The sequence below is a fragment of the Arthrobacter sp. YAF34 genome (assembly GCF_052113245.1).
In the GTDB taxonomy this organism is placed as follows: Bacteria; Actinomycetota; Actinomycetes; order Actinomycetales; family Micrococcaceae; genus Arthrobacter.
On the sequence record NZ_JBFRCV010000001.1, the window covers coordinates 1 to 55673 of the forward strand.

The 55673-nt window shown below is 66.7% G+C and carries 57 protein-coding genes (1 of these 57 running past the window's edge); 32 read left to right on the forward strand and 25 right to left on the reverse strand.

The annotated features are described in order from the left end of the window. A partial coding sequence (locus AB4Y72_RS00005; RefSeq protein WP_441424568.1) for an integrase core domain-containing protein occupies nt 1-139 on the forward strand: 139 nt, incomplete at its 5' end. A gap of 116 nt (nt 140-255) precedes the next feature. Here AB4Y72_RS00005 and AB4Y72_RS00010 read toward each other — a convergent pair. Continuing rightward, nucleotides 256-522 (reverse strand): YciI family protein, encoded by a 267-nt coding sequence (locus tag AB4Y72_RS00010; protein WP_441424127.1) that lies wholly within the window; start codon nt 520-522, stop codon nt 256-258. Nucleotides 523-532: 10 nt separating this feature from the next. Then, nucleotides 533-745, reverse strand: a complete 213-nt coding sequence (locus AB4Y72_RS00015) for a hypothetical protein (protein ID WP_441424128.1) — start codon at nt 743-745, stop codon at nt 533-535. Between AB4Y72_RS00015 and AB4Y72_RS00020 the strand changes: the two genes are divergently transcribed. Together AB4Y72_RS00020 and AB4Y72_RS00025 are read left to right on the forward strand one after the other, a co-directional pair. Continuing rightward, on the forward strand, nt 744-1379 hold the full coding sequence (locus AB4Y72_RS00020; RefSeq protein WP_441424129.1) for a VOC family protein: 636 nt from the start codon (nt 744-746) through the stop codon (nt 1377-1379). The genes AB4Y72_RS00015 and AB4Y72_RS00020 overlap by 2 nt on opposite strands. 201 nt (nt 1380-1580) lie before the next feature. Beyond that, a complete protein-coding gene (locus tag AB4Y72_RS00025) occupies nt 1581-2384 on the forward strand; it encodes a thioesterase family protein (protein ID WP_441424130.1) in 804 nt (267 codons plus the stop codon). Between the two features lie 20 nt (nt 2385-2404). Here the strand turns inward: AB4Y72_RS00025 and AB4Y72_RS00030 are convergent, their stop codons facing one another. Continuing rightward, nucleotides 2405-2788: a DUF2177 family protein gene (locus AB4Y72_RS00030; protein WP_441424131.1), complete on the reverse strand. Its 384-nt coding sequence runs from the start codon at nt 2786-2788 to the stop codon at nt 2405-2407. Between the two features lie 16 nt (nt 2789-2804). Here AB4Y72_RS00030 and AB4Y72_RS00035 point away from each other — a divergent pair, with 16 nt between their 5' ends. After that, a complete protein-coding gene (locus AB4Y72_RS00035) occupies nt 2805-3551 on the forward strand; it encodes a lipoate--protein ligase family protein (RefSeq protein WP_441424132.1) in 747 nt (248 codons plus the stop codon). A gap of 100 nt (nt 3552-3651) precedes the next feature. Continuing rightward, nucleotides 3652-4977, forward strand: a complete 1326-nt coding sequence (locus AB4Y72_RS00040) for a carboxylesterase family protein (protein WP_441424133.1) — start codon at nt 3652-3654, stop codon at nt 4975-4977. Here the strand turns inward: AB4Y72_RS00040 and AB4Y72_RS00045 are convergent. Then, nucleotides 4868-6589: an ABC transporter transmembrane domain-containing protein gene (locus tag AB4Y72_RS00045; protein ID WP_441424134.1), complete on the reverse strand. Its 1722-nt coding sequence runs from the start codon at nt 6587-6589 to the stop codon at nt 4868-4870. The genes AB4Y72_RS00040 and AB4Y72_RS00045 overlap by 110 nt on opposite strands. Nucleotides 6590-6657: 68 nt before the next feature. Next, on the reverse strand, nt 6658-7842 hold the full coding sequence (locus tag AB4Y72_RS00050; protein WP_441424135.1) for a DUF1611 domain-containing protein: 1185 nt from the start codon (nt 7840-7842) through the stop codon (nt 6658-6660). Between the two features lie 115 nt (nt 7843-7957). Here AB4Y72_RS00050 and AB4Y72_RS00055 point away from each other — a divergent pair, with 115 nt between their 5' ends. Further along, nucleotides 7958-9397: a sensor histidine kinase gene (locus tag AB4Y72_RS00055; protein ID WP_441424136.1), complete on the forward strand. Its 1440-nt coding sequence runs from the start codon at nt 7958-7960 to the stop codon at nt 9395-9397. On the opposite strand, the gene AB4Y72_RS00060 is transcribed toward AB4Y72_RS00055, so the two are convergent. The 5 genes from AB4Y72_RS00060 to AB4Y72_RS00080 form a co-directional block, all read right to left on the reverse strand. Further along, complete coding sequence (locus AB4Y72_RS00060; RefSeq protein ID WP_441424137.1) at nt 9394-10065, reverse strand: response regulator transcription factor; 672 nt, start codon at nt 10063-10065, stop codon at nt 9394-9396. The two genes, AB4Y72_RS00055 and AB4Y72_RS00060, sit on opposite strands and share 4 nt — an antisense overlap. Nucleotides 10066-10389: 324 nt before the next feature. Then, a complete protein-coding gene (locus AB4Y72_RS00065) occupies nt 10390-11046 on the reverse strand; it encodes a hypothetical protein (RefSeq protein WP_441424138.1) in 657 nt (218 codons plus the stop codon). 187 nt (nt 11047-11233) lie between these two features. After that, nucleotides 11234-11872 carry a cysteine hydrolase family protein gene (locus AB4Y72_RS00070; protein WP_441424139.1) on the reverse strand — a complete coding sequence of 213 codons (639 nt, stop codon included), beginning with the start codon at nt 11870-11872 and terminating at the stop codon, nt 11234-11236. 119 nt (nt 11873-11991) lie between these two features. Next, on the reverse strand, nt 11992-12519 hold the full coding sequence (locus AB4Y72_RS00075; RefSeq protein WP_441424140.1) for a GNAT family N-acetyltransferase: 528 nt from the start codon (nt 12517-12519) through the stop codon (nt 11992-11994). Nucleotides 12520-12676: 157 nt separating this feature from the next. Beyond that, nucleotides 12677-13591: an alpha/beta fold hydrolase gene (locus AB4Y72_RS00080; RefSeq protein WP_441424141.1), complete on the reverse strand. Its 915-nt coding sequence runs from the start codon at nt 13589-13591 to the stop codon at nt 12677-12679. Between the two features lie 160 nt (nt 13592-13751). Here AB4Y72_RS00080 and AB4Y72_RS00085 point away from each other — a divergent pair, with 160 nt between their 5' ends. After that, nucleotides 13752-14285 (forward strand): GNAT family N-acetyltransferase, encoded by a 534-nt coding sequence (locus tag AB4Y72_RS00085; protein WP_441424142.1) that lies wholly within the window; start codon nt 13752-13754, stop codon nt 14283-14285. Between the two features lie 159 nt (nt 14286-14444). Further along, nucleotides 14445-15599 carry a hypothetical protein gene (locus tag AB4Y72_RS00090; protein ID WP_441424143.1) on the forward strand — a complete coding sequence of 385 codons (1155 nt, stop codon included), beginning with the start codon at nt 14445-14447 and terminating at the stop codon, nt 15597-15599. 32 nt (nt 15600-15631) lie between these two features. Here AB4Y72_RS00090 and AB4Y72_RS00095 read toward each other — a convergent pair whose 3' ends face one another. Together AB4Y72_RS00095 and AB4Y72_RS00100 are read right to left on the reverse strand one after the other, a co-directional pair. Next, nucleotides 15632-16351: an alpha/beta hydrolase gene (locus tag AB4Y72_RS00095; protein ID WP_441424144.1), complete on the reverse strand. Its 720-nt coding sequence runs from the start codon at nt 16349-16351 to the stop codon at nt 15632-15634. Nucleotides 16352-16510: 159 nt separating this feature from the next. Beyond that, the gene (locus AB4Y72_RS00100) at nt 16511-16681 is read right to left on the reverse strand and encodes a hypothetical protein (protein WP_441424145.1); all 171 of its coding nucleotides are present in this window, start codon (nt 16679-16681) and stop codon (nt 16511-16513) included. A gap of 38 nt (nt 16682-16719) precedes the next feature. Here AB4Y72_RS00100 and AB4Y72_RS00105 point away from each other — a divergent pair, with 38 nt between their 5' ends. After that, the gene (locus AB4Y72_RS00105; RefSeq protein WP_441424146.1) at nt 16720-16851 is read left to right on the forward strand and encodes a hypothetical protein; all 132 of its coding nucleotides are present in this window, start codon (nt 16720-16722) and stop codon (nt 16849-16851) included. 84 nt (nt 16852-16935) lie between these two features. Here AB4Y72_RS00105 and AB4Y72_RS00110 read toward each other — a convergent pair whose 3' ends face one another. After that, a complete protein-coding gene (locus AB4Y72_RS00110) occupies nt 16936-18246 on the reverse strand; it encodes an alpha/beta hydrolase (RefSeq protein WP_441424147.1) in 1311 nt (436 codons plus the stop codon). A 279-nt stretch (nt 18247-18525) separates the two neighbouring features. Here AB4Y72_RS00110 and AB4Y72_RS00115 point away from each other — a divergent pair, with 279 nt between their 5' ends. The 11 genes from AB4Y72_RS00115 (at nt 18526) to AB4Y72_RS00165 (ending at nt 29397) form a co-directional block, all read left to right on the forward strand. Next, nucleotides 18526-21153, forward strand: a complete 2628-nt coding sequence (locus AB4Y72_RS00115; protein ID WP_441424148.1) for a bifunctional lysylphosphatidylglycerol flippase/synthetase MprF — start codon at nt 18526-18528, stop codon at nt 21151-21153. A 237-nt stretch (nt 21154-21390) separates the two neighbouring features. Next, nucleotides 21391-21711 carry a hypothetical protein gene (locus tag AB4Y72_RS00120; RefSeq protein WP_441424149.1) on the forward strand — a complete coding sequence of 107 codons (321 nt, stop codon included), beginning with the start codon at nt 21391-21393 and terminating at the stop codon, nt 21709-21711. Next, a complete protein-coding gene (locus tag AB4Y72_RS00125) occupies nt 21708-22634 on the forward strand; it encodes a hypothetical protein (protein ID WP_441424150.1) in 927 nt (308 codons plus the stop codon). The genes AB4Y72_RS00120 and AB4Y72_RS00125 overlap by 4 nt, the downstream gene beginning before the upstream one ends. Beyond that, on the forward strand, nt 22621-23949 hold the full coding sequence (locus AB4Y72_RS00130; RefSeq protein WP_441424151.1) for a V-type ATPase 116kDa subunit family protein: 1329 nt from the start codon (nt 22621-22623) through the stop codon (nt 23947-23949). Before AB4Y72_RS00125 ends, AB4Y72_RS00130 begins: the two co-directional genes overlap by 14 nt. Next, on the forward strand, nt 23946-24386 hold the full coding sequence (locus AB4Y72_RS00135; RefSeq protein ID WP_441424152.1) for an ATP synthase subunit C: 441 nt from the start codon (nt 23946-23948) through the stop codon (nt 24384-24386). Before AB4Y72_RS00130 ends, AB4Y72_RS00135 begins: the two co-directional genes overlap by 4 nt. A 15-nt stretch (nt 24387-24401) precedes the next feature. Next, nucleotides 24402-24629, forward strand: a complete 228-nt coding sequence (locus AB4Y72_RS00140) for a V-type ATP synthase subunit F (RefSeq protein ID WP_441424153.1) — start codon at nt 24402-24404, stop codon at nt 24627-24629. Further along, the gene (locus AB4Y72_RS00145; RefSeq protein ID WP_441424154.1) at nt 24626-25147 is read left to right on the forward strand and encodes a hypothetical protein; all 522 of its coding nucleotides are present in this window, start codon (nt 24626-24628) and stop codon (nt 25145-25147) included. The genes AB4Y72_RS00140 and AB4Y72_RS00145 overlap by 4 nt, the downstream gene beginning before the upstream one ends. Beyond that, on the forward strand, nt 25135-26883 hold the full coding sequence (locus AB4Y72_RS00150; RefSeq protein WP_441424155.1) for a V-type ATP synthase subunit A: 1749 nt from the start codon (nt 25135-25137) through the stop codon (nt 26881-26883). Before AB4Y72_RS00145 ends, AB4Y72_RS00150 begins: the two co-directional genes overlap by 13 nt. Then, nucleotides 26880-28325: a V-type ATP synthase subunit B gene (locus AB4Y72_RS00155; protein WP_441424156.1), complete on the forward strand. Its 1446-nt coding sequence runs from the start codon at nt 26880-26882 to the stop codon at nt 28323-28325. Before AB4Y72_RS00150 ends, AB4Y72_RS00155 begins: the two co-directional genes overlap by 4 nt. Further along, nucleotides 28322-28960, forward strand: a complete 639-nt coding sequence (locus AB4Y72_RS00160) for a V-type ATP synthase subunit D (RefSeq protein WP_441424157.1) — start codon at nt 28322-28324, stop codon at nt 28958-28960. Before AB4Y72_RS00155 ends, AB4Y72_RS00160 begins: the two co-directional genes overlap by 4 nt. Beyond that, nucleotides 28957-29397 (forward strand): universal stress protein, encoded by a 441-nt coding sequence (locus AB4Y72_RS00165; RefSeq protein WP_441424158.1) that lies wholly within the window; start codon nt 28957-28959, stop codon nt 29395-29397. Before AB4Y72_RS00160 ends, AB4Y72_RS00165 begins: the two co-directional genes overlap by 4 nt. Before the next feature lie 53 nt (nt 29398-29450). Here the strand turns inward: AB4Y72_RS00165 and AB4Y72_RS00170 are convergent, their stop codons facing one another. From AB4Y72_RS00170 to AB4Y72_RS00180, 3 genes are read right to left on the reverse strand one after another with little or no spacing between them, the layout of a single operon-like run. Further along, nucleotides 29451-30551, reverse strand: coding sequence for an ABC transporter permease (locus AB4Y72_RS00170; protein ID WP_441424159.1), 1101 nt, complete (start codon nt 30549-30551; stop codon nt 29451-29453). Then, nucleotides 30551-31660 carry an ABC transporter permease gene (locus AB4Y72_RS00175; RefSeq protein ID WP_441424160.1) on the reverse strand — a complete coding sequence of 370 codons (1110 nt, stop codon included), beginning with the start codon at nt 31658-31660 and terminating at the stop codon, nt 30551-30553. Before AB4Y72_RS00175 ends, AB4Y72_RS00170 begins: the two co-directional genes overlap by 1 nt. Continuing rightward, nucleotides 31657-32595, reverse strand: coding sequence for an ATP-binding cassette domain-containing protein (locus tag AB4Y72_RS00180; protein WP_441424161.1), 939 nt, complete (start codon nt 32593-32595; stop codon nt 31657-31659). The genes AB4Y72_RS00175 and AB4Y72_RS00180 overlap by 4 nt, the downstream gene beginning before the upstream one ends. 196 nt (nt 32596-32791) lie before the next feature. Here AB4Y72_RS00180 and AB4Y72_RS00185 point away from each other — a divergent pair, with 196 nt between their 5' ends. Then, nucleotides 32792-33580, forward strand: coding sequence for a GNAT family N-acetyltransferase (locus AB4Y72_RS00185; protein ID WP_441424162.1), 789 nt, complete (start codon nt 32792-32794; stop codon nt 33578-33580). On the opposite strand, the gene AB4Y72_RS00190 is transcribed toward AB4Y72_RS00185, so the two are convergent. Continuing rightward, a complete protein-coding gene (locus tag AB4Y72_RS00190) occupies nt 33548-34891 on the reverse strand; it encodes an MFS transporter (protein ID WP_441424163.1) in 1344 nt (447 codons plus the stop codon). The genes AB4Y72_RS00185 and AB4Y72_RS00190 overlap by 33 nt on opposite strands. Before the next feature lie 78 nt (nt 34892-34969). On the opposite strand from AB4Y72_RS00190, the gene AB4Y72_RS00195 reads away from it, so the two are divergent. The 3 genes from AB4Y72_RS00195 to AB4Y72_RS00205 all read left to right on the forward strand — a co-directional run bounded on the left by AB4Y72_RS00195 (nt 34970) and on the right by AB4Y72_RS00205 (nt 36677). Further along, nucleotides 34970-35335 (forward strand): ClpX C4-type zinc finger protein, encoded by a 366-nt coding sequence (locus AB4Y72_RS00195; protein WP_441424164.1) that lies wholly within the window; start codon nt 34970-34972, stop codon nt 35333-35335. 147 nt (nt 35336-35482) lie between these two features. Then, on the forward strand, nt 35483-36136 hold the full coding sequence (locus tag AB4Y72_RS00200; protein ID WP_441424165.1) for a TMEM175 family protein: 654 nt from the start codon (nt 35483-35485) through the stop codon (nt 36134-36136). A 205-nt stretch (nt 36137-36341) separates the two neighbouring features. Next, a complete protein-coding gene (locus AB4Y72_RS00205; protein ID WP_441424166.1) occupies nt 36342-36677 on the forward strand; it encodes a carboxymuconolactone decarboxylase family protein in 336 nt (111 codons plus the stop codon). Between the two features lie 390 nt (nt 36678-37067). Here the strand turns inward: AB4Y72_RS00205 and AB4Y72_RS00210 are convergent, their stop codons facing one another. After that, the gene (locus AB4Y72_RS00210) at nt 37068-37841 is read right to left on the reverse strand and encodes an ion transporter (RefSeq protein WP_441424167.1); all 774 of its coding nucleotides are present in this window, start codon (nt 37839-37841) and stop codon (nt 37068-37070) included. 73 nt (nt 37842-37914) lie between these two features. Then, nucleotides 37915-39351 carry an AAA family ATPase gene (locus tag AB4Y72_RS00215; RefSeq protein ID WP_441424168.1) on the reverse strand — a complete coding sequence of 479 codons (1437 nt, stop codon included), beginning with the start codon at nt 39349-39351 and terminating at the stop codon, nt 37915-37917. A 167-nt stretch (nt 39352-39518) separates the two neighbouring features. Between AB4Y72_RS00215 and AB4Y72_RS00220 the strand changes: the two genes are divergently transcribed. The 3 genes from AB4Y72_RS00220 to AB4Y72_RS00230 all read left to right on the forward strand — a co-directional run bounded on the left by AB4Y72_RS00220 (nt 39519) and on the right by AB4Y72_RS00230 (nt 44745). Next, nucleotides 39519-42290 (forward strand): MGH1-like glycoside hydrolase domain-containing protein, encoded by a 2772-nt coding sequence (locus AB4Y72_RS00220; protein WP_441424169.1) that lies wholly within the window; start codon nt 39519-39521, stop codon nt 42288-42290. Between the two features lie 49 nt (nt 42291-42339). Continuing rightward, on the forward strand, nt 42340-43887 hold the full coding sequence (locus AB4Y72_RS00225) for an alpha-amylase family glycosyl hydrolase (RefSeq protein WP_441424170.1): 1548 nt from the start codon (nt 42340-42342) through the stop codon (nt 43885-43887). A 102-nt stretch (nt 43888-43989) separates the two neighbouring features. Next, nucleotides 43990-44745, forward strand: a complete 756-nt coding sequence (locus AB4Y72_RS00230) for a GAF and ANTAR domain-containing protein (RefSeq protein WP_441424171.1) — start codon at nt 43990-43992, stop codon at nt 44743-44745. Nucleotides 44746-44770: 25 nt separating this feature from the next. Here AB4Y72_RS00230 and AB4Y72_RS00235 read toward each other — a convergent pair whose 3' ends face one another. From AB4Y72_RS00235 to AB4Y72_RS00250, 4 genes are all read right to left on the reverse strand, one after another. Continuing rightward, complete coding sequence (locus AB4Y72_RS00235; RefSeq protein ID WP_441424172.1) at nt 44771-45271, reverse strand: DinB family protein; 501 nt, start codon at nt 45269-45271, stop codon at nt 44771-44773. 79 nt (nt 45272-45350) lie between these two features. Beyond that, nucleotides 45351-46010 (reverse strand): MBL fold metallo-hydrolase, encoded by a 660-nt coding sequence (locus AB4Y72_RS00240; protein ID WP_441424173.1) that lies wholly within the window; start codon nt 46008-46010, stop codon nt 45351-45353. After that, entirely contained in the window at nt 46007-47092 is a 1086-nt protein-coding gene (locus AB4Y72_RS00245; RefSeq protein WP_441424174.1) for an S-(hydroxymethyl)mycothiol dehydrogenase, read from the reverse strand. Before AB4Y72_RS00245 ends, AB4Y72_RS00240 begins: the two co-directional genes overlap by 4 nt. Nucleotides 47093-47230: 138 nt before the next feature. Continuing rightward, entirely contained in the window at nt 47231-47488 is a 258-nt protein-coding gene (locus AB4Y72_RS00250; RefSeq protein WP_223987332.1) for a mycoredoxin, read from the reverse strand. Between the two features lie 134 nt (nt 47489-47622). Here AB4Y72_RS00250 and AB4Y72_RS00255 point away from each other — a divergent pair, with 134 nt between their 5' ends. Beyond that, entirely contained in the window at nt 47623-48369 is a 747-nt protein-coding gene (locus AB4Y72_RS00255) for an SOS response-associated peptidase (RefSeq protein ID WP_441424175.1), read from the forward strand. 12 nt (nt 48370-48381) lie between these two features. On the opposite strand, the gene AB4Y72_RS00260 is transcribed toward AB4Y72_RS00255, so the two are convergent. After that, entirely contained in the window at nt 48382-48804 is a 423-nt protein-coding gene (locus AB4Y72_RS00260; RefSeq protein WP_441424176.1) for a VOC family protein, read from the reverse strand. A 14-nt stretch (nt 48805-48818) separates the two neighbouring features. Here AB4Y72_RS00260 and AB4Y72_RS00265 point away from each other — a divergent pair, with 14 nt between their 5' ends. Continuing rightward, nucleotides 48819-49145: a chorismate mutase gene (locus AB4Y72_RS00265; protein ID WP_441424569.1), complete on the forward strand. Its 327-nt coding sequence runs from the start codon at nt 48819-48821 to the stop codon at nt 49143-49145. Between the two features lie 7 nt (nt 49146-49152). On the opposite strand, the gene AB4Y72_RS00270 is transcribed toward AB4Y72_RS00265, so the two are convergent. Continuing rightward, on the reverse strand, nt 49153-49539 hold the full coding sequence (locus tag AB4Y72_RS00270; protein ID WP_441424177.1) for a hypothetical protein: 387 nt from the start codon (nt 49537-49539) through the stop codon (nt 49153-49155). A 214-nt stretch (nt 49540-49753) separates the two neighbouring features. Between AB4Y72_RS00270 and AB4Y72_RS00275 the strand changes: the two genes are divergently transcribed. The 3 genes from AB4Y72_RS00275 to thrS all read left to right on the forward strand — a co-directional run. Beyond that, a complete protein-coding gene (locus AB4Y72_RS00275; RefSeq protein WP_441424178.1) occupies nt 49754-50089 on the forward strand; it encodes a DUF6504 family protein in 336 nt (111 codons plus the stop codon). Further along, nucleotides 50086-53610, forward strand: a complete 3525-nt coding sequence (locus tag AB4Y72_RS00280) for a DNA polymerase III subunit alpha (RefSeq protein ID WP_441424179.1) — start codon at nt 50086-50088, stop codon at nt 53608-53610. The genes AB4Y72_RS00275 and AB4Y72_RS00280 overlap by 4 nt, the downstream gene beginning before the upstream one ends. Nucleotides 53611-53769: 159 nt before the next feature. Beyond that, nucleotides 53770-55673, forward strand: the 5' portion of a protein-coding gene (gene thrS / locus AB4Y72_RS00285; protein ID WP_441424180.1) for a threonine--tRNA ligase. It continues 106 nt past the right edge of the window; the window shows 1904 of its 2010 coding nt (coding positions 1-1904); it begins with the start codon at nt 53770-53772; its stop codon lies off the right edge, out of view.

The window sequence follows — 55673 nt, forward strand, 5'->3', positions numbered from 1 at the left end:
CTACAAGAACGCCTACGACTCCAGCGACCACCGCACACAGGCCCTCACCGGCTGGCTAGACTTCTACAACCACCGCCGCAACCACAGCGCACTCGGAGGACGAGCACCCATCAGCAGATGTAACCAACCTGCTGGCTGAGTACAGCTAGTCGCTGACATTCCGTAAGGACGAGTGTGGACCGGAGCCCCACGCGGCTTACAAATGAACTGGCCGGAGCTGTCCGGGGGGCCCGGCCGGTCCCACGCAGGGAACGCTCATCGGAAAGCCTGCACGTTCCATTCCCGGATCTCGCTTGGGTGGACGACGGACTCGGTGACGAAAGGATCGTGCGCCAGGAACTCCTCCGCCCGGTTCCTGCTCTCGAAAACTGCCATGGCGCCGTTGGCCACGGGATCGTCGAAGGTCCCGATGGCCAGCAGGCCGCCGTCCTGGGCGAATTGTTCCACGTAGGCGTGATGGCGCCGGTAGACCTCGCTCAGACGCGAGGGATCTTTGGTTGCGTAGAAGACCACGAATTCCATAGTGCCGACATTAGTTCCTCCACGAGCTCCGCTGGGGGAGAGGCCGTCCATGGAGTCGGCCGGCCAGTGCCAGCCAGGACTCCATGTCGTCGGCGATGACGGTGAGCCATTCCTTCATCGGGTGGCCCTTTCCGGCATCGAAGGGCGTGCCGGCGCCGGACCCAATCAGGGTGGCGACGCGGTGATGCGGCAGTTTCACGACCAGCTTGCCGCCGGAGATCATGGCGAAAATCGAGCCGTTGACCTTCAGCGCGGACGAACCGAACCCGCGCCGGCCGGGTTCGCCCGGGACGGTGACGCCAGGGCTGGCGGCGAATTCCTCAGCGGCTGTTGATGGTGCGGCGATCGCCTGCCCGGGCCCGTCGGCGGATAACGAAATGTCCGGGCGGATGGGTTCGAGGCCGGTCGGTTTCCCGCGTGCCGGGCCGGTGGCATACTGGCACGAATCGTTGAAGGCGACCCAGTGGGAGGACCCGTTGACCGAAATGCCGCAGCTGAACTTGTCCGGAATCGTCCTGGATGCCCCCGATGCGCGGGAGCTCGCGGCCTTCTACCGGCGGCTGCTGGGCTGGGCCGTTGATCAGGACGAGCCGGAGTGGGTGACGCTAGTTTCTCCGAGCGGGGGCGCGGGTCTGTCCTTCCAGAGCAACAGCGCCTACGTTCGTCCGGTCTGGCCCGCACCGCCCGGGGCTCAACAACCGATGATGCATCTGGATATCGCCGTCGAGGACCTGGACGCGGCCACCGCCCACGCTAAGGCGGCTGGCGCCGTGCTGGCCGACTATCAGCCGCAGGACGATGTGCGGGTGCATTTGGACCCGGCCGGACACCCCTTCTGCTTGTACTTGGCCAGCTAACCGGGCCGACGCGCGGGTCCTGAGGCGGGCACATTCCCAGGTGGAGATTGATGTCGTCACTTGGCGTCTGGACGCTCCAGCTCGGCGACGTCAGCGCTCCAACGGCACTGAAACCCGGACCACGAACCGGCAGCGCCGGGCGGCGGCTGTCTGAGGCGATAAGGTGGTGGAATTCTCCGATGGAAGCTGCGAAAGGTCGACGTGACTGCTGAACTACCTGTTCTGGCCGAGGGTGATTTCTACTATGAGGTGCTGGGCGGCGGGCGCTTTCGCTCCACCATCCATGCCCAGGGCGCGTGGAACGAGCACGAGCAGCACATGGCCCCGGCGTCCGGCATCATGGCCGACGCCCTGGCCCGGCACGAGCCGCGCGAGGACATGCGCATGGCCCGGCTCAGCTACGAAATCCTTGGCCTGATCCCGGGCGGGGAATTCGAGGTGGTGACCTCCACGCTGCGCCCCGGCCGGACCATCGAGCTGGTGCAGGCCGAACTCACCGCCGGCGACCGCACGGCGATCCGCGCCACCGCGTGGCGGATGATCACCTCGGACACCTCCGCGATCGCGGCCTTCGAGGATCCGCGGATCCCGGCTCCGGAAGACTGCGAACCCTACGATGCCGCGAGCGTCTGGCCGGGCGGCTACATCGCGTCCCTGCAGATGCGCATTGCCGAGGGCCACCGGGCGGGCTCGGGAACTGTGTGGCTCCACACCGGCTATCCGCTGACCGACCGGGCAGACAGCGGCGACCTCGCCCGGCTGATCGGCCTCGTGGACACGGCCAACGGCATTGCCGCCCGGGTCCCGCCGGGCAAGGGCAGCTACGCCTTCCCCAACCTGGACCTGCAGATCCACATGTACCGGCAGCCGGAGGGGGAGTGGCTGGGGCTGGACAACGAGGTCTCGTTCGGCACGGACGGGATCGGACTTACCTCGACGGTGCTGCATGACCTCACGGGCCCGTTCGGCCGGGCGGAACAGATCCTGACCCTGCGGAAGTCCTAGCCCCGGGCCAGGCCCCAGTGCTAGTGGAAGACGAGCCAGCCGGCCAGCGTGGCCAGGGCCGTCAACGCCGCGCCCCAGAGGATGTCGACAACAATCAGTTGCCACGGCCAGGTCTTGAGCGTGGCCGCGTTGGTGAGGTCGTAGGTGGCGTAGGCAAAGGTGCCCAGGGCGGCACCGTAACCGACGGCGCTGAGCCAGCTGCCGCCGTCGAGCGCCGGCGTCAGCGCGAAGAACACGATCCCGGCAATGTAGATCACGTAGAACACCACCGCGTACCCTAGATTGGGCTTGTCGGCTAGGAGATCACCGATCTGGCGGCGGTAGAACGGGTTCATCGTCTTGAGCCAGATGGCGTCGATGACGGCGAAGGCGGCGGCTACGACGAGGAATTGCAGAATGACCATAAGGGAGCATAACAACATGCCGCAGGCGCCAGCCGGACCCCGGACACTGACGGTGGTGCGGCAGAAGGAATCCCTGGGCGCCGCGGCCGACCTCGACTTCGCGCTCGAACTCCTCCAGAAGGTCAAGACGGGTTCGCTGGGGCCCATGCTCAGGCTCTACCGGCCGGTTCCCACCGTTGCCTTCGGGCAGCGCGACACCCACCTGCCCGGCTTTGAAGCTGCTGCCGCCGCCTGTCGGGAACTGGGCTTCGAGCCACTGGTCCGCAAGGCCGGCGGCCGCGCCGCGGCCTACCACCAGGGAACGCTGGTCATCGATCACCTGGAACCGGACACGGACGCGATCGCCGGGGCCAAGGGACGGTTTTCGCGCTTTGGCGAACTGCTCGCCCGGGCACTGCGCGACGCAGGCGTGGATGCCGGCGTCGGCGAGATCCCGGGGGAATACTGCCCCGGCGAATTCAGCGTCCACGGCAGGGACCCCCGGGTCCCGGAACACCTCGTCAAGCTGGTGGGCACCGCCCAGCGGGTGGTCGCAGGCGGCTGGCTCTTCAGCTCCGTGATCGTGGTGGAGAACTCGGCCCCGATCCGTGCGGTCCTGGAAGCCAGTTACGCCGCGCTCGGCCTCGAATGGGACCCGGCGACGGCGGGCGCCGCCGGCGACCTCGTGCCGGGCCTCGGCGTCGATGCCGTCGAGGCGGCCGTGCTCGCCGCCTACGGCCGCTACGCCTCGGTCAGCGACGCGGAGTTTTCCAGCCTGCGCTAGGCGCGCCCGTCCGGCCGATCACGGCGTTGCGCCGCCCCGGCCAGGCGGCCGCCCGCGCCGCGGGAGCGGCCGGGTCCTGAATATGTGGAAGGCTGGAAGCATGACTGTGAACCTTTCGTTCGAGCCGCCGTGCGGCCCGATCACCGGCTGGCGCGACGGCGCCGTCGTGCGCGCCACCGGCATTCCGTACGCTGCAGCGGACCGGTTTCAACCCCCGGCACCTGTAGCCGCCTGGTCCGAAGTCCTCACGGCAACGTCCCTCTCTCCGGCGTGCCCGCAGGCTCCGGTGCCCTTCCTGGACGACGTGCTGGGCACCCGGTACGGCGAACTTCCCGGCAGCGAGGATTGCCAGCGGCTTTCCATCACCATGCCGGCTGACCTCGACGACGGTGAGCGGCTGCCGGTGATGGTCTGGCTGCACGGCGGGTCCTACACGTCCGGGTCCGGGGATCTGGCCATCTTCGATCCGTCCGTGCTGGTTGCTGAAACCCGCGTGATCGTTGTCTCGGTGACGTACCGGCTGGGCCTCTTCGGATACCTGTCCACCAGCACTGGCCGGCCCGCCAATCTGGGCCTGCTGGACCAGATCGAGGCGTTCCGGTGGGTGCAGCGCAACATTGCATCCTTTGGCGGCGACCCGGGCCGGGTCACCGCATTCGGGCAATCCGCAGGGGGCGACGCCGTCGCGCACCTCATGGCAACGCCGGACGCGGCGTCGCTCTTCCAGCGGGCCATCATCCAAAGCGCGCCCCTGGGTATTACCCGTGGCCGGGAAAAGATGAACGCCGTCATGGGAGCCGCAGCGGAGTCCATCACGGACGCCACCCCGGCGATGGACGTCGTCGCCGCCGAAGAGGACGTTGCGCGGGCCGCGAGGAAATTCGGCCTGATGGCCGCCATGCCGTTCGGGATCCAGTACGGGCATTCACCCGTGCCCAAGGAGTCCGAGCTTGACGAAGCCTGGAACGCTGCTGCGCCGGGCATCGACATCCTGATCGGCCATACGGCGGAGGAAGCCCGGCTGTTTCTGCCGCGAAGCCCGCACCTGGCCCGCGTGGCGAGGATTCCGGTGGTCGGCAGCGCCGTTCTCAAGGCAGTCTCCTGGGTGGTCACGGAGATGGTGTACGGGAAAGCGGCCAGGGCGTTCGCCAAGCGGCATGTTCGAGCGGGCGGCCGGGCCCACAGCTACGTGCTGTCGTGGGGGGCGCCCGGCAACCATTACGGCGCCGCGCACACGATTGACCTGCCGCTGCTGTTCGGCCACCGGCAGACGTGGGAGGCTGCCGGGCTGCTTGCGGGCGCCACCTGGGACGACATCAATGCCCACGGCCGGGCGATGCGGGCCCTCTGGGCACGGTTCGCCTACGGGGAAAGCCTCGGCGCCCGGGGAGAGATTGCCGGAGCTCTCCGGTACCGCTCGGTCTGAGCCGGCTCGTATCTGGTGAACTCTCTGGGTCGGGCCGGGAACTCACCGCAGGATCGTGGTGGAGGTCCCATACTGTGTAACGTGCGGCGAGCCGTTCAGGATGTTCTGAGGCTATGATCGCCACGCCGGGGTACGAGCGGAGAATTTCGGCAAGCATGCCGCGTCCATCAGGGCCCAGGTCGAAGTCAATGTGGTTCAACAGCAGCAGAGGTGGCTCACCCAGCATTGCCCGCGCGAGCTGTAGTCGGGCACGGTCGGGCATAGTCAGTGGTTCACCGCCTCTCTTAAGAACAGTGTTCTCAGCCAGGGGCAGGGCCGCCACCCGGGCTGCCAGACCAACCCTGGACAGGGCCTCGTGGGCCAACTCAGGTGTCAGGTCAGGGCGCCGGTATCGGACGGCACGGGCAATCGTTCCACGCTCTATGACGGCGCCCTTGGCTGCGTAGCCCGCGAGCCGCCGTCGCTGCGTTCCCTTGGCTGAACTCAGGTCGCGACCGTCAACCAGGGTGTGCGCGCCAGCATCGGAGCGCAGGGCCAGCAGCATTTCAAAGACGTCGGTGGCTTCGTCCGGGTCGACGGATGCGAGGATGACGCGTTCGCCCGGTCGGGCGTTGAGCTCGGGCAAGCGGCGGTTCCCGTCCATACGGAACGCCGGCACACGCAGGAGAAAGTCCCCTTCCTGCTTAGCCAGATCCTGCTCCCCGCTCCGGGCCTCTACACCCTGACTTTCGTGCCCTGCGGAGCGAGCCGGTGCCGCAGGTAGGAGAGCCGGTCCGAGCATTCGACTGGCAGTATTGAACGATTGGCGGTATTCCGCCACGCGCCCGAGGTCGTGCACGTGGCTGGCAAGCATCCCGAGGACGGTGAGCACGGCCGCGATCGTGGCTGTTCGGATCGAGAGGAGGGATCCGGTTGCGGCCACGGCCACTGCCGTGACCGTTCCCGTGATCGCCGCGGAAGCACGGATGTAGCCTCCGACCCTGGCTTTCTCGATGGAGGCCGCTGCCACGTCCGCGCCCAGACGTTCGATGTTCTGCACCTCGCGGCGTTCGCCGCCTGCTGCCCGGATGGTAGTTGCGGCAGCGAGTGTATCTGATACCCGGGCAGCCAAGCGGCCGCGTTTGCTGCGCAGTGTCTTGGCCCGGGCATACGCTGGCCGGGAAAGCAGAGCGAGGACCGCGGCGAGGATGCACAGGGGGAGGGCGACAGCCAGGGCCAGCGGCGGAGAGAGAAACCAGAGGGCAACGGTAGTGCCGGTAATCATGGGGATCCCGACCGCCAGCGGTGCTATGCCCATAGCCACCCAGTTCCTGACACTGCTCAGATCGTTGGTGATCCTGGCGATGGTGATGCCGACGGACGTAGTGGCCCCGACCGCGAGGGCGGCTGCCATCAGGTCCCGGCGGAGCTCCTGCACATAGTTCTGACTTAGCTTTTCGGCCATCACGCGCTCTGCAACCCTCCCGCCGCCCACAGCGGCCGCCACTGCCAGGAGAGTGGTCACCGTCAACACGCGGGTCTGATTGTCGGCGCTGAGGAGGTGCGCCATCAGGTAGGCGCCCGCGACGGACAGGCCTGCAAGCGCCAGTCCCGTGCCTACAAGCGAGCACATCAGCCTTCGGCGCCGCCCCACCATTAACTTCGGCAGCCGCGGGCCACCGGCACTGTGCTCGGGCCGCTTCATTGCGATGCAGCAACGGGATCCGGGGCGGTCAGCGGGAGGAGCAGACTCAATGCTACGGCGGGCTCGCACAGGGATGATGTGGATACCACGGGAACGTCAGAGGCGGCCGCGAATTCACGGGCGGCCAGCGGGGAAGACGTCAACACGCCGGACACGGCAGCGACGTCCATGTTCGCGGACCGAATCGCCTGCAGCCCCGCGATGGCTCCCAGGGCGTCAGTGGCGGCAAAGATTACCCGGTCCACGACGGTCCGGAACAGGGGGTCCAGGAGCAGACGCCGGGTCTCCTCCTGGTAAACGCCGTCGGCGATCTCGATGACCGCCACGTCTGTGGCAGGGCCGGTCAGAGCGGCAACGAGGCTCGAAAACATGCCCCGGACCCGTCCGTGGTCCAGCTGGAACGTGGTGGAGAATCCGAAATCGGTGAAATCCAGCACTTGTACTGCGCCGGCGTCGGTAAACATTCCCGGATCGTTGCCGGACCCGGTGCCCGTGACTTTTCCTGCTGCGACGACCAGGCCGGCCCGGGTCAATCCCTTGACCAGGCAACTGAGCGCTGTCGACTTTCCCGAGTTCATGGACGTTCCCAGTACGGCCACGACGTGAGGACGGCCTGTCGTGGCGGGTTCGGGGGCAGCGTGTGTTTCGGCTGCGTCCCAAGAGTGCGGGGCCAGGTGGGCAAGGTTTAGCACGCCCTCGTGGTCAGCGAGCAGACCGACAGGAGCCAACTGCGTCGGCTGGCCCATTAGTGCATGTTGGTCCGTCACCAGCCCTGCTACTCCGCCGGCTGCGATTAGGTGGCAGGAACCCAGATTATCGGGAACCTGTGCCAGGAACTGGTCCGGGGCGTACCTGTGCCCGTAAGCCACCAGGACTTCGTCACCCACATACAGGGCCTGACGGCGCGAACCGGGGCTTTCGAGCCGGGGATGCTGGCCGAGACGAAGGACCCTGGCCAGTACGATGTCGCCTGATCCGGGTCTGACGCCGTCGCCGTGCCTCAGGAAGTATCCGTCGCGTGACTGCTCGAGTCGTTGAGCCAGGAAGCGGGTCGTGTAGGCCTTCTTCGCGAGAGAGAGGCGTGGTGGCGCCAATGACGCCGTCAGAACCCTTCCGCGGTCCGCCGTCTGGTCCGGGAGGAGGCTGACACCAGGGAGATCACCGGTTAGGGACATGATCATTCTCCGATCCTGTGGTTGTCTTCTTCTCCTCTCAGCGTCTTCTCCCTCACGTAAGAAGACGCTGAGAGGAGCGGCTCCCATTGCATCCGGACGGTTCTGCCCCAATCCTTGAACCATGAAGCGGATCAGGCCCGCTCCGGCTATTCGGGGAGGGGCAGGGAAGCGGGCGATACGGTGGCCGTCTTTCCGGCCGCGAGGACTACGCCAGCAATCGACGCTGGCGGCGGCGGCCGTTGTCGCGGCCACGCTGCTGATCGGCGCGCTCCTGCTGCTGGTGACCCTTGAGTCCGCACTGATTGCAGCGACAGATGGCCTCCTGCGCACCAAGGTCCAGGACGTTTCCGCCCTGATTATCAACCAAGACATTGACGAGGCCAATCAGGCGGTCAAGGACGCAGCCCGAAAAGACCCGAAGGTCCAGATCCTGAATGCATCCGGGATGGTCATCGGCGCGTCCGAACCGTCGCTTTTACGAGCACCGATCACTACCATGAGGCCCCCGCCGGGTCAGAGCGAAACTGAGCGGGTCACCGACCCCGCGTTGCTGGGCAACGGCGCGGAGCACTACGTTGTAATCCTCGGGCTCCGGGACGGCGGCGACGCTTACTGGGTTCTCGCGGCACAGACCATTCAGCCGCAGTCGGAGACCGTCCGCGCCGTCGCGTTCTTCCTGGCGGTGGCGTTGCCCATAGTCCTGGCCGTAGTGGGAGCATCTGTTCACTTCCTCGTCGGACGATCCCTCCGCCAGGTGGACATGATTCGGGAACAGGTAAGCCGCATCGATGCGCGCAGGCTAAACGAGAGGGTCCACGTTCCCCGGACCCACGACGAACTCGAAACCATGGCAGTCACAATGAATTCGATGCTGGACCGGATTGAATCCTCTGATCAGAAGCAGCGGCAGTTTGTTTCGGACGCCAGCCATGAGTTGCGCGGCCCTCTCACTAGCCTGCGCGCGGGTCTGGAAATCGTCGGCGCGGACTCGTCGGGGTCTTCGTGGGCGTCTCTCCAGCCCATACTCTCCGCCGAAATGCACCGGCTCCAGCGCTTGGTGGATGACCTGCTGGCCTTGGCCAAAGCGGATGACGAGGGCATCTCGCTTCACTCCCAAGACGTTGATCTCGACGATGTCCTGGCCGTGGAGTTGCGCCGGCTCCATGCCGTGAGTAAACACCAGATCGTGGGCAACCTTGTCCCGGTCAAGACTGTAGGTGACCCGGGCCGGCTCGGCCAGGCCTTTCGTAACGTGCTGGACAACGCAGAACGACATGCCAAAAGCACCGTTGTTACGTCGATGTCGGTGGCGGATCAGGAGATCGTGGTCACCGTTGACAACGACGGGCCGCCGGTCCCCGAAGCAGACAGGGAGAAAATATTTGAGCGTTTCGTCCGGTTGGATGAAAGTCGCTCCCGTCGCAGGGGCGGAAGCGGACTTGGTCTGGCGATCGCCCGGGGGATAGTTCATGCGCACAAAGGCCTGTTGACTTCGACCGAGACGCCCGCTGGATGGTGCCGTTTCGAGTTCCGGTTTCCCCTGACGGCTTCGGCCGCCTAGTCAGCGTCCAGCACGTACCCCGTTCCACGTACCGTTCTGACCGTGCTGAGGCCGAACGGCACATCAATCTTGCGGCGAAGATAGCCGATATAGACCTCCACCACGTTGTGCCCGCCGTTGAATACGGGGTCCCAGACGTTGTCCAGGATTTCAGCTTTGGACAGAACTTCGCCGGGCCTGCGCATGAGAAAGGTAAGCAGAGCGAATTCGCGCGGCGACAAGCTGATCGCACGCCCGTCGCGGGTCACTTGGTGCCGCACGGGGTCGAGCCTGAGCGAGCCTACGGTGATGGCAACCGGCCGTGGGGGTGCGCCGCGTCGAATGAGTGACCTCAGCCTTGCGACCAGGACCGGAAAGCTGAACGGTTTGGACAGATAGTCGTCGGCACCGAGATCAAACGCGTCCGTTTGATCATAGTCACCGTCCTTGGCGGTCAACATGAGCACCGGAGTCCAGATCTGCCGCTCGCGCATCTGCTGTAGAACCGCGTAGCCATGCATGCCCGGAAGCATGACGTCCAGAACAACGACGTCGTATTCGTGTTCCGTGGCCGCCCAGAGGCCGCTGATACCGTCCCCGACGACCTCAACGACAAAGCCTTCCGCCGCCAGCCCGCGCCGAATGGTCTCTGCCTGCAACGACTCGTCCTCGACCAGCAGGACCCGCATCCACCACACCCTTCCACGTTTACGCGTCCATCGGGATCAGGTCCCCGCGCTCAGCAGCGAACTGGCCCCCGCGGGCGTGCCGCCCTAATACGTATGGATCATTACCAGCAACCGCTGGCGGAACTACTTCTGCACGGACTCCTCTTGGTGGAACGACCAGCCGACGGACGCCGTCACGAACGGCAACGTCACCGCCGCACGGGCCGCCTGCGGCATCGCGCCTGCCTACACACTGCGATTGTGTCCCCGACGCGGCCCCTCGTCAACGCACTGCCGAAAGATCGCGCAGCGCACGCCCACTGCGCCTACCTCGCCGCGGCGCACCTATATCAACACCGCGGCGAGCACCCACAGGACTGCCACGACGCCGAGGAGGATCACCGGGCGGTTCCAGGTGCTGGTCACTGTGCCGTTGGAGGGAGCGAGGTCGGCGGCGCGGGCGTCCTGCCATGCCTTGGCGATCTCGTCCCGGCCCGTGGTCACCACCTCGGGCTGACGGATGCGTTCATTGCTTGGGAGCATGCCCTGCGGCCGGCTCTTCAGATCGCTGACGTGCTCAAAACCGGAACCGAAACTGCCGGGCGGGGTAGGCGCGCCCCAGCTCAGGTACTTCTTGCCGACGGCCCGGACTGTCACGGCAAAGCGGACCTCGACGTCCTCGACCGTATCAAACGGAATCCTGTGGTCACGGAGCCCGTTGACCAGCTCAAACCCGTCGCCCTCAACCCGCAGGCACGGCCGCCACTGGGTCGCGTAGACGACCCACGACGCCAGCGCCAGCCAGGGGGCGGCGTCCGCCACGGCCCCGGGTTCGCCGCTGGCCGCCAGCCAGTACAGGGTGCCGGCAGCACCGACCCATACGGTCGCCGCGACGGGCCGGCCCGACGCCGAGCGGTGCGTTCTGGCTCGCCGCGCGGACCGCTGGGGGGACGCTGAGCTGTCCGCCGGCGGCTGCTGCACGTTCTCTTCTGACGCTTTCAATGGTCCCCCTCCATCGCCCGAGTCGTCGTCGGGATGAGAGAAATGTATCGCACAGCGTGTCTGAGGCACGACGGTCTGAGTTGCGCCGGTCGTTGCGCCCGCCTGTCCTTGCGCCCGCCTGTCCTTGCGCCCGCCGTGGCGGCGATCAGGGAGGCGTCCGGCGTGATCGCTTGCGGTGGCGGGGGAGTCAGGCTCGGTCTGCTGCTGCTGCTGCTGCTGCGTCGCGTCCGGCCTGGGTGCTCGCGAAAATGTCCGGCTTCGGCACCGGGGCCCCGCGCTGCACCGCTTCGATCCACTCGTCAGTTGACAGGACAGCGGCGAAGCGCGACTGCAGGACCACGAGCACTGCGGTGTGCAGTTCCTCGGCTCCAAGGGATCCGGCGCGGTTGGACATGGCCAGGGTGCCGGTGGCGTCGGAGAGGAACTCGACCTTCAGTCCACGGTGCGATGCGTCCCGGGCCGTCGATTCATCGCAGTTCTGCGTCATGTACCCGGCGATCGCGACCGTGTCGACGTCGTGGTCAACGAGCCAGCCGGCGAGATCCGTGCCGGCGAAGCAGGAGGGAAGGGTCTTCTCGATCAGGTGGTCGTGGCCACGGCTGCTGACGACAGGATGCAGGTCGAATCCGTGGCTGCCGCGGGCGAAAATCGGTGAGCCTTCCGGTGCGACCTGCTGAACTGCGATGACGGGTATGCCTGCTTCCGCGGCGGCATCCATGGCTTTGCCGATGTTGGCCAGGCTTACGTCGGGGTGCGGGAAGCCGATGGGCAGATTTCCGGAGATGTATTCGTTTTGCACATCGATGACGAGAAGGGCGCGGTTCACTGGACTCCTTGCCTGGGCGTAGTCGAGCGGGCGAGGGGCCCGGCGATGCGATCCTAGTCGCCTTTCCGGGATCCCGACAGCGGCAGCCGTCCATCTGCGCCGCTCGCACCGCCGCAGTGTCAGCAGCCAGGTTCCGCACCGGGCAGGCCGCGGTCTGTGCTACTGGGGTGGATGGGGGACTCGCGCAGGTCAAGGCTGAAACCCGGATGCGTGGGAAAGTCACCAACACAATCGGCCGTGAAGCCGAGAGCCTCGTAAAAGCCGACGGCTAAGGGGGTTGCCTGCCAGTCCAGGATCATTGGCTGTGGCCGCGTCCGCGACCAGTCGAAGATGAATTCCATGAGGGCCCTGCCCGTGCCGCCCAGGCGTGTGCCGGGATCGACAAAGACGTCGTGAACCCGGCCTGTGGTGAAGGTAGCCCGCAGGCCGGGCCCAAAGTCCTGGGCCAGGCCATAGCCCACCAGCCCTCCGCGTGCTTGTGCCACCGGGAAGCACCATGCGGCGTCGGCCAGGAACTGAGCGAAACGGGTTTGGAAAGCCTCCGGCGGAACTTCCTGTGCAGCCGGGGTGAACGAAATAGACAACCGACGCACCTCGGCCGCGTCCTCCGGCCTCGCGGCGCGCACCACCAGACCCTCGAGCGTCACGGGCCGCTCCTCCCTCCGAGCCGTGTGCCAATATGCGGTCAATAGTGCATCCCGCTGCCCTCATAACGTCCAACCACGCCGCATAGGGATCGTTAGCTTCCGCTGCCGGACCACTTTCGGCGCGAAGTGAACCCGGGGGTTCCCCTGCCTGCGAACGTCACGGGGACTGCAGGTCATTGAGCAGTCGCTGCACCTGCCCCGGACGTTCGATGTGGGCGAAGTGGCCGCAGCGCGGGATCGTCACCGTCTGGACGTGGGGGACCAGGCCCGTCAACCGGATAAGCTCCGACGGCGGTGTCAACACGTCCTTGTCCCCGCGGATCGCCAGGACCGGGCAGATGATGCTGCGCCAGCGGTGAAAATCGTAGCGCGCCGCGGCCCGCGCGGCCGCGGCGAAGCTGGCCGGCCGGGCGTCTTCGCCGAGCCCGCGGATCACCGCCGCGGGAATGGCCGACGCATCCGCGAAGAACGGGGACATCAGCGGTCCCATCACCGGTGCGGCACCGATGCCCCGGACCAATGCCGCCCCTGCCTGGCCGAGGGCAGCCATCGCGCGCATGACCAGCAGCAGGCCGACAAGTGCCGGGGACCTGGCCACGTAGCGCAGTGGGCTGCGGGCCGCCTCGGAGACCCCGAATGTGGTGGCCGAGATGGCGGCGACGCTGGCGGTCCGTTCCGGCCACGCCGCGGCAATGTGCAAGGCCAGGAACCCTCCCATCGAGTGGCCCACAAGGTTCCACCGCGGGTAGCCCAGCGAATTTAGTACCTCGGCGACAGTGCGTGCCATCGCCTCGAGACTGAAATGTTCCAGCCGGGCTCCCTCCGTCGATTCGCCCCAGCCCGGCAGATCGATCAGCACCCGGTCACGGGCCGGCGCCCCGGAAAGCAGCCCACGGAAAGTGGTCCAGGAGCCTGCGGCGCCGTGCAGGTAGACATCCGCCGTATCGGGCGCGAACCCCGGGCCTCCGGTGCCCTGCTGGACACGCACCGCACAGGGACCCAGCTCCGTGGGAATCAACTGCCGCCGCAGCCCAGCCGCTTCCGTGCTTACGGTTTCCTGCTTAAGACTCATGGTCACCTTCCGCTTGTGCTCTCGGAAAGTGGTTCGGAGCCGCAGAGACGCCGGACCGGACACGGGAGGCCGTCGTGAGTTTTCTCGTCATCGTGTATCTCGGTCTCCGCTTCATGCGAGGCTCACGGCACCCTTGACCCACGTTGATACATTCGGGGGCATGACCACTCCGGATATCAGTGTCAGGGCCGCGACCGAACACGACGCCGAACGGCTGGCCGAGGTCCACATTGCGGCGTGGCGGGCCACCTACCGTGGCGTCATGACCGATGAATATCTTGACGGTCTCGACGTCGGACGCGCAGCTTCTGCGTGGCGCCGCAACCTCGTAGAGCCCAGGCAAGGGATCATTCACCTCGTCGTCCGAAGCGCCGATGAGGTTGTGGGCTTCGCCATCCTCGGTCCCGCCTCCGGCGACTCGGACCAAGGCGCCGGTCAGCTCCACGCGATCAATGTCCATCCGGACTGGTGGGCGCAGGGCGCAGGCTCGGTCCTGTTCGCCGCCGCCGAAGAGAAGCTCATCGACCTGGGCTACGACCGGGCCTTTCTCTGGGTGGAGCAAGGCAACAGCCGGGCCATCAGCTTCTACAGCAACCGCCAGTGGCTGGACGACGGGGCGACCCTGAAGGACACCAGATTCGATCCTCCCGTGGCTGAGAACCGCCACAGCCGGATTTTCCTGCCCGCGCGGTAACCCAGGGACTCACCGGGAAAACCTCCAGCTCCCTACTCAAGCGCCCCGTCGGGGGAGTGTCCGTGAGCAGCAGGGGCCCGTAGGCTAGGAACGGGCCCGCGGTGACTGTCCGTGCCCCTCGTTGGTTACAACGTGCGGTATGCATCGGTGAGGATTCGCGTGGTTGGAGTGGTTTGGTGGGCAGGCTTTTTGGCCGGCGTGCTCATTCTCGTGTGGACGTGGACGAGTGTGATCGGGACTCTCATTGTGCCGCGGCAGCACAAGGACAGGCTTTCCGCTGCCGCAGCCCTAGTCGCCAAGGGGATTTTCGTTCTGGCGCGCCGTCCGATCAGGACGTACCGGCGGCTGGACAGGCTGCTGGCTTGGCAGGCGCCGATGTCCTTGTTCATCAGGCTCGGCATGTGGATGGCGTTGTTTTACCTCTCCTTCGCCTTGATGCTTCTTCCTTTTGTCCAGGGGCAACCGGGCCGGGCCTTCAGCGAGGCGGGCTCGGCGCTGTTTACCCTCGGATACGCGCCGCCGGAGGAGCTGGGAAACACGTTGCTGGTGTACTCGGCGGCTTTTACCGGCCTGGTCGTCATAGCGCTCCAGGTCGGCTATCTGCCGACGTTGTACGCCGCATTCAACCGTCGGGAATCCGAAGTCACGCTGCTCGTTTCGCGGGCCGGCTCCCCGGCCTGGGGTCCGGAACTTCTTGTCCGGACCCGGTTCGGGCTCTCCACCGTGGACAGCACAGCAGAGCTGGGCACGCTCTACGGCACCTGGGAACGGTGGGCGGCCGATGTTGCTGAGTCCCACAGCACCTATCTGACACTCTGCACGCTCCGCTCGCCGCTGCCGGATTCGAATTGGCTGACAGCGCTGCTCAGTGTCATGGACAGTGCGGCGCTGCAGCTGTCCCTCAGTCCCGGCACCGCGCCGACCCTGAGAGCGCGGCTGCTCCTTCGCATGGGATTTTCCTGCCTGAACCAAATCGCGCACGCGCTGTCCCTGCCAGTCGAGGAGGATGTGGATCCGGACGGCGAGACCAAACTGACATTTGCCGAATTCAGCGAGGCCGTGGAACTGCTCCGGTCGGTCGGCTACCCGCTGGAACATTCAGCAGAACAGGCATGGCCGCACTTCCGAGGGTGGAGGCTGAACTACGAAGACGTTGCCTACCGTCTCGCTTACGTCATCGACGCGCCGCCGGCCCTGTGGAGCGGAACCCGAAGGCTGGTTACCGGCCCGGTCCCGCCGAAGCGGCCGACGAACCGGGTGGCCTCCGAAGCCCGGCCGGAAGATCCCCAGCTGGACATCCGCGGCCCCCGATAGGCGCACCAGTAGCGGCCCCGGTGGCGGCCGGATCAGGCCAGGTGGCTGCCCAGGAACGAGAGTACCTCCGGGAGGATCGAACGCCAGTAGCCGGCGTCGTGGCCTCCGGCCTGGAAGCCTCCTTCGTGGTCGCCCGGAAGGTCCTTGACGTAGTCCGTCACGCTGTAGAGCAGGTTGTCCGCCGTGCCGCAGTCGATGCGCTTCGGCAGCGACTTCAGCTCCGGCCGCAGGGCAAATATGTCATTGGCCGCAAAGTCTGCGGCGCTATCGAAATTATCGGACCGGCCGGCGTCGACTCCCTGGCGGCCCAGCAGGGGGAGGAATTCCTGCAACAGCATGGACTGCGTGTCCGTGCCCGCCGCCCGTGGGTGCCACCAGCTCTCTCTTCCGTCCACGGCAGCGATCGCGAAGGGTTTCCCACCGCCGGCCACATGCTGCGCAAGGATCTGGACGGCGCCGAGGTCGTCGAAGATCATGCGGTGGTCCGCGTGCGCGCCATGCAGGAAAAGGGCTACCGGGAGGGGTGCCGAAGGGCCTGAGCTGGCGGGTCCGGGCACGGCAATTGACCAGCCGGTAGGTGCCTGGGGGCGGAACCGTGATGCGAAACTGCCGCTGCGCAGGGCCGCCGCCGGGGCGATTGGCGGGGCGGGGCTGGAGCTGCCCGGGCCGGCACAGCCCGCGAGCGCCGCGGCTGCCACGGCGCCGGCTCCGAGCCCCAGCAGGCTCCGTCGCGAAATTCCGGGCGCTTCCATAGCCCAGATCATAGGCCCGCCATGCCGGGCGCCGGCGACGTCCGTGCGGGCCGCGTGTCCTGCGCCATGCCGGCGACGCCGCCCGGCGACCACCCGCTGAGCCGTGATTCTTTGCGGCGTTTCTCGGCGGCGGTTCCCTCGCGGGTGCTGGCCCGGGGCCTACTTTCCGACGTCCCGGGTGAGGATCTTGAAGCCCACCCCGCGGCCCAGGCCCTGCTCGAACGCCAGCGCGAAGCAGAGCTTGACGAAGTCATCAACGATGCCGACCTTGGTGGCGTCGCCGACGCGGACGGCGCCGATGAGCTCGACAGCACGTGCTGGCCTCGGCAAGCCCGCTGTTCTGCCGCCAAGGCATCCGGGACGTCGGTATGGACCAGATCATCAAGGAAGCCGGGGTTGGCAACGCCACCGTATACCGCCAGTCCCCGACCAAGGATCATCTGGCAACCGCCTACGTCCAGGCTCTGCGCGGCAGTGCCTCGCACTGGCCGGGCAGCTGATCGCCGCCGCCTGCGACTAGGAACCAGGGACTGGGCAACGGGTTCGAACGAACGTGGGGCACTGATTCAGCGTGTGGCACTGGTTCAAGGACGAGCGGGAAAGAATCGCTGGAAAAGCACCGGGAGGCCGGTCTTGAGGCCATAGACCAGAGCGTCTCCGCGATGTCCAATGCCCTGGCCGATGAACCGACGTGTTGTCATGCCGGCAGCTTGTGCATACGCCGCCGCCTGGGCGCTCTGCGGCCCGTACCTCGGGTCAAGGGAGCCGCTCGTGAAAACGGCGAGCTCATCGGAGTACTTGTGGGCTTTGAGGATTGTTGCGGGCTTCTCCGCCGTGAACGCGGACTCATTTCCGCCGAAAATAGTCTTCACCGTATTGTCGGGAGATCCATTCAGAGGTTCCAGCTCTCCAGAGATGTCAAGCAGCGAGCCGAAAATCTCCGGTCTCTTGGCCGCGAACGAGAGCGCGCATTCGCCGCCATTCGAGTAGCCAGCCACCGCCCACTGGCTCCGGTCGGTGGCCACGTTCAGGTTCTTGCGGATGAAATTGACGACGTCGGTGGTGACATACGTGTAGACGTTGCCCATTGCGGAGTCAACGCAGGCGGGATTCCGGTAGGGACTGCCCAGCTGGTCTACGGTGAGCAGCAGCGGGGCCAGCCCTCTATTTTGCCGCGCTAAGGCGTCAAGCTCGTGCACCGCGGACTTACTCTGTTCGGGGCCGCCCGGCTGTCCCATCATCATGACAATGATCGGCAACGCCGGCGGATGATCCACCAGGGCAGCGGGCGGGAGGTACAGGAAGGCGTCCCTGGCGCGGAATCCCGAGGCGTCGGCCGGGATCGTGACCGCCCCGCTTCGCCCGGTGGCTGGCATTCCCGCAGGTGGCTTCCAGCTGTGCAACAGCGCGGACCCGGTCTCTGGCTTATGCGGGCGGAATAGTTTGGGCAGCGCCAGATGCTTAATTTGGCTGACGCCCAACAAGGCTCCCAACGTCGGGTTGAGCCCGTACCCGGCGTTGACGCCGAGTGCCGCCGTCGCCACGAACACCAGGCAGGCCAGCACGGCGACCGCCTTCCGCCACCAGCGTGACCGCCACAGGTTCACGGCAGCCAGACCAGCCCCCGCAAACGCGCCGATCACCCAGATGCGGGTGTCCGCGTCGAGCGGCAGACCGAAGACGTTCAGCACCACTTCGGAGACGAACAGGACGGCGGCTCCGGCCAGGGCGCCGCCGACAACGGCCGCGGCGGCCCTGACGAGCCATTTCCGCCACCCCGGCCGCGGCCGAAGCCCGGCGCGCAAAACCAGAAAGAGGGCGGCCAATACGGAAAGGGCGTAGAAAGCGTAGAGCAGCGGGCTGTCGATGACGCTGAGGTTGAGAAGTTGCTGCATCTCGTCTCCTCCTGTCCGCCGTCTGAGCCTTGGACGGCGCCCGGCCGCCCGGTCCCGCATGCGGCAGCGGAGCGAACTGCACGCCCCTTGATGACGCTGTTATAGCACGCCAGCCGTCGGCGAAGCTGGGAACGTGGGCGTTCGTGCCAGCGCAGCAGGACGGTCCGCGCTTCGCGATGCATCGGCCGAACGGTCCTATGCTGGCCCGTGCGTCAGTGATCCAATGGAAGTTACAGGATGGGCCCGTCTCATTGTCCCGGAATCCTGAAAGGACTCGCCGTGCCAGAATCGCCGCCCGTCGCCAAGCCCAGGCGGTTCCGTCGCCGCCCGGCGGTGCGCCGGCTGCAGTCGGTGTTCCGCGGCGCCCCCGTCACGGTATGGTTCGTGGTTGTCTTCTGGATCCTGGGTCTCTTGACCTCGACTATCGTCTCCGGCCCCGCAGCGCAGTGGCGGGTAAATGTGGCAGCCTCGGCGCATTCGCTGCCGAACCATTGGTGGGCTTTTCTGGCTGCCGCGTTCTGGGCCAAGAATCTGGTTGGCTATCTGGGGGGAACGGCGCTCGTGCTCCTGGCCTGCATACCGCTGGAGCGGCAGATGGGGAGTAAGAAATTCTCCGTCGCGGCCGTGCTGACGCAGATCGCGGGTCTGCTGGCTGCCGCTGGATTCTGGGAGGCCACCCAGGTCCTCATGGGGAGCTGGGCCCGGGAGATGAGTGGACTATTCTACCTTGGCCCGAGCGCTTTCGTCTGTGGGACCGCCATGGCCGCCACGGCCTCCATGGGGGCCCTGTGGAGGCGGCGGATCCGCCTTGGTCTCTTCGGACTGCTGATACTTCTGGCCCTCTACAGCGGCGGGTTCGCCGATCTGGGCAGACTTGGTGCCGCCGCGGCGGGCGCACTTCTCGGCCCGATCCTTCTGGGCCGCCGTCCCCGGCTGGTGCGCCCGGTCAGTTCGAGGCACGAGGGACGGGTGCTCGTGGCGCTCCTCGTGGCCGTTTCCGCCGTCGGGCCGGTGGTGGCCGGTCTGGTCCCGCACGCTGTGGGGCCGCTCGCCGTCTTGCGCTTCCTGTTCACGGACATTCGGCCGGTGGACCCCCAGACGCTGCGGATCCTCTGCGCCGTCCCGGCCCAACATCGGGACTGCGAGGCCGCACATCTGCAGTTGAGGGCGGGGGCCGGCGCGATCTTCATGGCCATTGTGCCGTCATTTCTTCTGCTGCTGCTCGCCGAGGGCCTCCGACGCGGACGGCGCTTCGCCTGGGCCGGCGTGCTGATGGTCCAGGCCGGACTGTCACTGCTGGCGCTCACCACGCTGGTGGGGGTTCTGCAGGCTGCCGGTCCGGACACGGTCGCGGGACAGCTGGTGGACGCGAGCCAGCCGGGCTACACCACCCAGCCGCTGGCACTTGTGATCCCGCTGCTTGTCCCGGTGATGCTGTTCGGCGTGCTCCTTGCCTGCCGTGGATTGTTTCCCGTCGCCGCGCCCCGCGGCACCTACTCCCGGCTCGGGCTGCAGCTCCTGGCCTTGGCCGGCGTCCTCAGCCTGGTCTACATCGTGGCCGGGCTGGCCCTCGCCTCGGGCTTCGCCCCGGTTCCCGCCGCAGCCGATCTCCTGGCCGATGCCCCCGACAGGTTCCTGCCGCTGGGCTTCATCGCGGACATTCCGCCTGCCTTCTTTCCCCAGAGCACGCCGGCCGTCCTGCTGTACGAAGGAGTCGGCATAGTGTTCTGGGCGGTCACGGGCGTGCTGGTCCTCAAATCCTTTGTGCGGCCGAGCCCGCCCCGGCACGGCGATAACAAGGAGCGGGCCCTGGCAATCCTCAAATCCCAGGAAGGCGGTTCCTTGTCCTGGATGACCACGTGGGCGGGGAACACGTACTGGTTCTCCCGCACGGGCCAGAGCTTCATCGCGTACCGCGTCATCGCCGGGATCGCCCTGACGGTGGCCGGGCCCGTGGGACCGAAGAACCTCACGTCAGCGGCAGTCGAGGAGTTCTACAGCTACTGCCGGACGAACGGGTGGACGCCATGCTTCTATTCCGTGTCAGCCGACGTCCGGGCTGCCGCGGCCGGTCTCGGCTGGGATTGCGTCCAAGTGGCACAGGAAACGGTCCTGCCCTTGGACGCCCTGTCCTTCAAAGGGAAAAGATTCCAGGATGTGCGCACGGCCCTGAACAACGCCGCTAAAGCCGGAATCCGGGCGGAGTGGGTTCGCTATCCCACGGCCGGCCTGAGTATCCAGACCCAGATCCTGGCCATCTCCGAGGAATGGGTCGCGGACCGCAAGATGCCCGAAATGGGGTTCACTCTTGGCGGGCTCGACGAACTCAACGACCCCGAAGTCCGCTGCCTGCTCGCCATTGATACCCAGCAACAGGTGCACGCGGTCACCTCGTGGCTTCCGGTCTACCGCAACGGACAGATCGTAGGCTGGACGCTGGATTTCATGAGAAGGCGGAGTGCCGGCTTCCGGCCGGCCGTGGAGTTCCTCATTGCTTCCGCGGCAATGAGCCTCAAGAACGAGGGCTGCGAATTCGTCAGCCTTTCCGGTGCGCCCCTGGCCCGCTTGACTCATGCCCTGCCCCCGGACGAGACGCCGCCGGGTCCGCCGTCGACTCCGCCGTTGAGCCCGTCATCGACCGCCGGATTGGACCGGCTTCTGGATCGCCTGGGCTCGGCCCTCGAACCCGTCTACGGGTTCCGGTCCCTCCTGGCCTTCAAGAGCAAGTTCCACCCCCGCTATGTCCCGCTCTTCATGGTCTACCCGGACTCGGCGGCCCTGCCCGGCATCGCCAATGCCCTCACCCGTGCATATCTGCCTGAGCTGTCCCTCGGCGAGGGATTCAGGCTCCTCCGCAGCATCCTCGGCGAACCCGTCGGGGCTGGTGGACACGCGCGTCGGCAGTGACCAACCAGGGGGTCTTTGGTCTCTGCCGTGGCCACCCGCGCCGGGGCATGATGTGAGAACCTGCCCAAAAAATGTGGTTCTGCGGACCCGGAAAGTGGCCCTGAGGATTTCCCAGGAGACGAAATGGCGCGATTGAATATTCTGGACCGTTTCAGGCCTGTGGGGACACCGGGAGCTGCTGGTCCAGCCGGGGTGCCAGCTGCAGATGACCAGGGCCGGGCTGCAGAATTGGCACCTGTGTTCGCCGCACTCGCCGGCGACCTCGCAGCGTGCGAGGCGCTCATTGCGGAAGCACGCCTCAGCGCCGAAGGGGACGTGGCCCGGGCCCGCGAGCAGGCGGCAGCAATCGTGGCCCACGCCCGGCTTGACGCGGGTGCGGCACGCGCCAGAGCTGCCGCCCGGATCGAGCAGGAAGCGTCGAAACGGGACGCGCAAGTGCTGGAGCAGGCACGCCAAGAGGCTGCGGCACTGGAAAAGACCGGTCAGGCGCGCCTTCCCGCCGTCGTCAGCGAGGTCATCGACAACCTGCTGGCTCCGCCGAGCGCCGAACGGCAATGAAAGCCGACTGGGTCGCAGCCTCTGTGCGTGCCCGTTCCATGGCGCAGCGGCGCGCAGGGGCCGGGACCAGCCGGGCGATGGCCATGCAGCCGACCCTGGATAGTGCCAAGTCCCTCCTGCGGGAGTCGAGCTACGGGCCACGGTTGGGCGGGACCAGCGGGCTGGCGGCCGCCGAACGGGCCGTCCAGGAGACCGCCCTTTGGCAACTAAGGGTGCTGGCGGGCTGGCTGCCGGCGTCGGGCACGGCACTCGCGCGGGCTGCTGCCGGGATTTATGAAATCGAAAACATCGTGGCCCTGGCTCACCGGCTTGCCGGCGGAGCACCTGCCCCCGAGTTCTACACCCTCGGGGCGCTCGCCACCGCGTGGCCCCGGTTGCGGACGGCCGGTTCGCCCGAAGAACTTGCAGCCATCCTGCGCGCGAGCGCGTGGGGAGACGTCGGCACCGTCGAGCCCGGCCCCATGCGGGATGCGCTGACCGTCGCCTGGGTGCAAAGGCTGGCCACTTCGGCACCTGCGGCGAGGCCGTGGTGCGGCGCCGCGTGCGCACTCGTTGCGGCCCGGATCTTGTTGGTGGACGACGTCGCCCCTTCCGCACAGGTTCTGCACCTGTTGCGTCCGGTTCTTGGCCGTTCATGGGAAACCGCTGGCGGCATCGCAGGATTCACCGCAGCCCTTCCGCACCCCCTTCGGGAAGTGGTCCTCGGTGTTGCGTCGCCAATGGACCTCTGGCGTGCTGAGGCTCGGGCGTATGCCGCGGTGGAGAATGATGGATTCCAGCTGCTCCGGGGTTCGATGCCAGGGCCGGACGCCGTGCTGGGCGCCATCGCAGTTCTGGCCCTGGACGCGTGGCGTGTCCGGGCGGCGCTGGCGGCCGCTGCTGCCGGGGCCGGGTCAAGCGAGGTGCTCGATGCGGCGGCATGAATCACTGGCCCCCGTCCGGATGGAACGGGTGGCCCTCGTGGTACCCGAGCAGGACCGTCAGCGCATGCTCGCAGAAGTGGCACGCATCGCCGTCGTCGAACTGGATCTTGCCTACGAGCCGGGGAGCGGCGCCGAGGAACTGGACAAGGCGGCCGCGGCCGCCGTCGTGTCCGGGCCCGCCGCGGCGCTGGTGGGCTGGGCACCACGGCGCGAGCTTCCCGCCCTGACGGCCAGGCTCGCCCCTCTCGGGGCTGCTGTTGTCCAGCTGCCCCGGCCGAAGTGGGTCCAACCACCCACGCTGCTTAGCGGACGGGCCCGCAGCGGCGTGTCCCGGACACTGGTCGATACCTACGGAACCGTTCCCTATGCGGACCTGGATCCCACGTGGGCCGCTGGCGTGGCCTACGTGTTGATGTTCGGGATGATGTTCGGCGATGTTGGCCACGGAGCCATCCTTCTGGGCATGGGACTCTTCCTCCGCACCGGCCGGAGCAAAAGACTCGCCAAACTGCAAAAGACCTGGCCGTTCGTGAGCGCAGCAGGGCTGGCCGCGATGTTCTTCGGGGCCCTGTACGGGGAGGCCTTCGGCCCCACCGGCCTGGTGCCGGTCCTGTGGCTGCAACCACTGGAAGAACCGGTTCAGTTCCTGATTGCAGGCCTCTGGGTGGGAGCCTTGCTGCTTGCCGGCTCCTATGCCATCGGCACCATCAACCGTGTCAGGGAGGGCGGCTGGGCCTACGCCCTGTATGCCCGCTCCGGCGTCGCCGGCTCGCTTCTGTTCCTCGCTCTGGGCCTCCTCGTCTGGGGACTCGCGACGGACACCGAGCCGCTGACGGCGGCCGCGGTGGTCCTCGGGCTCGGCGCACTCATCTTCATCTACATCGGCCTCTTCGTTGCAGCTGGAGGCGGACCCACCGCCATTTTCCAGGCCCTCGTCGAGCTTGTGGACACTGTGATCCGGCTGGGATCGAATCTTGTCTCTTTCGCCCGCCTCGCAGCCTTCGGGTTGACGCACGCGGCGTTGTTGACGGTGGTCTGGAACGGGACGACGGCGTTGTGGGGACCGGATTGGCGCGCTGCCGCGGCCGTCCTGGTGTTCGTTGTGGGCAATGCCGTGACATTCGCGCTGGAAGCGGTGGTGGCAGGAATCCAGGCCCTGCGCCTCGAGTACTACGAACTGTTTTCACGCATCTTCCAGGCCGAGGGCCGCCCGTTCAGGCCGTGGTCACCGGAGCTGGCCAGCACCCCGGCAGGCCCGGTCCCCGGCTCCTCGGTCATCCCCTCCGGCACACCGGCTGAAAGGCTGTCACCGTGAACCTCTGGTTTGGCGCCATCCCGGTGTTCCTTATCGCCGCTACGGGATCCATCCTTCTCATCAAGCGCTGGCGAAAATCGGCATTCAAGATCCTGGCTGCTCTCAACGTCGCCGTGATGGGAGGAGCCTTGGCCGTACTGGCCGGAGCGTTGAGCGCGGGCCCGGCGGCCGCAACAGGCGCCGCTCCTGCCCTCGCCGCGGCGGCGACGGACACGCCTGCCGGCGCCGGCGGGTCTGCCCTGATCGCGGCGGCCATCGCCGTGGCCGGCTCATCGCTCGGTGCAGCGTTTGCCGTGGCCTACACCGGATCGGCTGCGCTGGCGGCAATGAGTGAACGCCCGGAAGTTTTCGGCCGGGCAATGGTTGTGGTCGGCCTCGCGGAAGGGATCGCCATCTATGGCCTCATCATCGCCATCATCCTTATCGGCAAGGCATGAGCGCGGGGAGCTGGAATGGTGTCCGGAATCATTGCCGCGATTGGTGAACCGGCGTTGCTGGACGGGTTCCGGCTGGCCGGCGTCGTCGTCTTCACCGGTTCCACTGATGAGGAAATCCGCCGTGCGTGGACGGCGCTGCCCACAAGCACGGGAATCGTGATCCTCACGCCCCGTTCTGCACGGGTCCTGGAGCCGGACCTGGCGGATCCCCGCTCGCCCCTGACCGTAGTGCTCCCCTCATGACCGGGCTATCACCGGAATCCGACGCCGCCTTGGAGCCGGTGCGGAGTGCACTCCGCGCGGCGGCCGAACAGCAGGCCGCTGCGCTCAGAGGTCTTGCCAGCAGGCAAACTGAGACCCTGCTGGCTGCCGCCCGGACCGAAGCCGCCGCGATCCTCGCCGCAGCAACGAAGGAGGGCGAAGACGCGGCCCGCTCCGAGGCCTTACTGCGCTCAGCCCGGGCACGCCGCCAGGCACACGAGCTGGTCTTGGCGCAGCGCAGTTCCCTCCGGCTGGAACTGCACCGCCTGGTACGGGAAGCTGCGGCCGGACTCACGTCAGACCCCCGCTACCCGGAGTTGGTGACACGGCTGACGGAACAGTGCCGGCAGCTGCTCGGCACGGGTGCCGGCGTGTCAGAAAGCCCTGCGGGCGGCGTCGTCGCCGAGGCCGGTCCACGCCGCCTGGACCTTTCCCTGCCAGTACTGGCCGAGCTGACGCTGGACTCCATGCCCGCGGCGCGTGAGCTGTGGACCCACTAGCAGCCCGGAAGAACGGCACTGTGGTGCGCGTCAGCGGACCTCTAGTGGAGATTGAGGGCGCGGAAGGGCTGTCGATGCTTGAGCTGATCGCCGTGGGCCCCCGACGCATCAGCGCCGAAGCCGTCGCCATTGCCGGGAACCGGGCGACGCTACAGGCCTATGAATATACCGGCGGCCTTAAAGCCGGTGATCTGGCCACTCCCACTGGTGATGAGCTGGCGGGCCTCATGGGGCCGGGACTGCTCGGGCATGTGTTTGACGGGCTGATGCGGCCATTGTCGTCGGCGCCGATGTGGCTGACCCCCGAGCGGTCAGGATCCGCGGAAGACCCCACGGTCCGGGCCCGCGAATGGACCTTTCAGCCGGCGGCCGAGCCCGGCACCAATGTTTCTGCCGGCCATGTCTTGGGCACCATCCCGGATTCAGGGGCGGTGGAACACCGGGTCCTGGTGCCGGCAGGGGTGTCCGGCGAACTCAGCTGGCTGGCCCCGGAAAGCCGGGTCCACGTACTCGATACGGTTGCCGTGATCGGCGGCCACGAGGTGGCGCTGGCCGAACGCTGCCCGGTGCGCCGGCCGCGACCTTTCCAGTCCAGGCACTCCGGCACCGTGCCGCTTCATACCGGCCAGCGGGTCCTGGACCTGATGTTTCCGGTGGCGCGCGGGGCTGCGGCAGCGGTTCCGGGCGGCTTCGGAACGGGAAAGACACTGATGCTGCAGCAAATCGCCAAGTGGAGCGACGCCGATGTGATTGTCTATGTGGGCTGCGGGGAGCGGGGCAACGAGATGGCTGATGTCCTCGACGGGCTCTCGCAGCTCGAGGGCGGGCGCACCGGGGGAAGGCTGATCGAGCGCACGGTCATTATTGCCAACACGTCCAACATGCCGATGATGGCGCGTGAGGCGAGCATCTTCACCGGGATTACGGTCGCGGAATACTACCGGGACATGGGGTACGACGTCGTCGTGATCGCGGACTCAACCTCCCGGTGGGCCGAAGCCTTGCGCGAATTCGCCAACCGCAATGGTGACCTTCCAGCCGAGGAGGGTTACCCGGCGAATCTCGCATCCGAACTTGCCTCCTTCTACGAGCGGGCCGGCCGCGTGACAACGCTCGGAGGGACGACCGCCTCAGTGACTGTGGTCGGGGCTGTTTCGCCGCCCGGAGGCGACATGACGGAACCGGTAACCACGGACTCCCAGCGCTTCGTCCGCTCTCTATGGACCCTGGACCGGGACCTCGCCTATTCCCGGCATTATCCGGCGGTGAGCTGGACAGGCTCGTTCGCCCGCGACGCGGAAGCACTCGGAAGCTGGCATGCGGCCAACGGGGATCCGGGCTGGGCCGAGCGCCGGGCCCGGGCCTCCGCCCTGCTGGCGGAGTCAGACCGGTTGGCCGAACTGGCGGAGATCATCGGAACGTCGTCTCTGCCGGGCCACGAACGGATGGTGCTGCTCGGCGGTCGTCTGCTGCGCGAGGGCGTCCTGATGCAGAACGCGCTCAGCGCCAACGATGCTTTCTGTTCCGCGGAAAAAGGCGCCGCCCTCCTGGATCTGGTGCTCGGCGTCGTCGATTCGTGCCAAAGACTTGTGGCTGCGGGCGTGGCCGCCACCACCATCGAACAAGCCGACCTCGGTCCGGTGCTGCGCGCCCGGGAAGAAACGGGTCCCTCGGACGCGGCAGCTGTCAAAGCCCGCACCGACGAAGTGCTCAAGTCATTGGCGGCCCTGCAGTGAACGATGCAACAGTTACGGCTTCCGAGGAGCCTGGGTCCGTCCCGTCGTCCCAAGGCTTCGCCGCGCAGATCTCATACGGAGATGTGCGGGAGCTCCGCGGGCCGCTGCTCATTGCCGGCGGCATTGAGGGCGTCGGCTGGGACGAATTTGCCACCGTCGACATGGACGGGGGCGAGCGACGCCATGGCCTCGTCCTTGAAGTGGATCGGGACCTCGCGACGCTGCAGATCCTCGAAAGCACCGACGGCATGTCGCTGGGAGGAATCCGAATCCGCTTCCAGGGCCGTCCCCTTCACATCGAAGTGGGAACGGAATGGCTCGGCAGGGTCTGCAACGGGCGGGGGGAACCACTCGACGGCGGACCGCCGGTGACGGGTACGGCAAGCCTGCCTGTCAGCGGGTGGCCGCTGAACCCGGTCTACCGGCAACCCCCGCAGGAACCGGTCCTTACCGGCATCTCGGTCATCGATGCCTTGACCACGTTGGTCAGGGGACAGAAACTCCCCATCTTCTCCGTGCCTGGTCTGCCCCACCTGACGCTGGCGACCCAGGTCGCGGCCCAGGCGACGTCCGGCGGCCACTCATTCCGCGTGGTGTTCGCCGCCATGGGGCTGACCCACGCGGATATCGCGTATGTCCGAGACCGTCTTGAAGAACGCTCCGCCGCCGGAGAGCTGGTTCTCCTGCTCAACGCTGCCGACGATCCGGTCATTGAACGCATCCTCACGCCGCGAATCGCACTGACGATTGCCGAACACCTCGCCTACACCGAGGGCCACGACGTTCTGGTGGTCATGTCGGACATGACCAGCTACGCCGAAGCTGTCCGGGAAGTGTCCGCGGCCCGGCGGGAGATCCCGGCCCGGCGGGGCTACCCCGGATACCTCTATAGCGATCTCGCCTCCCTTTATGAGCGGTGCGGGAGGGTCAAGGGCCACGCTGGCTCCGTCACCATCATTCCGGTGCTGACGATGCCGGCCGGCGACATCACCCACCCGGTGCCGGACCTGACCGGCTACATCACGGAGGGGCAAATTGTCTTGGCGCCCGACATAGCGGCGCGCGGCATCTATCCACCCGTGGACGTCCTGTCCTCGCTGTCCCGTCTCATGCGCAGCGGCGCGGGCAAAGGCCGCACGCGGGAGGACCACCTTGACGTGGCCGCCCAGGTTCTTGCCGCCATGGCGCGCGCCCGGCAGGCGGCGGAGCTGGCGGAACTGGTGGGTGCGGCGGCGCTGAGCGAAACCGACCGCAGCTACATCCACTACCGGGAGCTGGTGGAAACGGGGCTCTTCAACCAAGGGCGCGACGAAACCAGGTCCCTGGACGACACCTTGGGCCGGGCGTGGGCGGCGCTGGGTGCGTTGCCGGAACAGGAACTGACGATGCTGTCGACCGCATTCCTGGAGCGGTATCTTCCCCATCAGGAAGGCCGGCCATGACCAGCGCGGGCCGTGCAGGCAGGGTCCGGGTGGAGCGCCGGCTGATGACAGCCCGTCACGGCGCCCGCCTGCTCGACCGGAAGCAGCACATCCTGGCGGACGAGCTGGAAAGGTTCCAGCTGCGGCTGGAACTGGGTCGTGCGGAGTGGGAAGAACTGGCCAAGGAAGCAGCGCTGTGGCTGCGGCGGGCGGCCGCTCTGGACGGCAGCAGGCGGATTGAGGCAGCGGCCCCGCTGGAGCCCGCCCGGGTCAGTGTGACGTGGGGCAGTGCCATGGGCGTGCTGTATCCGCAAGACCCCGAGTGCCGGCTCCCGCCGGTGCCACCCGCAGCGGGAAGCTCGGCCTTGGCCTACGCGGCTGTCGTTCATCGCAGCGCGCTCGAGGCCGGAGTCCGCTTCGCTGCGGTCCAGCGTGCGGAACTGCTGCTTTCTGTCGAACTCGCCGCGACCCGGACGCGGCAGCGGGCCGTGGAAAACCGCTGGATTCCCAGACTGGAAAATGAACTGCAGAGCATCCGGCGGCAGCTTGACGCGCAGGAACTTGAAGAGAGCCTGCGCCTACGCTGGGCCGCTGACCGGAACTCAAGGAATGCAGTCAGACTGGCGCAAGATTCCGACGGGAGGGGGATCCGATGAGCGACGTGATCCTGGTGGCGGTCAATGACTCCCGGGCAGCTTTCCGGGCAGCGGAAGTGGCCGTCGATTATGCACGCCGATTGGGCGCGAGCCTGCGGGTCGTGACGGTCGGGGACCCTGGGGCGCTTGACAGGCATCCCGGCGCCATCGACCCGGACGCCTTGGCGAGGCATGCGGACCTGGCGGCCGAGGCGGCCCTCCGCCATGTGGCCGCGCTCGGAGCTGCGGCAGGAGTGCAGGTGTCGCTCAGCCATCGCTCGGGCCGGGTTGCCGCCGAAATCCTGGCCGAGGCCCGTGAGGTCGGGGCGGCCCTGATTGTCGTGGCGTTGGTGGACCGTCCCGGCAGTGCAAGTCCCTACATCGGCAGCCACACGCTGCGCGTTTTGGAGTTCTCCGGCGTTCCCGTCATGGTGGTGCCCTTGGGCGACGGAAATTGAGCGCCAAGCCGTCTGTCCCCGCCGTCCGGCCCATGGCCTCCCGCGGTGGGGTCCTAGAAGGCTTCGAGCCGCCGGCGTAGTGACATGATGCCCACGCCGAGGCCGACGGCGGCCGTCAGCACCAGCACCGCCACGTCCCGGCCCAGGTTGTCGATCGACTGGTAAAAGATCGCGGCCTCCAGGGCATCCACCCCGTAGAAGGTCGGCGTGAAGTGCGCAAGGGTCTGAATCCACCCGGGCAGGAATGCCGCGACGCTGATTCCGCCGCTGAGGAAGAACAGGTAGATCGCCAGGTTGATACCGGCCGCCGACACCGGGGCGAACCGGCGGAAAGTGGCTCCAAGGGCGACCCCAACGCCGGCCGCCGCGAGCGCGATCAGCCCGATCACCGCCAGCGCCGGCAGCCAGTACCACCCCGCCGGGCGCAGGAAGCCGGACACCGCCGAGAGGAACAGCACCAGCAGGGCCACCACCATGGTCGTCACCCAGCACCCTAGGATCTTCCCGGCGATCAGGGCCCCGCGGCCGATCGGCGCCAGCAGCAGCGCCTTGATCGTCAGGTCCTCGAACTCCCGGGCGGTGGCCAGCCCGCCGTTGACGACACCCATGAGCGTGAGGAGCAGCACGAGGATGGGCACCAGCTCGAACTGCACGAGGTCAACGTCATGCGGCCTCAGATCGGATTCGGCGACGCCCACCCTGATCGGGTTGTCCGGCCCGCCCGCGTAAAAGCGCGTGATCGCCGCAGGCAGCGATCGGCGGAGATCGTTGGTGAAGTCCAGATTCAGATTGTTGATCCGGATCTGCACCGGGTCCGGCCGGTGCATCCGGTAGTCGTCGTCGAAGGCGGCGGGAATGGTGATCACGGCCGCGACCTGGAGGGTGTCGAGTAAGTGCGCCGCCTCGGCCGGGGTAGCGGTCCGGACACGGAATGCATCGGAGTCATTGAGGATTGAGACGAGGCGTTGTGCCTGCGGACCGTTGTCCTCGGCCACCACCGCCACCGGATTGCGGCCGGTTGCCCCCGCCACGACGAAGATGATCAGCAAGAAGGCGATGGGCGGCAGCAGGCTGACCGCGATCGCCGAGGGTGTGCGGACCCAGGTCACGATGTCTTTGGCCGCGATGGCAAGCACCGCCCGGAGCGATCCCATCAGTGCACCACGCCCCGGCGGCCGAGAACAAACGCGGTAAGGGTGACCGTCACGACCGTGAACCCGGCCAGGACTACCGCGTCGACGGCCAGGTCCTGGGTGGCCGTCTGGTAGCCCTGGAAGGCGTGCTGGAAGGCGGCAATCGCATAGGTGAGCGGGGACACGGCCGCGATCGCGCCGGGAATGTCGCCCAGCCAGTTCGCCGGCCCGAACGGACCGCTCAGGAAGAAAAGCGGCAGGACGCAGGCGATGGCGAGCGGGATCGCCTGCTGTCGCCGGCGGACCAGCGTCCCGACCAGCACCCCGAGGGCAAGAAAGGCCACAATCATCAGCAGGCCAAACCCGAGCACCTCCAGGGGGTGGAGCGGGTGCACCCCGATCAACAGGATCACGACCCCCAGCACCAGAAGTGCCGACGCCGTCGTGATGGCGGCTGCACCGAGAATTTTTCCCAGTCCGATCGCCAGCCGGCTCACCGGCGCCAGCGCCAATTCCTTGAAGGTTCCCAGCTCGTAATCCCGCGCGGCGTTGACGCTGCCCTGCAAGAGCGCGGCGAGCATCAGCCCGGCCACCACGATGCTGACGGCCAGGTAGGGAATGTAGCCCGTGTCATGCGCCTGGACGTCGGACTCGAGCGCCCTCACCACAACCTGGCCGGGGAACGCGCTGGCGTAGAAGGAGGTGATGGAGAGCGGCACCGCCCGCCGGATGTCGTTGGTGAAGTCCACGTTGAGGTTATTGACCTCGACCGGGATGTCCACTCGTCTCCCGGCGCTGAGCGCGGCATCAAAGTCTTGCGGTACCGTCACGACGGCGACGACGCCTCCCGCGCGGATCTCGTGCTCCGCGTCGGCCGCGGAGGCTGTGTGGATGATAAACGACTTCGAGTTGTTCATGGCCTGGACGAATTGGCTGGCCAGCGGTCCTTGGCTCTTCATCACCACCGCGATCGGCGCCTGGCCTCCGCTGATCGCGAAGAGAAGGAAAAGCAGCAAGAAGTTGATCGGGATGATCACGCCGGCTATCGCGAACAGCGGTTCCTGGAGCGTGAGGCGGATGTCCGCTGCCGCGACGGCCCTGACCACACGCAGGTTGTGCCGGAGGCTCATTCCCTCAGCTCCTTGCCTGTCAGGCTCAGGAAGACCTCGTCCAGGCTTGGCTCGCGGCTCTGGATCTCCTCGAGACTGGTGGATTGGACCACCGCCGTCACCACCTTGCCGGTGACGGCTGCGCCCCCCTCCACTGTCACCTTCAGTGATGCGTTGGTCGCGACGGCGGAGACCACGCCGGGCTGGGCGCGGATTTTTCGAACGACCTCCTCCGTGGGCGCAGGCCGGGTGCGCAACTCGAGTACGGTGTCACCAAAGCTGCGGCGTAAGTTCGACGGCGAGTCGAGCGCCACGAGGCTCCCGCGGTCGATGATGCCCAGCCGGTCGCAGAGGACGTTCGCCTCTTCGAGGTAGTTCGTGGTGATGAGAACGGTGGTCCCGTGCTCCTTCAGCTCGAGGATCCGGTCCCAGAGCGCCCGGCGGCTTTGCACATCGACCCCCAGGCCGGGCTCGTCGAAGTACAGCAGCTCGGGGTTGTGGAGCAGGGCCCGGACCAGGGCCAGGCGCCGCTTCATGCCACCGGAGAAGGTGGAGACGCGGCTTTTCCGCCGCTCCTCCAGCTGGGCGAGTTCGAGCAGGGACGTGATGCGCTGCTCAAGGCCCTTCCGGGGCACGTCGAAGAGGTCGGCGTGAAACCGGAGGTTGGCCTCTGCCGTGAGCTCCTCGTAGAGAGCGTTCTCCTGCGGCACTGTCCCCAGCGAGCGGCGGATCCTTTGAGGATCCTCAAGCATGTCGACGCCGAGGACACTTACCCTGCCGGAGGTGGGGCGGCTCAGGCCGCTGATCATGTTGATGGTGGTCGTCTTGCCGGACCCGTTGGGTCCGAGCAGGCCGAAGATCTCCCCGCGCTCGACCCGCAGACTAAGGTCGTCGATTGCGGTGAAGGAGCCGAATCGTTTGGTGACTTCTATGAGTTCGATGGCCGTTTCGGTCATGCCCTAACCTCCTTGGGCCACAGGCGTCGGGTCCCGCCGGCAGATTCATCGGCGGCACCACGGCTCCATGATGGGACCGGCCCCGACAAAACACAAGCGTTCGCGTTCTGCGCAGCGAAGCATCCGGCGGAACATTCTTTCGGGACGGTGAGTGGCCGCCTGCTGCCCACCGCCCGGCGTTGTACCGTGGACCTCGATGACTCTTTCGGAAGAATTTCTTACGGCATACGACCAGCAACTCCGGACAGATGCGGAGACCCCAAGTGCGATTGCCGTTGAACGGCTGGGGCCGCTACGTCTGGTCACCTTCGCGGGCGGCAGGGGCTTCGTGACTTATCAGGACCTCGGCGGGGCCGAGGCGCAGACGATCGCGCAATGGGTGGTTGATGCGCTCGCGTACTACCGCAACGATCCCGCCATTGTGCGGGTCGAGTGGAAGGCCCGCGGTCACGATCATGCGCCGGGACTGCATGAGGCGCTGCTCCGGAACGGTTTTACGCCCGACGACCCGGAATCGATCATGATCGGTCCAGCGACCGCGTTGAACGCCGATGTGCAGCTCCCGTCCGGCATCAGCTTGCGGAGGGTCACCGCAGAACAAGACATTCGCGCCATGAGCGCAATGCAGGACGAGGTTTTCGGCAATTCGGGTTCCGGCGGCAGCGCCGACGCTATCCTGCGCAGGGCGGCCCGCGACGACGGGATGGAACTGTGGGTCGCTGAACACCAGGGGACGATGGTGAGCGCGGGCCGCCTGGAGCCCGTGCCGGACACGGAATTCGCGGGTATCTGGGGCGGAGCCACGCGCGCGGAGTGGCGCGGCCAGGGTATTTACCGGGCTCTCACCGCGGCCCGGGCCCGAGCCGCGCTGATGCTGGGCAAGACCCTCATCCACAGCGACTCAACTGAGTACTCGCGGCCCATCCTGGAACGCTATGGATTGCTGCGCGTGTCAACAACTACCCCGTACTACTGGGGTCGCTGAGGCACCAGACATGGCGCCCGGCCGTAGGGCGGTGCTGTCGAGGCCTGCCGGGAAGTCTTTCCAGGTCCGCATAGGCGAGAACGCGATGGGGACCGCGGAGCCCCCGGCGAGCAGGGCCCAGATCCAGAGCACGGGCTGGACGCCGATCCAGGCGGCCATGGCGCCGCCGGCGAGGCTGGCCAGCGGCATGACACCGAGGATAAACAGCCTGTTGCTGGCCATGACGGTTCCGAGCTTGTGGGGCGGAGCGATGCGCGGGATGATGCCGGCGCCCGCTACGGAGATGGCCACAACCAGGAAAGCCCACCCCAACGCGGACGTGCCGAGCCAGAAGGCAGGGAAGCCCGGCAGGACCGCTGCGAGCGGGGTTAGCGCGACTACCGGAACACAGGCGACGCCGGCGAGGATCCGGGTCTTTCCGATGCCGAGCTGGCGGAGGATGGCCGGGGCGGCGAAGGAGGCCACAAGGCCGCCCAGGGCTGCGAAGCTGCCGAGCAGCGCGAAGACCGCGGGGCTGAGTCCCAGGACCGTGAGCGCGTAGACGGCTGTGGCGGCGCCGCCAAACATGGTTGCCGCGTTGAGGATCATCCCGGACAGGAAGAGACCGCGGAGTACCGGGTGGTGAACGGTGAGGGACAAACCCGCCCGTGCCGCGGGCCAGAAGCGCTCGTGCTCCCGGAGGGGCTTGACGTCCTCACTGACCTGGATGTTCGCGAGTGACAGGGCGGACATGACGTAGGAAAGCCCTGCCGTCACCAGTGCAAACGGTGCGGCGGCGGCGCTGAGCAGCGCCCCCGTCAGGGACGGGGAGCCGACGGCGACGGCACTGGCGGCCGATTGCAGCCGGGCATGGGCGTCACTGAGCCGTTCCCGGCCCACCACGGAGGGGACGAAGGCGCCCTGGGCGGTGGTGAAGACGACGTCGGCGATGCTGATCAGTGCCGCGCAGACCAGCAGATGCCCGATTGTCATCGCGCCGGCCATGAAGGCGGCAGGAACGCTGAGGACCACCAGGGCCCGGAACACGTCCGCGCCGACCAGCAGCCGCCGCCGGGGGAGCCGGTCCACCCAGACCCCGACCGGCAGGCCCAGGACGAGGAACGCGCTCATGCCCAGCGCATTGAGGATCCCCACCTCCAAGGAGCCGGCCCCAAGCATCGAGACGGCAACGATCGGGATCAGGACGCGGCTGGCTTCGTCTCCGATGCCCTCGAACGCACTGGCAATCCACAGCTTCCGGAAGGCGATGAGCCGCAGGAGCGGTGTGGCGGGCGGCCGGGTTCCGACTGATACGAGCGGTTGTAAGGTCACGCCTGACAAAATGTCAGGATTTGCCTGACAAGTCAACTATGCTGGATAGATCGAGCCGATCACTTGCAGGGAGAATGAGTGGACCACGAACCGCCGCTGGCCGGGCCGCTGCTGTGCAGCTTCTGCGCGAGATCGGCCGGCGCCTCGGGACGTCTCGTGGCTGGGCCGGGCGTTGCCATTTGCCGGGACTGTGCCGAGGCATCCATGAAGCTGTTCGGCGGAACGGATGCCTCACCGGCGGAGGCCCCCTGGGCGCGGATGACGGATGAAGAACTGCTGGCCCACCTGCCGGAGATCGCCGCCGTCGCAGCCCAGGTTGAAGAGCGGTTGAGCGCCTGGGTCGAGACCGCGCGGCAACGACGCCTCAGTTGGGCGCGCATCGGCGCGTCGCTGGGCATGACCCGGCAGTCGGCGTGGGAGCGCTTTCAGCCCCGCACTGAATAACCGGACCCGGCGGGTCAGTTGGCGCATTGCCGTCGGCGTCGCCACCGGTGAAAGATACTCGACCTCCCGTCGCTGACACGTCTTCCTCAAGTAGATCGTTCGCTGCGCATGAGCCGGACGTCCAGAGGTGGCTGGCATGCTTGTCCCATGGAGGACGAGGTTGGTGCCGGGCAGTCGCAACCTCGCCCGTCTGCCTATCGGACCGGGCGGATGGAGGCCTTCAGCGACGGCGTGTTCGCCATCGCGATAACGCTCCTCATTTTGGAGATCTCGGTCCCGGCCGGCTCGAACGAGAACCTCGTCGGCGCGCTGGTTGACCTGTGGCCGTCGTACTTGGCCTATTTGGTCAGCTTCTCGACGATTGGGGCGGTCTGGTTTGCCCACACGGTCATCACCGAATACCTCGACCATGCCGACTCGGTGTTCGTGCGGCTGAACCTCTTACTGCTCCTGGTGGTGTCGTTCCTGCCGTTCCCGACGAAGTTGCTGGCCGAATTCATCCACGAGCCCGGCCCTGAGCGGATCGCGGCGACCGTCTACGGCATCAACCTGCTCCTGTCGATGATCATGATCTCGGTCACCTGGCGATACGCGGTCCGCGCGCATCTCGTGCGCCCGGATCTGGCTGATGAGGACGTGAAGACCCTCACCAAACGGCTCACACCCACGCTCGGCGTGTATGTCGCAATGATCCTGATGGGGCTGGTCCAACCGGTCGTCGCCGTGTTCGGCTACCTGGCACTCGCCCTGTTCATCCTCCTGCCGTTCAGCGCCATCCGGCGCCGGCCCCGTTCAACTTGACCGGCGGGGTAGGCAGAATCGCGGGCTTCGCATTCAAGTTTCCTGCAGATGTCCTGCGGCCGCCACGGCAGGCTGAGCGTCGGTTCATCCCATGGGGGTGATGTCGTCCTCCGCTTTCGAGGGTTACGTTGATGTCGAGCCGCAGCGACCGGCCGTGGTCGCGCCACTCGCCACACAATCACCGCAACCAGATGGAGACATGGCCATGGCCGAAGAAGAAACCCCGATCCTGGACGCCCTCGCCGACCTCACCGCGGTATCGGTTGAACGCTCGGCCCTTGAGCCTCGCGAGTTGATGCTGGCCCGGATCGCTGCCCTCGCCGCCGTCGACGCCCCGGCCGCGTCCTACTTTTTCAATGCCAGTACCGCGATGGATGTCGGCATCACCAGTGAGGACATCCAAGGCATCCTGATCGCTGTTGCCCCCATTGTCGGCACCCCCCGAATCGTCGCGGCAACCGGCAACCTCGCCAGCGCGCTGGGCTTCGCCCTCGAATTGACCGAGGCTATGGCCGAGGCGGAGTCGGAGTCGGAGGGCTAACCCGTCCGGTCCACGGCGCAGTGCCGCGCGCGCTCGTTGGGACCGACCTGCACAGGCGTCTCCTGTCCACGCGTACCCCGGCTCGATATGACGGGGTACGCGTGGTTTGAAGCCAGGTGACTAGGACAGGTTCGGACGGCCCCGGTAGGTAGATATTTCTGGCCCACCTCGTGATTCACCGGGCACCCTGGCAACCCCCAGAACTCAACGGTCCGCTCCGGGCTGGTGCCTCGGCCGACTGCAAGCGGGCTGTCGCACCCGGACCGGGCGGTACGCACACCGGTCGTCGGTAGGTCCAACTCTTGCCCCGACAGGCACGCACCGGGAGTGCCAAAAAGTCATTGGTTCGGCGAAGAACCCTGGCAGGCAGCCGCGCCGGGGATGCCCTGGCTAGGTTGGCTCGGTGAGGAGCTTTCTGATCTCGGCGAGCTTGGCTTCGGACTCGTCGAGGCGCAGCCGGAGTCCTTCGACCGTCGCGCTGGTGGCGGCCGCGTCGACGGACGGTGCGGGTTCCTTCTTCCGGGGAGCCAGGAAGAAGTTGGCCAGGTAGCCGGTGAAGGTGCCGAAGATGCCGACGCCGATGACGATGATGCCTGACCCGAGCATTCGGCCGGCGCCGGTGACCGGATATTGGTCACCGTAGCCAACGGTCGAGATTGTGACGATCGTGTACCAGATGGCGTCCGAAGCGGTTCTGATGTTGGCCCCCGGGGCGTACTGCTCGATGCGGAGCATCATGAGGCTCCCGAATTCCAGCACGAAAATGCCCATGAGCAGCAGGACGTACAGGGAGCTGCCGGCCCGGTCTTTGCTCAGCGTGCGGCCGACCGTGCGGATGCCGACGTCGCGGAGCAGCCGGTACACCCGGATCAGCCGGAAGACGCGCAGGAACTTCAGTTGCGCGAGGGGCAGGCTGGCCAACAGGTCGGCCCAGCCGAAGTGCTTGAAGAAATAGGTGCCCGCCGATGGCACGGTGGCGATCCGGTAGAGGAAGTCTGCGAGGAAGACCACGCTGAAAAGGGCGTTCATCACCTCGAGCACGGTGGCGAGCGACTGCTCCTGCGCGGCATACGCGAGCACGAGATTGACGATCGACAAGATCGAAAGGATACCGATGAAGATCTCGTATCCGATGCTCTTCAGTTCACTGCGTTCCTTGGTCATGTGTGGATTCTGGCACGTCAGCAGCTGCCCAGCCGACACTTTTCGCCCGGTCTCCCGCCTCCGGGGAACGCTTTCAGCCCCCGAGGTGAATAAACGGACCCGCAGCGTCTGCTGGCCCTCCGCTGCTGGCAGGGCCGCCCCCGCTGCCTAGAAGGCTTCGGGTGAGGGCGGCCCCGTCGGCCATGAGGTCATCCACTGCCCTCCCCAGATGGTTGTCCGCGACCGGGACGCCGTCCAATGCGGCGGCCACGACTGCCCGGCGGACGAGTTCGCGCGCGAACGAGGCGGTAGTGCCTGCGGTGCGGGCTGCGGCGTCCTCAACCGAAGCGGGCCCGAAAGGGATGCCGCGAGCATACAGTCTGATCAGCGAGACGCGCTCCGCCTGGGCAGGCAGAGGAATATCGACGGCCAGGTCCACCCGTCCAGGCCGCTGTGCGAGGGCGCGTTCGAGCATGTCTACCCGGTTGGTGGTGAGGACGAAGGCCACGTCGGCGTCGTTGGCCAAGCCGTCCATGGCATCGAGCACTTCGAAGAGCAACGGCTGAGGTCCGTGACCGAAGCTCCGGTCTTCGGCGATGAGATCGCAGTCCTCAAGAACGACGATCGACGGCTGCAGGGCCCGGGCCATCGCGGCCGCTTCCGAGACCCTGGCGAGCGATCCCCCCGAAAGAAGGATCGCTGTGACTCCTTCGCTCCGGCTTAACAAGTACCGCACCGTGTGGGTCTTGCCGGTCCCCGGCCTGCCATAGAGCAGGACGCCGCGTTTGAGGTGCTGGCCGTACTTGGTGAGAGACTCCCGGTGCTCGGCGATTCCTAAGACGTGGTCCGATACTTTCTCCAAGAGACCCGCGGGCAAGATGACATCGGACGCCGCAAGTGCCGGCCGGGTATGAAACGTCACCCCGGCCGCGCTGGGACCGTACTCGCCCATCACGAGCGAAATAACCTGTCCCTTGAGCACACTGCGGTGTTGCATTCGGCGGCGGAACTCCGCGAGGAAGCGTGCGGCCTTGTCTGTGGCGCCGGCCAGGACTTCAAGGGATGCGCTCTGGCGGCCATACCGGGGATTGGCGTCCCGCTGCAGCACCGCGACTGGGCTGCTTCCATGGCTGAACAGCCACAGTCCCAGTGCCACGGCCTGCCTTTGTTCGTCCGGGCCGACAGCGAGGTTGGCGTAGTCCGGCTGGGACAGGGGGAATTGCGGATATATCTGGGACTGCTGCAACATGTCGCTCAGCGAATGATGGTGGCGTTGGTCTCCGCCGCCGATGCCCACGAGTCGGAACTCCGGATCTTCTGCCGCGAGCTCGGCCATAAGGATGTCTGCGTCCACGAACCGGTGCGGCGGAATCTGCTCCACCACCACGGACACTGATTCCGCCGGGACCGCCAAATGGTCGGTGAGCGTGGTCAGTAGTTGCGTTCCCGCTTGCACCCGGTGCTGCCCGGACTGTGCAAGCTCCACCAACCGCGCGAAATTGTCGATGAACTTCCCCAAATTCTCATCCATGCGCAGACCCTACCAGTGCGTGGCTGTGCGCCGCCTGCTATCGTCATGCCAGAGGGCACACCCGGCGCGGCGCATGACGTCGTAGAGGGTCGGTGGACCAGGTCGTGGGCCACCATCCGGGCATGTCTTGAGAGGTTCGGCAGGCACCGCTTCCTTGGGAGGACCCCATGACCGAAGACTCGACGACGCCGCCCGCGCCACCTCGGGGTGCGACGGCTGAGCACGCCCGGCTGGCCGAGGCCACGGGTGCGGCAGAAGATGTCCTGTTCGAGGCGAACCCCTGGTACGAGTGGGGGCCATACCTGTCGGAACGGGCCTGGGGCACGGTTCGGGAGGACTACAGCGACAACGGCGACGCGTGGGAGTATTTTCCCCATGATCATGCCCGGTCCCGTGCGTTCCGGTGGAACGAGGACGGCATGGCGGGGCTGTCCGACGTTCACCATGACCTGTGCCTGGGGTTGGCGCTGTGGAACGGGGCCGACCCGATCCTGAAGGAGCGGATGTTCGGGCTGACTGGTCCCCAGGGCAATCACGGGGAGGACGTCAAGGAGTATTGGTGGTACCCGGATGCGCTGCCCAGCCATGCCTGGCTGCGGTGGCGGTATCACTACCCGCAGGCAGCGTTTCCGTATCAGCAGCTGGTTGAGGAGAACGCCCGTCGTTCCCGGGACGAACCCGAGTTCGAGTTGCTGGATACCGGTGTCTTTGACGGGGGCCGGTACTGGTCCGTGGATGTCGCGTACGCGAAGGCCTCGCCCACCGAGGTCCTTGCCCGGATCACCATGGAGAACCATTCGTCCGAGGAAGCGGCGCTTTCGGTGCTGCCCACCTTGTGGTTCCGCAACACGTGGCGGGTCTCGGGCGGCGAGGCGCCGTCATTGTTCCTCGACGGGGACGGGGTCGCCGTCGAGCACCCGCGGCTTTCCGGCTACCGGCTCGAAGCCGCTCCCACCAAGGAGGGAGTGCGGCCGCAGCCGTTGTTCTGCGACAACGAAACGAACACGGCCCGACTGTTCGGTGCCGCTCCGGTCACCGCCTACCCCAAGGACGGCATCAACGATCACGTGGTCTCCGGCGCGGGCACCGTGAATCCGCAACATCAGGGCACCAAGGCAGCCTGGTGGTATCAGGTGACCGTCCCCGGCGGAGGGCGGGTCGAGCTGCGCCTGCGGCTGCACCGGCCGGCCCCCGAGCAAACCGCACCCCCCGCCCGATGGTTCGACTCCTATTTCGATGGCGTCATGACTGACCGGGAGCGGGAAGCGGACGAGTTCTACGCGGCGATCGCCCCCGCCGAGATCGGTGCCGAGCCGATGCAGGTGATGCGCCAGTCCTGCGCGGGGCTGATCTGGAGCAAGCAGATGTACCCGTACCGGGTCAACGTGTGGTTGGATGGCGACCCCAACCAACCGACACCACCGGCCGGGCATCGCAACGGCAGGAACACGGGCTGGCGGCACCTGGACTCCTTCGATGTGCTCGCCATGCCCGACCCGTGGGAATACCCGTGGTTCGCGGCGTGGGATCTGGCGTTTCACGCGGTCACCTGGGCGCACTTGGATCCCGCGTTCGCCAAATACCAGCTGTTGGTCCTCCTTCGCGAGTGGTTCCAGCATCCGAACGGTGCGCTCCCGTCTTATGAGTGGAGCTTCGACGATGTCAATCCGCCCGTCCATGCGCTGGCCGCCATCCGGGTGTTCGTCATCGACGGCGGCACCGACCTGCACTTCCTGAAACGGGTGTTCAACAAGCTGCTGCTGAATTTCACCTGGTGGCTCAACCGGCAGGACCCCGACGGAAACAACCTGTTCGGCGGCGGCTTTTTGGGTTTGGACAACATCAGCCCCATCGACCGCTCGCACCTGCCCCCCGGCTTCAGGCTGGACCAGGCCGACGGCACCGCGTGGATGGCGTACTATTCCGTGGCTATGCTCACCCTGGCCACCAAGCTCGCCGAACATGACGACGTCTATGAGGACATGGTGGTGAAATTCCTGGAACAGACCGTGCTGATCATGGACGCGCTGGAGGATTCAGGCTGCTACGACACCGAGGACGGCTTCTTCTACGACCGGCTCACCGACCCCTCCGGGATCAGCGTCTCGATCAAGGTGCAGACCCTCGTCGGGTTGATCCCGGCACTGCCCGCGGTCGCGCTCCCTACCCAGGACACAGACCGGAACCGCCGGCTGCGGAAGCGGTTCGCCAGCCGGCTGGAACAGACCGAGCGGCACGAGATCCTCGATTGGCAGGTCCGGGGCGACGGGGAGTCCCGGCGGACGTTGCTGTCGGTGCTCCCCATGGACAAGCTTGCCCGGTTGCTCGGCACCCTGTTCGACGAGGACGCATTCCTTTCTCCGCGCGGGCTGCGATCGCTGTCCAAACGCCACAACACGCCCTACACGGTTCCGGGGCTGCCCGCCGCGGCAATCCAGTACGAACCAGCCGAATCGCGGACCGCCATGTACGGCGGCAATTCCAACTGGCGGGGGCCGGTGTGGCTGCCGGTCAACTACCTCATCATCCGCGCACTGCTGCAGTACGACCAGTTCTTCGGTCCCGAGTTCACCGTCGAATACCCCACCCGCTCCGGTCACTACCTGACCCTGCGCGAGATAGCGAGTGACCTCACCGATCGCCTGGTGAGTATCTGGCTCCCCGGGCCGGACGGACGCAGACCGGTCTATGGTGGCGTGGAGCTGTTGCAGAACGATCCCGCGTGGAAGGCCAACCTGTTGTTCTACGAGTATTTCCATGGCGACAACGGGGCTGGCCTGGGCGCCATGCACCAGACAGGGTGGACCGCTTTGGTCGCGGACCTCCTCCTCGACCCGCCCCGCAACAGCGACCGGATGGTATTCCCGGGCAACCCGAACCCAACTGCCGCGACAGGACCGCCGGAAGCCGAACCGGGAACTCCTGTCCAGCAAGACTAAGGTTCCAGCCCTTGGCCGGAGAGGCCTGACCGACGAAGGAGGAGCTGTGATGGATGAGATGGCAGCGGCGGACCGGCCACCTGGCCTGCCGCCCCGGGCGGTCCACCCTTTTATCTACGAGATCAACACATGGCCATGGCTCGAATCAATCAGCGCCAAAGAAGGAAAACCGATCGACCTGGGCTCGGTTCCGCAACGGTACTGGGATGAGATTGCCGGCCTGGGCGTCGATACGGTCTGGTTGATGGGGGTGTGGCGGCGCAGCCCCGCCGGAATCGCGATCGCACTGGCAAATCCAGCCCTGCGGTCCGATTTCCAGGCCGCTCTTCCCGATTGGCGTGCCGAGGACGTCGTCGGGTCGCCGTACTGCGTCAGGGACTACGTGGTCGATGACCACCTGGGTGGCCCTGCCGGTCTTGCCGCCGCCCGGGGGACCCTGGCCGCGCGGGGTCTCCGGCTGATCCTGGACTTCGTACCCAACCATGTGGCCCCTGATCATCCGTGGACCACGGAGGCACCCGAGCTCTTCGTGTCGGGAACCGCCGCGGATCGGGACCGGGATCCGTCGTCCTTCGTCGAGGTGGGCGGCCGGGTGCTCGCCAACGGGCGGGACCCCTACTTCCCGGCGTGGCCGGATGTCGTGCAGCTCAACGCCTTCGACCCCACACTGCGATCGGCGGCGGTGGAGACGGTGCGATCGATTGCCGATCAGTGCGACGGCGTGCGTTGCGACATGGCGATGCTGGTGATGAACGACGTTTTCGCCCGCACCTGGGGCGCCCGGGTCGGTCCTGCACCAGGCACAGAGTACTGGCCAACTGTGATCGCCGCCGTCCGTGAAACCCACCCCGGTTTCGTGTTCCTCGCCGAAGCCTATTGGGATCTTGAGTGGTCCCTGATGCAGCAGGGCTTTGACTACTGCTACGACAAGCGACTGTATGACCGCCTTGTTCGCGGGAGTGCCGACGAGGTGCGGCTCCACCTGCTGGCGGAGCCCGCGTATCAGGACGCCCTGGTCCGGTTCGTGGAGAATCACGACGAACCAAGGGCCCCGGCGGTGTTCGGAGCCGGCCGTTCACAGGTCGCGGCCGTAACGGCACTGACCCAGACCGGGGCACGGCTTGTTCACCACGGCCAGCTGTTGGGATGGCGGGTACACCTTCCGGTGTTCCTCGGTCGCTTCCCCGCCGAGCCGCCCGATGACCAGCTCGCGGCGTTCTACCACCGGCTCTTGGCGGCTGTCGCCGACCCGACGTTTCGGGACGGCCACTGGCAATTGTGTGAACGGGCGGGGTGGCCGGGCAATAGCAGCTTCGAAAACCTCGTCGCCTGGAGCTGGGACGGCGCCACCCGCTGGCTGATCGTCGTGAACCTGAGCGATGCGCCCGCAGCAGGTCACGTGAAGGCACCGTGGCCGGACGTGCGTGGACACAGGTGGCAGCTGACCGACCCTACCCGGGACACGAGTTTCGACCGCGCCGGTGACGATCTCTTCGACGGGCTGTTCGTCGGACTCGACGCATGGCAGTGGCATTTGCTCCGCCTCGACCCATCGCCAGAACGTGCGATCAGCCCGAGTGCTGCAACGAGGCCATAGGGAGCGCACGTATGCACGCCATTGACGCGTTGCGTGCGGGCAACGTGACGCGTTGTGTGCGATGTAATATGACTTATTGCCAATTGGGGGAAGAGGTTTGGGGTGAAACCCGAGGAACAGCGATCAGGCTGCGCAACCGCGGAGGCACTCCAGGATCTCGTGGTGGCCAGCGCGGACTTGGGTGAATTTCTTGACGAGCTGACCCGGCTGGCAGCCGGAGGGCTTTCCCGGGCCGACCGGCCCGTGGTCTGCTCCGTCAGGGTAGCGAGGCCCAGGAAGCCCACGCGGACCGGCGCCGGCAGCCCGCATGTCCTGGCGCTGGCGCAGATGCAGAGCCGGGACGGCGACGGGCCCGCCATCACGGCCATGGGCGAGGCGCGCACGGTTTACATCAGGGACCTGACGCAGGGGAACCAGTGGCCCGAATTCGGCAAAACGGCCGCCGCCGGGGGATACCTCGCCGTCCTCTGCATCCCGGTTGCTCTGGACGGTGAAAGCGAGAGCGACAGCCGCGCCGCCTTCAGCTTCTACGCCGGACGCCGCTCCGGATTTACGGCCAGCGACATCGTCTCCGCGGAAAACATTGCCCGGAAAGTCTCGGGGCCCCTGCGCCTGTCCCTGCGCATTGACCAGCTGCAGGGGGCCTGCGACGACCTCGCGAACGCCATGCAATCACGGTCAGTGATTGACATGGCAATCGGTGTCATCATGGCGCAGAACAGGTGTCGCCCGGATGAGGCACTCAGCGTCCTCCGCAAGGCCTCCAACGCGCGGAACACCAAGGTCCGCGATGTTGCGACGTCCATTGTTGCCTCAATCGCCGGCACAACGGATATTGGTACCCGCTTCGAATCGTAGGCGTTGCCCCGGTTGGCCGGCGCCGTCAGGGGCGCGCCGCGAGGATCTGTTCGCGCAGGATGTCCGCGTGGCCGCAATGTTGGGCGAGCTCCCTGAGCATGTGCAGGTAGACCCACCGCAGCGGCAGCGGTCCGCGCCGGTTTCCCCTGACGAGGTCGTCAAGATCGAGGGAAGCGGCCCGCCGTCGTGATTCCTCGCAGGCCCGGCCGTGGGCGGCCTGCAGGCCCGCGATGGTGTCGTCCTCTACGAGGATGAACGATTCGTCCGGGGTGGCCGGGATGCCGATCTCCTGCCGGGTCCGGCACGTGATGGCCTCATCGAACCAGACCCTCTCAACAAAGGTGGCGTGCTTGAGCAGTCCCAGGAGGGTGGTCCGGGAGGGTACCAGCGATGCCCGGGCTTCCTCCTCTGACAGTCCGTCCAGGCAGTCGTGCAGGGCCGCCCGGTGTTCATCGAGGAAGGCATCGAACTGGGTCCGCAGGTCCGCGGCGAAGATGTCAGCGTCCTTGCTGGGAAATGGGCTCATGGCCCAACATCCTATTGGTGGGGAGGCCCGATCCGGAAGCCCGGACCGGACCTCCGGAAGGTCCTGTGCCTGGCCGAGGTCAGTGCCCCCGCGCGATCCATTCTTCAAGGTGCGGAGCTTCCGCCCCGATCGACGTCGGATCACCGTGGCCGGTGCGCACCACCGTGTCCGCGGGGAGCGGCAGGAGCCGGCTCCGGATGGATTCGATGATGGTGGGGAAGTCGCTGAAGGAACGCCCTGTGGCCCCCGGGCCGCCCTGGAACAGCGTGTCGCCGCTGAACACTGTGGCTTCAGATTCAGGGCCTGCGCCGGCCAGGAGGAAGCACACGGACCCGGGCGAATGGCCGGGGGTGTGGAGTGCCACGAGCGTGGCCCCCGCGACCTCGAACGTGGCGCCGTCGGCGATGTCGCCGTCCGGTTCGGTCCCGGGGAAGACCCGCTCCCAGAGCATCCAGTCGTCCCGGTTCAGGTACACCGGCGCGTTCACGAGCGTCCCGACCTCGCGGACGGCGCGAATATGGTCATCGTGGCCGTGCGTGAGCAGGATGGCCGTGACCTTCCGGCCCGCGACGGCGGCGACCACGGCGGCGGGATCGTGGGCGGGGTCGATGATGACACATTCGGCGTCATCCCCGACGATCCACACGTTGTTCTCTACGTCCCAGGTGCCGCCGTCGAGCGAAAACGTCCCGGCGGTGACCAGCCGGTCGATCCGGATGCCTACAGAGCCGGCGTTCACAGTTCGACCACCGAGCGCAGCACCGCTCCGGCATGCATCTTACCGAAGGCCTCTTCGATCTGGTCGATGGTGATCCGCTCCGTCACGAAGGCGTCCAGGTCCAGCTTGCCCTGCCGGTAGAGGTTGATGAGCATGGGGAAGTCGCGCGAGGGCAGGCAGTCGCCGTACCAGGATGACTTCAGCGCGCCGCCGCGGCCGAACACATCCAGCAGCGGCAGTTCCAGGGTCATGTCGGGGCTGGGCACCCCCACCAGGACCACGGTGCCGGCGAGGTCACGGGCGTAGAACGCCTGCTTGTACGTTTCAGGCCGGCCGACGGCGTCGATCACCACGTCGGCGCCGAAGCCGCCGGTCAGTTCCCGGATCGCCTCGACAGGGTCGCCGGCGGAGGAGTCCACCGTGTGGGTGGCGCCGAGGTCCTTGGCGCGCTGGAGCTTCTTGGCGTCGATGTCGACGGCAATCACCGTGGTGGCGCCAGCGAGCGCCGCGCCGGCGACGGCCGCCACGCCCACCCCGCCGCAGCCGATCACGGCGACCGAATCGCCGCGCTGGACGTTCCCGGTGTTGATCGCGGCGCCGATGCCGGCCATGACACCGCAGCCGAGTAGGCCGATCGCGGCGGGGTCGGCCTCGGGGTCCACCTTGGTGCACTGGCCGGCAGCGACGAGGGTTTTTTCGGCGAAGGCGCCGATCCCCAGCGCGGCGGTCAGCTCCGTGCCGTCCTCCAGCGTCATCTTCTGGGTGGCGTTGTGGGTGTTGAAGCAGTACTGCGGTTCGCCGCGGCGGCAGGCCCGGCACTCGCCGCAGACGGCGCGCCAGTTCAGCACCACGCGGTCGCCGGGTGCTACCTCGGTGACGTCCGGTCCCACGGCACTGACCACGCCGGTGGCCTCATGGCCGAGAAGGAACGGGAATTCATCGTTAATGGCGCCCTGCTTGTAGTGCAGATCGGTGTGGCAGACGCCGCAGGTGAGGATGTCCACGAGGGCCTCGCCCGGGCCGGGATCCGGCACCAGGATTGTCTCCAGGGTGACGTCGGCATTCTTGGAGCGGACTACTGCGCCTTTGACTTTATGGACCATGGATAAAGCTCCTCTTCTCTGATCGCGGGTTAGCCGCACATCTTGCCTGACAACGGGTTTTCTGGACAACGGGCGGCGGCGCGGCCCCTGGGAGGCCGCGCCGTCGTCGTGTGATGTCGTTTTGGGATGGAGGAAGGGCTAGGCGGCGAGCCGGCTCTTGACCTCGGCTGCGGAGGGGTTCGTGGCGGCCGTTCCGTCCGGGAACAGCACGGTGGGCACGGTGCGGTTGCCTCCGTTGAGCTGCTCGACGAGATCGGCGGTGCCTTCGACTTCCTCGATGTTGATCTCGGTGTAGCCGATGCCCTGCGCGTCCAGCTGTTTCTTGAGCCGGGTGCAGTAGCCGCACCACGTGGTCGAAAACATGGTGATGGTGCCGATTTCGGGGGTAAAGTCCACGAAGTTCTCCTCAAGCTGGTGGTCGGGGCTGGCACGGAGCGCCGGGTCCCCACTGAAGTCGTACGTCACTGTCAATAACCGTACCGCGCCGCCCGCTATTCCCGCACGGCGGTCCGTGATGGCATGCTGAGGGCATGTGTGGACGCTACGTGATGGCCCGGGCCGTCGGAGACCTGCTGGCCGATTTCGACGCCGAGCTCGAAGACGAGGTGGTTATCCCGCCGTCGTGGAACGTCGCGCCCACCGCGGACGTGCCCATCCTGCTCGAACGGCTGGTGGAGGGGGAGCCGGTCCGCCAACTGCACATTGCGCGCTGGGGCCTCGTGCCGTCCTGGGCCAAGGATCCCGGCATCGGGTCCAAAATGATCAACGCCCGCAGCGAGACCGTGCTGGAGAAGCCCGCCTTCCGGAAAGCCACCCGCTCCCGCCGCTGCGCCGTCCCCGCGGACGGCTACTACGAGTGGAAGGGTGAGGGGCGCGGCAAGCAGCCCTACTACGTCCATCCCAAGGACGGTCGGCCGATTGTCTTCGCGGGACTCTATGAATGGTGGAGGGACCCGTCCAAGGCGGAAGGCGACCCGGAGCGTTGGATGCTGTCGACGTCGATCATGACCACCGACTCGCCGCCGGAGGGATACGCCGGGGGAATGCTGTCCGAGCTGACCGCGCTGCATGACAGGGTTCCGCTGCCCATGAACCGCGAGACCATGCAGACGTGGCTGGACCCGCAGGCCGAGGACGCGGCCGGGCTGGTGGACCTGGTCCGGGCCGGGGCGCACGACGTCGCGGAGGGCTGGACGATCGACGCCGTCGGCACCGCCGTCGGCAACGTCAAGAATGACTCTCCGGAACTCATCCAGCCGGTCGGGAACCTGTTCTAGGACGTCCCGGCGTCAGAGCGTCACCGCACCGCCGCCACCGACCGACCAGTCGGGGTTGAAGGCGACTTCCCAGCGGTAGCCGTCGGGATCGGCGAAGTAGCCGGTGTAGCCGCCCCAGGGCTGGGTCTTCGGTGCCGCGACGATGCGGGCTCCTGCGGTTTCGGCCTCGGCCATTACCCAGTCGACTTCCGCCGCGCTGGCCAGGTTGTGGCTCAGCGTGATGCACGCAATGCCGGCAGGGGGATCGGTGGCCGCCTCGGACTGCATCTGTCCCGCGTCCCAGAGGGAGAGGATGAGACCGTGGTTGACCTGGATGAAGAGCACCTCCCCGGGCACTTCCCGGTGGACCGGCCATCCGAGGCCGTCGACGTAGAAGCGGTGCGAGGCGTGAACACTGCGGACACCTAGTGATATGAAGTCGACTCGTGGCTGCATCTTTCGATACTGTCATGCACATGCCCACAAATCACGCAGACGACAAAGCCGCCAAGGCCGACCGCGAACAGCTCGCCGCCGTGCGGGTGGCTGTTGACGAGGTGGACGAGCAGATCGTGTCCCTGATTGGGCGCCGGGAACGGCTGATCCGGATCGCCGGAACCCTCAAGGCGGACAGCGCCGAGGTCCGTGCGCCGGGGCGTGTGGAACGGGTCATCGAACACGTCCGCGCCACGGCGGAAAAGAAGGACATCGACGTCGAACTTGTCGAGAAGACCTACCGGGCGATGATCGATGCCTTCATCACGCTCGAGCTGGAAGTGTACAAGTCCACCTCCTAGCGGGAGCTTAGAGTGCCTCTTCGACAGGCACGTTGGCTTGGTATTCCCGGCCGTCACAATCGCTGAAGGCCGTCATGAGGTGGCCCTTGGGCAGCCCCAGCACCGTGGTGAGCGGGAAATTGCCGGTAATGGTGTTGCCCGAGTGCTCGACCCCCTTGAGGTCGAAATTTTCCTCGGTGCCGTCGTGGCTGAAGCAGTAGAAGGACACGGCCTCGCCGTTCATGAACTCGATCCCCATTCTGCGCTGGTGCGAGTAGTCCGGGGTTGCCGCCAGGAGCCCCACCACATAGGCGCCCTGGCCGGGAATGTTTCCGTCTATATCAAAAGTCGCCACCAAGGTTGAATCCTTGGCGGCGATGCTTACGTGCTTCAGAAGTGCGTTGTGGGAGCTCATGGCTCAATCCTGCTACCTGCACCTGCGTCCGTCCACCCCTGATCTGGGTTTTGACGCCTCTTCCACGTAGACTGGATTTATTCGAATATATGTTCGAACGCCAAGGAAAAAACCCAAGTGAAACCCCTAGGGGAAACCATGGGCAATTGAGTAAGACCTAGGCGTCGCCTGCCGGTACTGGCTTGGCGGCAGTCGGACGGCGCGGGGAGGCAGTATGGGGATGTTCAGCGAGTCCGTAGATGTCGCCTGCACTCCCGCAGGGCAGCCCCTGCGGCTGGACTGGGCGGGCCGGCACTACACGGTCTGCGCGGAACCGGTCCGCTGGTATGAACGCCGGCAGTGGTGGACGGAGGAAGACCGGGCACCGCTCGGGAGCGGCCCGGGCCTGGTGGACCACGAGATCTGGCGGGTCCAGGTGCGTGCCGCAGGTCAGGGCGCGGCGGACTCCACCCTCACCCTTGACCTGAGCCGGCACGTCGGCAGCGGCCGGTGGCGGCTCGTACGAATCCACGACGCCCTGAAGCCCCTCCGGAAGCCTGAAACAGCATGAACTTCACCCACCTGCACGTCTCCACCGCCTTCAGCGCCCACTATGGCGTCTCGTGGCCGGAGGAATTGGCCGCGGCCGCAGCCGCCGACGGCGCCACCGCGCTGGCGTGCACGGACCGTGACGGGCTGTACGGCACCGTCAAGCACCTGAAGGCGTGCATGGCCGCAGGGCTGGATGCGATCGTCGGGGTCGACCTTGCGGTCTTTGACGACGACGGCGACCTCCGCACCCAGCTCGGGGGACGCGTCGTCGTGCTGGCGCACGGACACAACAACGGCGCCGGTTACCGGGCACTGTGCCGGCTGATCTCCGACGCCCACGCCCGCACCTCGGGCAAGGCACAGGGAACGGTACCGGTGGCTGTCACCAGGGCCGAGCTGGCCTCCCGCACGTTGCACCCGGAAACCCTGCAGCCGGTCCTCACGGTGCTGATCGGCCCGGATTCCGACGTCGGGCGCGCCATGGGCGGCCGGCGCTACCTGCGGCCCCGCACGTTGTTCAAACGCTGGCTGGACGCCATGCCCCCCGGGACGCTGGCAGCGGAGGTGGTATCCCAGCTCAGCCCGCCCGGGGAGCCACTGAGCACCGCCCACGCCGTGCGCATGCTCAAACTCGCCGCAGAACACGGGGTGCCTGCCGTGCTGAGCAACGCCGTGCGGTATGTCGCCGAGGACGGCGCGGCCACCGCCGACGTGCTGGACTCCGCCAGGACGCTCAAATCCCTCCCCGAGCTCTCCGCCGCCCCGCTGCTGCAGCCCAACGGGCAGGGCTGGCTCAAATCGGCGGCCCAGATGCTGCAGCTGGGCAAGGAGATCATCCACGCCGCCGGGTACGGCACGGCAGACCTCAAACGGCTCCTCGCCCAAACCGAGGCGCTCGCGGACCGCTGCCGCATGGATCCTGTGGCCGACATGGGCTGGAAGCAGCCCGTGGTCCCGGAAGCGTCCGTGATCGGAATCTCCGGGGATGCGCTCGCGGAGCTGACACTGCGTTGTGAAGCCGGCATCGCCCGCCGGTTTCCGGGGATCTCCGGGCAGCAGGAACAGCAGATGCGGACCCGGCTGGAGCACGAGCTCCGGATCATCGAATCGCTGGGCTTCGCCTCCTACTTCCTGACCGTTGCCGAGGTCTCCCGGATGATCCTGGCCCTGGGCGTCCGTGCGGCCGCGCGCGGGTCGGGGGCCTCCAGCCTGGTCAACTACCTGATCGACATCAGCCAGGTGAACCCGCTCCAGCACGACCTCATCTTTGAGCGCTTCCTCTCCCGTGACCGCGCCACGCTGCCGGACATCGATATCGACGTCGAAAGCGCCGAACGGCACAACGTCTACCGGAAGATCTTTGAGCGCTTCGGTGCCGAACGCGTCACCCTGATGAGCATGCAAAACGGCTACCGCGCTCGCGGTGCCGTGCGGGACGCCGGACTGGCCCTGGGCATGGACGACGGCGAGGTCGGGGAAATCGCCAAGCAGCTGTGGCGTTTCTCGGCCCGGAACTTCCGCGAAGCCCTCGTGGAGAAACCCGAGCTGAAGGAATTCGCGGACCGGGTGGAGCAGCGCGGCATCGGCGAAAACCAGCAGCTGGACCTGTTGGTGGACCTCACGGAACGGCTGGACAGGCTGCCGCGCCATATCTCCATGCACCCGTGCGGGGTCATCCTCGGCGACGCCACCCTGCTGGACCGCACCCCCGTGCAGCCCAGCGGCCTGGGCCTGCCCATGAGCCAGTTCGACAAGCACGACATGGATCCCATGGGCATGCTCAAACTCGATGTTCTGGGCGTCCGGATGCAGAGCGCCATGGCCTTTGCCGTCCGGGAAGTCATCCGGCTCCACCCCTCCAAGGCCGAGGTGGTGGCCGCCGGCGCCCACCCGGCCGGTCCGGACGGGACCGGGCCGGATTACATCGCCGCGGACGGGCACATCGACCTCAACGCGGTCCCGCTGGATGACGAACCCACCTTTGAGCTGATCCGCAGCACCCACACCCTGGGCTGCTTCCAGATCGAATCCCCGGGCCAGCGCGAACTGATCGGCAAGATGGCGCCCCGGGAATTCAACGATCTCATCATTGACATCTCGCTGTTCCGCCCGGGGCCGATGAAATCCGACATGGTCCGGCCCTTCCTGGAGCACCGGCACGGATTTGCCCCCGAGGTCTACCCGCACCCTGACCTCCAGCCCGTCCTCAAAGAGACCCACGGGGTCACCGTCTTCCACGAACAAATCCTCAAGACCTTCGACGTCATGACCGGGTGCGGGCTGGCGCGCGCCGACGAGTTCCGCCGTGCCCTGGGCCACGAGGTGCAGGAAGGGAAGGTAGAGGAGTTCTTCCGGAAGGAGGCCCGGGCCAGGAACTACAGCCCCGAGGTGGTGGACAAGGTCTGGGGCACCCTGAAGGCCTTCGGCAGTTTCGGGTTCTGCAAGGCCCACGGCGCCGCCTTTGCCGTGCCCACGTACCAGTCGGCCTGGCTCAAGGCGCACCACCCGGAGGCGTTCCTGGCCGGTCTCTGGGAACACGACCCCGGCATGTATCCCAAGCGCCTCCTCGTGGCCGAGGCCCGCCGGCTGGGCATTCCCATCCTTCCCCTCGACATCAACCGGAGCCAGGCCGAATACCGGGTGGAGCGGGTGGAATCAGGACCGGACCGGGGCAAGCTGGGCATCCGGCTGAGCCTGAACGGCATCTTCGGGCTCTCCGGCGCCGAGCTGAAACGGATTGTGGCCGGGCAGCCCTACGACTCCCTGGCGGACCTGCGCGCCCGGTCGCGGCTGAGCCGGCCCGGCATCCAACGCCTGGCCCAGTTGGGCGCCTTCGATTCCCTGCACCGGGCGTCCGGGGGAACGGCGAACCGGGCGGATCTGGTCCAGCACCTGCAGAAGCTCCAGGCCCGGCCCCACCGTAAAGGCATAGACGTCATCGAGGGCCAGCTGGCGTTGCCGCTGGGGGACGTGGAACTGAAGAACCTGAAGGCGGCGCTGCCCGCACCCACCATGGTGGAGAATGTCCGGGCAGAACTGGACCTCATGGCTGTGGACGTCAGCGAGCACCTCATGACGAGCCACCGCCCGTTGCTGGACCGGCTCGGCGTCACCACCGCGGACCGTCTGCTGGGGCTGCGCAACGGCACAGAAGTGCTCGTGGCCGGGGTGCGGGTGGCCACCCAGACCCCACCCATGCGCGGCGGCCGGCGGGTGGTGTTCATCAGCGTCGACGACGGCACGGGCTGCGTGGATTCGGTCTTCTTCCACGAGGCGCAGGAGCAGGCCGGGTCTTTGCTGTTCGGCACCCGCCTGCTGCTGATCCGCGGCACCACCCGGCGGACCGGACCGCGGGGGATCAGCATCAGCGCCAGCATGGCCTGGGACCTCAGCCGCCCGGAGACCCTGCCGTTCCCGGAGCCGGCAGCGGGGGTCGCCGGTCAGCGCGCGCCCTACCTGTCCGGACCCCTGGGCGGCCACCTGCCAGGCCCCCTGGACGGGATCAGTCGGAACCTCGCCATCACCGGGCTGGGCGGCTGAGGACCCTTCGGCGCAGCCTTCGGTGCGATAAGCGCGGTGTGGCGGCTGCCGCCGTGGCGCGTTGGTTGGCCTCTGGAGAAACCGATAGCATGGACGAGGCTGGCTGTGGTCCCCGTACGCCACAAGCTACGAAGCCTTAACTTTGAATAGGAGACACCCGTGTCAGATGCCCAGCAGATCACCCTTCTCGTCGACGGCGAAGAGACCAAGGTGACTACCGGGACCACCGGCGCGGAACTCTTCTTTGAGCGCCGCGATGTTGTTGTGGCCCGCGTCAACGGCGAGTTGAAGGACCTGGACCAGCCCCTTCCCGAGGGTGCCACGGTGGAGGCCGTCACCATTGATTCCCCGGACGGGCTCAACGTCCTGCGCCACTCCACCGCCCATGTCATGGCCCAGGCCGTGCAGCAGCTGCGCCCCGACGCGAAGCTCGGCATCGGCCCGTACATCACGGACGGCTTCTACTTCGATTTTGACGTCGCTGAACCGTTCACCCCCGAGGACCTCCGCCAGCTCGAAAAAATGATGCAGAAGATCATCAACCAGAACCAGAAATTCGTGCGCCGCGTCGTCACCGAGGATGAGGCCCGCGAGGCGATGAAGGACGAGCCCTACAAGCTCGAACTCCTGGGCAAGAAGAACGACGCCGCCGACGCCGGAGAGGGCGTCAGCGTCGAGGTCGGCGCCGGGGACATCACCATCTATGACAACGTGGACCGCAAGAGCGGGGACAGCCTCTGGTGTGATCTGTGCCGCGGCCCGCACCTGCCGAACACCAAGCTGATTTCCAACGCCTTCGCGCTGACCCGGTCCTCGGCCGCCTACTGGCTGGGCAACCAGAACAACCAGCAGCTGCAGCGCATTTACGGTACGGCCTGGCCCACCAAGGACGCGCTCAAGGCATACCAGGAGCGCATTGCCGAGGCTGAGCGCCGCGACCACCGCAAGCTCGGCGCTGAACTGGACCTGTTCTCCTTCCCGGACGAGCTCGGCTCCGGCCTGCCGGTGTTCCACCCCAAGGGCGGCATCATCCGTAAGGCCATGGAGGACTACTCCCGGCAGCGGCACGTGGATGCCGGCTACGAGTTCGTCTACACCCCGCACATCACCAAGGGCCACCTGTACGAGGTTTCCGGCCACCTGGACTGGTACCGCGAGGGCATGTTCCCGGCGATGCACATCGATGCGGAACTGAACGAGGACGGCACGGTCCGCAAGCCCGGCCAGGACTACTATCTCAAGCCGATGAACTGCCCCATGCACAACCTGATCTTCCGTTCCCGCGGCCGGTCCTACCGCGAACTGCCCCTGCGGCTCTTCGAATTCGGCTCGGTCTACCGCTACGAGAAGTCCGGCGTGGTGCACGGCCTGACCCGTGTCCGGGGCATGACCCAGGATGACGCCCACATCTACTGCACCCGCGAGCAGATGAAGGACGAGCTCACCACCACGCTGAACTTCGTCCTCGGGCTGCTCAAGGACTACGGCCTGGACGACTTCTACCTCGAGCTCTCCACCAAGAACCCGGACAAGTTTGTCGGCGATGACGCCATCTGGGAGGAAGCCACCCGCACCCTCGCCGAAGTCGGCGAGGCCTCCGGGCTTGAACTCATCCCGGATCCGGGCGGAGCCGCGTTCTACGGACCGAAGATTTCGGTCCAGGTCAAGGACGCGCTCGGCCGGACCTGGCAGATGTCCACCATCCAGCTGGACTTCAACCTGCCCGAACGCTTCGAACTCGAGTTCCAGGCCGCCGACGGCACCCGCCAGCGGCCGGTGATGATCCACCGCGCCCTGTTCGGGTCCGTGGAGCGCTTCATGGGCGTGCTGACCGAGCACTACGCCGGCGCCTTCCCTGCCTGGCTGGCGCCCGTGCAGGTAGTGGGCATCCCGGTGGCGGAGGCCTTCAACGACTATATGTTCGACGTCGTGGGCCAGCTTAAGGCGGCCGGCATCCGGGCCGAGGTGGACATCTCCTCGGACCGTTTCCCGAAGAAGATCCGCACGGCCAGCAAGGACAAGATCCCGTTCGTGCTGATCGCCGGCGGGGACGACGCCGAGGC

Bases quoted from the DNA above. Each gene is read 5' to 3' on its own strand.
- AB4Y72_RS00140 (WP_441424153.1), top strand. From the start codon at position 24,402: ATGGTGTCCGGAATCATTGCCGCGATTGGTGAACCGGCGTTGCTGGAC.
- AB4Y72_RS00205 (WP_441424166.1), top strand. From the start codon at position 36,342: ATGGCCGAAGAAGAAACCCCGATCCTGGACGCCCTCGCCGACCTCACC.
- AB4Y72_RS00105 (WP_441424146.1), top strand. From the start codon at position 16,720: ATGGACCAGATCATCAAGGAAGCCGGGGTTGGCAACGCCACCGTATAC.
- AB4Y72_RS00260 (WP_441424176.1), bottom strand. From the start codon at position 48,804: ATGCAGCCACGAGTCGACTTCATATCACTAGGTGTCCGCAGTGTTCAC.
- AB4Y72_RS00110 (WP_441424147.1), bottom strand. From the start codon at position 18,246: ATGCAGCAACTTCTCAACCTCAGCGTCATCGACAGCCCGCTGCTCTAC.
- AB4Y72_RS00210 (WP_441424167.1), bottom strand. From the start codon at position 37,841: ATGACCAAGGAACGCAGTGAACTGAAGAGCATCGGATACGAGATCTTC.
- AB4Y72_RS00255 (WP_441424175.1), top strand. From the start codon at position 47,623: ATGTGTGGACGCTACGTGATGGCCCGGGCCGTCGGAGACCTGCTGGCC.
- AB4Y72_RS00035 (WP_441424132.1), top strand. From the start codon at position 2,805: ATGCCGCAGGCGCCAGCCGGACCCCGGACACTGACGGTGGTGCGGCAG.
- AB4Y72_RS00275 (WP_441424178.1), top strand. From the start codon at position 49,754: ATGGGGATGTTCAGCGAGTCCGTAGATGTCGCCTGCACTCCCGCAGGG.
- AB4Y72_RS00030 (WP_441424131.1), bottom strand. From the start codon at position 2,788: ATGGTCATTCTGCAATTCCTCGTCGTAGCCGCCGCCTTCGCCGTCATC.
- AB4Y72_RS00040 (WP_441424133.1), top strand. From the start codon at position 3,652: ATGACTGTGAACCTTTCGTTCGAGCCGCCGTGCGGCCCGATCACCGGC.
- AB4Y72_RS00020 (WP_441424129.1), top strand. From the start codon at position 744: ATGGCGAAAATCGAGCCGTTGACCTTCAGCGCGGACGAACCGAACCCG.
- AB4Y72_RS00165 (WP_441424158.1), top strand. From the start codon at position 28,957: ATGAGCGACGTGATCCTGGTGGCGGTCAATGACTCCCGGGCAGCTTTC.
- AB4Y72_RS00215 (WP_441424168.1), bottom strand. From the start codon at position 39,351: ATGGATGAGAATTTGGGGAAGTTCATCGACAATTTCGCGCGGTTGGTG.
- AB4Y72_RS00125 (WP_441424150.1), top strand. From the start codon at position 21,708: ATGAAAGCCGACTGGGTCGCAGCCTCTGTGCGTGCCCGTTCCATGGCG.
- AB4Y72_RS00130 (WP_441424151.1), top strand. From the start codon at position 22,621: ATGCGGCGGCATGAATCACTGGCCCCCGTCCGGATGGAACGGGTGGCC.
- AB4Y72_RS00050 (WP_441424135.1), bottom strand. From the start codon at position 7,842: ATGATCATGTCCCTAACCGGTGATCTCCCTGGTGTCAGCCTCCTCCCG.
- AB4Y72_RS00170 (WP_441424159.1), bottom strand. From the start codon at position 30,551: ATGGGATCGCTCCGGGCGGTGCTTGCCATCGCGGCCAAAGACATCGTG.
- AB4Y72_RS00180 (WP_441424161.1), bottom strand. From the start codon at position 32,595: ATGACCGAAACGGCCATCGAACTCATAGAAGTCACCAAACGATTCGGC.
- AB4Y72_RS00160 (WP_441424157.1), top strand. From the start codon at position 28,322: ATGACCAGCGCGGGCCGTGCAGGCAGGGTCCGGGTGGAGCGCCGGCTG.
- AB4Y72_RS00060 (WP_441424137.1), bottom strand. From the start codon at position 10,065: ATGCGGGTCCTGCTGGTCGAGGACGAGTCGTTGCAGGCAGAGACCATT.
- AB4Y72_RS00145 (WP_441424154.1), top strand. From the start codon at position 24,626: ATGACCGGGCTATCACCGGAATCCGACGCCGCCTTGGAGCCGGTGCGG.
- AB4Y72_RS00235 (WP_441424172.1), bottom strand. From the start codon at position 45,271: ATGAGCCCATTTCCCAGCAAGGACGCTGACATCTTCGCCGCGGACCTG.
- AB4Y72_RS00220 (WP_441424169.1), top strand. From the start codon at position 39,519: ATGACCGAAGACTCGACGACGCCGCCCGCGCCACCTCGGGGTGCGACG.
- AB4Y72_RS00015 (WP_441424128.1), bottom strand. From the start codon at position 745: ATGATCTCCGGCGGCAAGCTGGTCGTGAAACTGCCGCATCACCGCGTC.
- AB4Y72_RS00045 (WP_441424134.1), bottom strand. From the start codon at position 6,589: ATGTGCTCGCTTGTAGGCACGGGACTGGCGCTTGCAGGCCTGTCCGTC.
- AB4Y72_RS00280 (WP_441424179.1), top strand. From the start codon at position 50,086: ATGAACTTCACCCACCTGCACGTCTCCACCGCCTTCAGCGCCCACTAT.
- AB4Y72_RS00200 (WP_441424165.1), top strand. From the start codon at position 35,483: ATGGAGGACGAGGTTGGTGCCGGGCAGTCGCAACCTCGCCCGTCTGCC.
- AB4Y72_RS00265 (WP_441424569.1), top strand. From the start codon at position 48,819: ATGCACATGCCCACAAATCACGCAGACGACAAAGCCGCCAAGGCCGAC.
- AB4Y72_RS00245 (WP_441424174.1), bottom strand. From the start codon at position 47,092: ATGGTCCATAAAGTCAAAGGCGCAGTAGTCCGCTCCAAGAATGCCGAC.
- AB4Y72_RS00175 (WP_441424160.1), bottom strand. From the start codon at position 31,660: ATGAGCCTCCGGCACAACCTGCGTGTGGTCAGGGCCGTCGCGGCAGCG.
- AB4Y72_RS00095 (WP_441424144.1), bottom strand. From the start codon at position 16,351: ATGGAAGCGCCCGGAATTTCGCGACGGAGCCTGCTGGGGCTCGGAGCC.
- AB4Y72_RS00085 (WP_441424142.1), top strand. From the start codon at position 13,752: ATGACCACTCCGGATATCAGTGTCAGGGCCGCGACCGAACACGACGCC.
- AB4Y72_RS00010 (WP_441424127.1), bottom strand. From the start codon at position 522: ATGGAATTCGTGGTCTTCTACGCAACCAAAGATCCCTCGCGTCTGAGC.
- AB4Y72_RS00270 (WP_441424177.1), bottom strand. From the start codon at position 49,539: ATGAGCTCCCACAACGCACTTCTGAAGCACGTAAGCATCGCCGCCAAG.
- AB4Y72_RS00055 (WP_441424136.1), top strand. From the start codon at position 7,958: ATGAAGCGGATCAGGCCCGCTCCGGCTATTCGGGGAGGGGCAGGGAAG.
- AB4Y72_RS00080 (WP_441424141.1), bottom strand. From the start codon at position 13,591: ATGAGTCTTAAGCAGGAAACCGTAAGCACGGAAGCGGCTGGGCTGCGG.
- AB4Y72_RS00185 (WP_441424162.1), top strand. From the start codon at position 32,792: ATGACTCTTTCGGAAGAATTTCTTACGGCATACGACCAGCAACTCCGG.
- AB4Y72_RS00225 (WP_441424170.1), top strand. From the start codon at position 42,340: ATGGATGAGATGGCAGCGGCGGACCGGCCACCTGGCCTGCCGCCCCGG.